Here is a 57,671-nt window from a genome sequence, read left to right on the forward strand (position 1 = left end):
TCAGCGCCCCAAGCAGTCGACCATCCTCGGTCTCGCCAGAGCGTTCCGCGTGGATCCCGATGTTGTCTTGCTCAAGGTAGGCGAGGCGATGGGGATCCCGGTAGAGAGGGCCGTCGTCACGTATGACGCCTCGCGCGTGTCTGATGAGGAGCTGCTCCGGCTCCTCGCGCACAGACTCAAGCGAGAGGAGGTGGTGGGCAATGCTGAGCACCCCGCCCCCATGAACGAGACCGGCGCCCCGCCGGCCACCGGCATCAACCCCGAGGACTTGATGCCCGAGGATCAAGCCCACGGCCCTGATGAGTACGACGACCCCGCCGGCACCACGCCGGCCAACAGCAGCAACGTCAGACCCCTCCGCGCCGGCGACGACGCCGACACGACCGGGGTGCCGCCCATGCCGGAAGACCTCGCGGCCATGGAAGGCGAACCAGGCAACCCGCCGGACACCACCACAGGGGAACACGGGCAAGACCCAGGCCCGTAGTTGCAGACTGAAGTTGCGTTGTAAAGGGATCCAAGAGATTGGTGGCAAGGCGTGCAGCGCAGACCAGGCCTGGAAGTCCGTGATGTGTTCGAGGACCCGATCGAGCATGCAACGAAGGATGCGCGCTGGGGCATCGCGTCTGTCGTCGTGAAGACTGAAGCGGGCGATACCCCCAACCTCGTAGCGAACGAACTCGTGTGCGCACGACTAGCAGCCGCTGTAGGACTGCCGGTCCCGGCTGGCGAAGTAGGGCGGGTTGAAGGGGGCGGAAGGGCGTGGGTGAGCACTCAGATCGGCCCCGACCTGCCACCCGAGGATCCGATCATCGTGGCAGCCGAGGCTCCGCGCATGGCCGCAGGCTGCGCTGTTTTCGACGTCTGGATCGGCAACCCGGACCGGCACGAAGAGAACCTGTTGTACAGCGCGCAGTACGGCCTGTGGCTCATTGACCACGAGCAGGCGCTCGCGGGCACGGAGTCAGATCTGGAAGCGGCATGTGAGCGACTTCAGAGCGCGCCGCTACGGACCCACATGTTCCGCGACGTGACGCTAGACCCAGTAGAAGTCAACCTATGGACGACCCGGATCACTCACAACTTCAGCATGTCAGTGGTCGACGGCATCCTGGAAGATGCGCGGCTGCGTGGCCTGTTCACGAGGCCGACGATGCGGGCCTACCGGCACCTGCTCGCGACACGGAAGGCCCGGCTGGCCGAACTCGTGCACAAGTCCAACCTCATAGAGAATGACTCAGAGAACGGAGAGGAGGAGATCCCATGGCCTGTAGATGGCGGCTCGTGAAGTTCGTGCCCGATGTTCGGCGCAAGGAGCCCGTGAACGTCGGTATCGTCGTCGACTCGCATGGCGAGTGGGCTGCTCGCTTCTTCGGGCAGGACCCCGAGACTGGACGAATCGATGGTCGGACCCTCCGGCAGAAGGGTCTCGATCGTGATGTGTTCGAGGCCTGGGTTGCTTACTACCAGCGCAAGATGACAGACGACCTGTGGGTAGATGTCGAGAAGATGCAAGCACGGAAGACTCACCTCATCTATACCGACCCAGGCGGGACACTCTTCGAGGATCGCCCGGTGAGGCAAGTGGCCGATGAGCTCTTCGAGGATCTTGTGGCAGGGCAAGTGCCCGAGCCAACGGTTTCGGCCAGTGACCGCCTCAAGTTGGCAGTTGAGAAGGTCCTCGCTCAACTGGAAGTAGTGCCGGAGATCGATCCGACATTCGAGGTCAGCTGGGATAGGGCCCACCGGGCGCCCATAAGTTTCCACTATGGGTACCAGAATGGCCAATACCACCTAATGCACCGGTTGAATCTCACCACGCAGAACTCTGCAGCCCCAACGGACTACTGGGCTCGTGCACAGGCAGCGCGGAGCGCCGGAGAAGCGGACAACTTCGTAGCGTTCTACTCGATGCAGGCGCTCGGGGGCATAGCAGACGTGGATCGGGTGTTGGCGCCAGTCGAAGCAAACGGGCCCGCCATTGACATTGATGACTTCGCCAAGGCCACTACGGATCTCGAAGCCGTGTTCCACCCGTCCTGAGCCGAGTGTCGTTGGTCGGTCGTACGGTCGGCCACCATGTGGCACCCCTGGCGCGCGCTCCGCAACCTCGCACACGACGTAGACGTCCACTGGGTCGACCAACCCGCCGGCCGCATCGCCGCCACCGACGGACGCCGCGTCTGGATGGACACGCGCCTGCTGCAGGTGCAACGTCGCTGCGCCGCCACCCACGAACTGATCCACATCGAGCAAGCCCACACGTCCGGCTGTGACGCGAGGGTGGAGGCGTGGGTGCGTGCGGAGACTGCCCGCCGGCTCATCACCCTCTCAGCGCTCGTGGACGCCCTCCGCTGGACTGAGGACTGGCACGAGGCCGCTGACGTGCTTTGGGTGACCGTGGAGGTCCTGCAGGACCGCATCGACCATCTCACCCCCGACGAGACCGCCCGCCTCGTCGCCGTGTACGAGGAGACCGAGGGCGGGGCATGAGCGCCGGCCGGCGCCGGGCATGACGAAAGCCCCCGCCACCAGCACCTCGCGGGCGTGGCGGCGGGGGAGTGGTCACAGTGCGCGCAGCTGGAGTGCCTCGGCGACGGACTCCATCGCGGCGCGCGTGCGCCTGGTGTCGGAGTGCAGGTAGGCCTTGGTCGACAGGATCGAGGAGTGGCCCATGATCGCAGTGATGGTCTCCTCGTCGGCGCCGCCGGCGCGCAGGAGTGTGGCGGTGGAGTGGCGTGCCTCGTAGAGGGCGTAGCGGCGGCCGGTCGTGTCGTCGAGGTGGGCGACGCGGGCCTCGTCCTGGATCCGGAACCACTGCTCGCGGTCGGCGGCGTCGGTCTGTGGCCGCCCGTCCGCGCGAGGCCAGACGAGGCCGTGCGGGGAGGCTGGCGCGACGTCGCGCCAGGTGGTGAGCGCCGCGGCCATCCACGGCACCAGCGGGATGAGGCGCCGGCCGGCCGAGGTCTTCGGGCGCACGAGGTGCAGCGCGCCGTCGAGGCGCTTGGCGATGTAGCCCGAGGGGATGCGGAACCCGGAGTCGCGATCACGGGGCACGCGGTAGGCGAGCGGCTTGAGCTGCCAGGACACATCGATCGTGGCGTCGTCGAAGTCGACCATGCTCCACGTGAGCCCCAGGCACTCGGCCGGCCGCATGCCCTGCAGGAGTGCGGCCACCCAGCGGGAGGCGTCCGGGCGCCGAGTGGCGGCCTCGAGGATGGCGAGCGCGTCGGGCAGGAGGATGGCGTCGCGGTCGGACTCGCCGGCGTCGGGGCCCTCGACGAGCGTCACGACCCGGGGCACGTTGTGACCCTCGAGCGTGGCGTCCTTGAGCATGCGCTGCAGGGTGGCGTGTGCTCGTCGCTGCGTGGAGGGGTAGAGGTCGTTGGCCGCCATCGCCCGGGTGACGGCGCGGACGTCGCCGGGGGTGAGCTGCTCGAGCCGGCGGTGCCCGATGGTGGGGATGATCCAGGTGCGCACCTGGGAGGCGGTGGCCTGCATGGTGGTGGGGCGGTTCTTGTCGGCCTGCAGGTCGAGCCACTGATCGGCCCAGGCCTTCACGGTGGCGCGGCTGGACGTGCTGACGCCCTCGGTGGCGAGGTCGCGGGTCTTCTTCTTGAGCTTGTCCTTGACGATGGCCTCGGTCTTGCCGGTGACGGTCACGCGGCGCCGGGTGCCCCGGGCTGTCCAGCCGGCCTCGATGGTCCCGATCCAGCGCTGCCGGGTCTCGTTGAAGTGGATGGAGCCTGTGCCGTACTGCCGGCGCTTGTCTCTGCTCACGTGCCCTCCCGAGTGACGGCCATCCTGATGGCCATTCACAGCGTACGCACTGGTTATGCAGAGCGTCCAGAATGGCTAGATTCCGCGGATAATTCCGCCCTCAGCCTACCGCACCTATACTCTCGTAATGAATAGGTCAAGGGTTCGATTCCCTTAGGCGGCTCCGAGTGACGGGCCCGGCACCACTGCGGTGCCGGGCCCGTTCGCGCATTCGCCCCTAGGATGAGGACATGATCAAGTTCCTCGCGCTCCTCCTGCTCGCCTGGCTCGTGCTCTCGATCCTCGGTTTCGTGATCGAGGGACTGCTGTGGCTCGCGGTCGTCGGCCTCGTCCTGTTCGCGGCGACCTCGGTGTTCCTGTGGATCAAGCGCAAGGCAAGTCAGGCCTGACGCCGGCCCCTCAGCGCTGCTCGGCCGGCCAGACCCAGTCGGCCACCTCCGGGATGTCTTCCCCGTGCTCGCGGGTGTACGCCCGGGCCCGCAACCGCGCGTCGGACATCTGCTGACGTAGCCCGGCTGCCCTCGGGCCCAGCGACGTCACGCGGTCGATGACGTCCATCACGAGGTGGTAGCGGTCAAGATCGTTGAGCATCACCATGTCGAACGGCGTGGTGGTCGTGCCCTCCTCCTTGTACCCGCGCACGTGGATGTTCGAGTGCCCCGTGCGCCGGTAGGTGAGGCGGTGGATCAGCCACGGGTATCCGTGGAACGCGAAGATGACCGGGGCGTCGGTGGTGAAGAGCTGGTCGAACTCCCGGTCGGTGAGCCCGTGCGGATGTTCGGCCGCATCCTGCAGGCGCATCAGATCCACCACGTTGATCACCCGCACCCGCAGCTCCGGCAGGTGGCGTCGCATCAGGTCCGCAGCGGCGAGTGTCTCCAGCGTGGGGACGTCCCCAGCGCACGCCAGGACCACGTCGGGGTCCTCGCCCCGGTTCTCGGTCCCGGCCCACTCCCAGATGCCCAGCCCGCGGGCGCAGTGCGCCTGCGCCTCGCGCAACGGCAGGAACTGCGGTCCCGGCTGCTTGCCGGCCACGACGACGTTCACGTACTGACGTGAGCGCAGGCAGTGGTCGTAGGTGCTGAGCAGGGTGTTCGCGTCCGGCGGCAGGTAGACCCGCACCAGCTCCGCCTTCTTGTTCATCACATGGTCGAGGAAGCCGGGATCCTGATGGGTGAAGCCGTTGTGGTCCTGGCGCCAGACATGACTGGAGAGCAGATAGTTCAGGCTGGCGACCGGGCGGCGCCACGAGATCGTGTTGGTGGTCTCCAGCCACTTCGCGTGCTGGTTGAACATCGAGTCCACGATATGCACGAACGCCTCGTAGCTGGTGAAGACCCCGTGCCGGCCGGTGAGCAGATACCCCTCGAGCCACCCCTGGCACTGGTGCTCAGAGAGCACCTCCATCACCCGGCCCGCACGAGCGAGATGGTCGTCGACCTCCGGGCGCAGGTACTCGGCGTTCCACTGCTTGTCGGTGGCCTCGTACACGGCCTGCAACTTGTTCGAGGCCACCTCGTCCGGGCCGAAGAGGCGGAAGGTGGTCGGGTTGAGGCGGATCACCTCCCGCAGGTACTCGCCGAGCTTGGTGGTCGCCGCCCCCTGCGTGGCACCCGGCTCGGGAACGTCGAGGGCGTGATCGGCGATGTCGGGCAGCACAAGGTCGCGCAGCAGCAGACCACCGTTCGCGTGCGGGGTGGCGCTCATCCGCAGCTCACCGGGCGGGGCCAGCTCCGCGATGTCCGTGACCAGCCGGCCCTCGCCGTCGAAGAGCTCTTCGGGGCGGTAGGAGCGCAGCCACTCCTGCAGCTGCTCCAGGTGCTCGGGCTCGTCCCGCGGCGCCGAGAGCGGCACCTGGTGCGAGCGCCAGGAGTTCTCGGCCGGCTGACCGTCGATGGTCTCCGGGCAGGTCCAGCCCTTCGGCGTGCGCAGCACGATCATCGGCCAGGCGGGCCGGTCGGTCGAACCCTGCGCGGCCTCGGCCCGGATCTGCGCGATGTGGTCGAGCACCTCGTCCAGCAGCGCGGCGAACCGGGCATGCGTGCTCGCCGGGTCCTCGTCGTCGAATCCGCCGGTGAACACGTAGGGCGTGTGACCGTACCCCCGCAGCAGCGCCGTCAGTTCCTCCTCCGGGATGCGCGCGAGCACCGTCGGGTTGGCAATCTTGTAGCCGTTCAGATGCAGGATCGGCAACACGGTGCCGTCCGTGCGCGGGCTGAGGAACTTGTTCGAGTGCCAGCTCGTGGCAAGCGCGCCGGTCTCGGCCTCACCGTCTCCGATCACCGCGGCCACCAGCAGGTCGGGGTTGTCGAAGGCCGCGCCGTAGGCGTGGGAGAGCGCGTAGCCGAGTTCACCGCCCTCGTGGATCGATCCGGGGGTCTCCGGTGCCGCGTGGCTCGGGATGCCACCGGGGAAGGAGAACTGGCGCATCAGCCGGCGCAGCCCGTCCTCACCGGGCGGGATGTGGGAGTAGATCTCGGAGTAGGTGCCCTCCAGGTAGGCATTCGCCACCATGCCTGGGCCCCCGTGGCCCGGCCCCGCGATGTACAGCGTCGGCTGCTCGCGCTCGATGATCATGCGGTTCAGGTGCGCGTACAGGAAGTTCAGCCCGGGGGTGGTTCCCCAGTGCCCGAGCAGCCTCGGCTTGATGTGCTCGGGCGCCAACTGCTCGCGCAGCAGCGGGTTGTCGAGCAGATAGATCTGGCCCAGCGAGAGGTAGTTCGCCGCCCGCCACCACCGGTCCACCCGCTCCAGCGTGGCCTCGTCCACTGGTCTCGTGCTCATCCGCCTGCGTCCTCCCGTCGAGGGACACCGGCCGACCGCCGGCGTCCGGGCGTGTCTGTCTGTAGGACTCCCTCCATCACAACGCATCCCGGCGCCGGTCGCCTCTCGAGATCGCACCTGCAACGATCGGGCCCGCGGCGACACAACCACTGAGACTCGCCCGCGGACAGGAAGAGGGACATGATCGACGACGGCGTAGCCGGGCCGCGAGCCGCCCAGCAGCGGGACGAGGCGTGGTTCGACGACCTCTTCCTGGCGCACGCGCAGGCGGTCTACCGCTACCTGGTGCGGCGCGGCGCCCGGCAGGACGCCGAGGATCTCGCCGCCGACGTGCTGGCCACGGCATGGCGACGGCGCGAGGACGTGCCCGCCGGTCACGAGCTCGCCTGGCTCTATCGCACCGCCGGCTTCGTGCTCGCCAACCACCGCCGCAAGGGCCGGGCCGTGCCCGTAGGCGATGGCGAGGGCCTGGACACCGAGCGCGCCGAACATGCGAGTGATCCCGCCGACCTGGCCGTCGACGACCAGCGTGTCCGCGAGGTGCTGGGCGCGCTGAGCGCGCGCGACCGGCACGTGCTGCTCCTGCACGCCTGGGAGGGCCTGGACGGTGAAGCCCTCGGCGCCGCCCTCGGGATCAGCCGCGGCGGCGCGGCGGCCGCGCTCTCCCGTGCACGCTCGCGACTGCGGGAGGCCTGGGATGCGTAAGGTTGCTGAACCCAGGGCTACCGCAGGTTCGTCCGCAACACTTCCGCCAGCCACCACACAGTCATCGGTGAGGGCCCGACCGAGGGCGCAGATGGAGGCGAACCGATGAGCACCGACCCGCGAGACCCCGCCCTGGAGCGACTCCGGGCGGCAGATCCGGCAGCGAGCGCCGAGACTGACCCGGCCGCCCTGCGCAGCGCCGTCGATGCCCGGCTCGGCCACGCCGATGAGCTCGCCGCCCGCCGGCGCACCCGCACGCCGTGGCTGGCCGCGGCCGCGGCGGCCGCCGTGCTGCTGACCGGTGGTGGTGGGTACGCTCTCGGGGCCTCTGGAGCCGGGGGCACCTCCGCGCAGGACACCGCGGCCGAGGAACAGGCCGTCGCGCAGTCCGAGAGGGCCGACGGCCAGCAAGAACTGATCGGCGAGCCCGAGGGGCCCGCCCGCAGCGGCAGCCTCGCCGGCGGTGCGGACACGATGATCTACCCCGGGAGTCAGCGCACCGTCTTCTCCTCCTCCGGGCTCGGCGGCGGGCAGGGCACCGCTGCCGCCTACGGGCTGCAGGCGCAGGTCGACGAGCAGCGAGCCGCCGACGTCGCCGCGGCCCTGGGACTGAGCGCCGCGCCGACGCAGCCCGAAGGACCCGAGGGCGCCTGGACCGTCGGCAGCGGGGAGTCCGGCGAGCCGGCACTGACCGTGTACGCCGACGGCAGTGTGGACTACGCCGACCCCGGGATCGACCCGTGGACCTGCGAGGACTGCGCCGGGGGCCCCGCTCCCGACGGCGAGGGTCAGGTCGCCGCCCTCCTGAGGGACCTCGGCCTGGACCCGGCCGATTACACGATCGAGGCCCAGCAGAGCGAGGACCAGCCCAGCTACGTGACCGCCTCCCTCACCGTGGACGGTCACGTCACCGGCATCAGCCTCGGCGCCACGCTGACGGCGGACGGCCTCGCCCAGCTGTGGGGCTCCCTCGCCCAGCCCACCTCCCTGGGTGACTACCCCGTGATCGATCCGGCGGCCGCCGTCGAACGCCTGATGGACCCTGCCTTCGGCGCCACCTCGCAGGATGTGGTGCCCTACGCCGTCCGGGCCGAACTGATGCCGGAGCTGCCGGTCCAGCAGGACCTGGCCTCGAGTGGCGCTGTCGAGCCCGAGGAGGACACGGCCGCCAGCTCGGATCCGGCCTCCCCGACTGCTCCCGCCGACCCGCTCGAGCCGGGGGAGCCGATCACCTGGCCGGTGCGCCAGGTGCAGATCGACGATGCCGAGCTGATCCTGCAGACCCTCCACACCGCCGGTGGCCAGGTGCTGTTGGTCCCGACCTACTCACTCTCGGGCACCGACGGTGAGGGGGAGAGCGGGACCTGGTCGGTGATCGCCGTCGCGCAGGACGCTCTCGACCTCGGCTGAGCTCCCACGCGCGCGTGGGAGACTGGTCGGGTGTCGAGCGTGAGCACTCCGAGCCAGTCGAAGCCCACCGAGCCGGCCCTCGCCGGTCTGGTCTCCGCGCTGCGTGCGGCGATCACCGGTGAGGTCGACGCGAGCACCCGCCGCCGGGCCGAGTACAGCACGGATGCCTCGAACTACCGGGTGGTGCCGCAGGTGGTGGTCTTCCCGCGCTCGACCGAGGACGTGCTCGCCGCGCTGAGTGTGGCTCGTGAGCGTGGCGTCCCGATCACCGCCCGTGGCGCCGGCACCTCCATCGCCGGCAACTCGGTGGGCACGGGCCTGGTCATCGACTTCTCCCGCCACCTCAACCAGGTGCTCGAGATCGACCCGGAGGCACGCACTGCGCGGGTGCAGCCCGGGGTGATCATGTCGGATCTGCAGAAGGCTGCCGCACCCCACGGGCTGCGCTTCGGCCCCGACCCCTCCACCCAGACCCGCGCCACGATGGCCGGGATGATCGGCAACAACGCCTGCGGCCCGCACGCGGTGGCGTGGGGTCGCACGGCGGACAACACGATCTCCCTCGACGTCGTCGACGGCGCCGGCCGCCGGTTCACGGCCGGGTGCGGCGACCTGTCCGCGGTCCCGGGCCTGCACGATCTGGTGCAGGAGAACCTGGCGACCATCCGGACCGAGTTCGGCCGGTTCTCCCGGCAGGTCTCGGGCTACTCCCTCGAGCACCTGCTGCCCGAGAACGGCGGCGACCTCGCGAAGTTCCTCGTCGGCAGCGAGGGCACGCTGGTCACCGTGCTGGAGGCGACGGTCCAGCTCGTCCCGATCCCCGGCTCACCGGTGCTGCTGGCGGCCGGCTATCCGGACATGCCCAGCGCCGCCGACGCGGTGCCGGCGATGCTCGCGCACGGTCCGCTGGCCGTGGAGGGCCTCGATGCCGAGCTGGTGGAGATGGTCCGCCGCCACAAGGGCGACCAGGCGATCCCGGAGCTGCCGCCGGGTGCCGGCTGGCTGCTGATCGAGGTCGGCGGCGACAGCACCGAGGAAGCTCTGGAGAAGGCACGCCGGATCGCCACCGATGCCGGCACCGAGGCCGTGCAGATCGTGCCCGCGGGCCCCGAGGCCACGGCGCTGTGGCAGATCCGCGCCGACGGCGCCGGCCTGGCCAGCCGCACCCTCGACGGCGCCCAGGGATGGCCGGGCTGGGAGGACGCTGCCGTGCCGCCGGAGCGGCTCGGTGCCTACCTGCGCGACTTCCAGGCGCTCATGGCCGACCACGGGGTCTCGGGGCTGCCCTACGGGCACTTCGGCGACGGGTGCATCCACATCCGCATCGACTTCCCGCTCGACCCCCAGGACGGCCCCGAGGGGATCGCCCTGTTCCGCCGGTTCATGGTCGCTGCCGCCGAGCTGGTCGCCTCCCACGGCGGGTCCCTCTCCGGCGAGCACGGCGACGGGCGGGCTCGTGGCGAGCTGCTGCCGCTGATGTACTCGGGCGAGGCGATCGCCGCGTTCGAGGCGGTCAAGGGCCTCTTCGACGCCGGTGACCTGCTCAACCCGGGCGTGGTGGTGCGCCCGAGTGCGATGGACGCCGATCTGCGCCGCCCGCACGTGCGCGCGCTGCCGATGCTCTCAGGGTCGGGTTTCTCCTTCTCCCACGACGGCGGCGACATGGCCATGGCGGTCCACCGCTGCACCGGGGTGGGCAAGTGCCGCGCCGACCTGCCCAGTGCGTTCATGTGCCCCTCCTACCTGGCCACCAAGGACGAGAAGGACTCCACCCGCGGCCGGGCCCGGGTGCTGCAGGAGCTGGCCAACGGCTCCCTCGTGCAGGGCTGGGACGCCCCCGAGGTGCACGAGTCGCTCGATCTGTGCCTGTCCTGCAAGGCGTGCTCCTCGGACTGCCCGACCGGGATCGACATGGCCCAGTACAAGTCCGAGGTCCTGCACCGTACCCACCGCGGGAAGATCCGGCCCGTGACCCATTACGCCCTCGGGTGGCTCCCGCGCTGGGCGCGCGCCCTGACCACGGTGCCCGTGCTCGCGAAGGTCACCAATGCCGTCCTCGGGGTCCGTCCGATCGGCAGGCTGGTACTGCGCCTGGGCGGCATGGACCCGCGCCGGGGCATGGTCGCCTTCGCCGAGGAGCCCCTGCGCCGCTGGTGGCGCAGGCGCACGACGGCGCAGCCCCCATCTCCCGGCGCCTCCCCTTCGGGCGATGTGCTGCTGTGGGCGGACTCCTTCTCCAGCTATCTCGACACCACCGGCGGTCGGGCGATGGTCGGCTTGCTCGAGCAGGCCGGCTACACGGTGCGCCTCCCCGAGGCGAGCGCCTGCTGCGGGCTCACCTGGATCTCCACCGGCCAGCTCGACGGCGCCCGCACCCGGCTGCGTCAGACGATGGACGTGCTCGCCCCCTACGCCAAGGCCGGCATCCCGATCGTGGGGATCGAGCCCTCCTGCATCGCGGCGCTGCGCTCGGACCTGCCGGACCTGTTCCCCGACGACCCACGCGCCCGCCTTCTGGCGGAGAACACCCGCACGCTCGCCGAGCTGCTCACCGGTGCGGACCGGCCCACCGGCTGGAGTCCGCCGGACCTGACCGGCACCACGGTGATCGCCCAGCCGCACTGCCACCAGCACGCCGTCATGGGCTACTCCACCGACCTGGACCTGCTGCGCCGGGCCGGCGCGGAGGTGACCACCCTGACCACCTGTTGCGGCCTGGCCGGCAACTTCGGGATGGAGGCCGGCCACTACGACGTCTCGGTGGCCGTGGCGGAGCAGTCGATGCTCCCGGCGCTACGGTCGGCACCCGAGGGTGCGGTCTTCCTCGCCGACGGTTTCTCGTGCCGCACGCAGGCCGAGCACCTCGCTGGGGTTCGCGGCGTACACTTGGCGCAGTTGCTCACGGACCCTGGGGGCAGCACGGTGCTGTGAGCAGCCTGACCCCCTGTCGCCTGCTATCGAGAGCGGTCGCGCCATCTCATGCCGTCCTTCGCCTTCGACTCCGGTCTCCTCGTTCCCACCGTGCTCGGACGCCGGTCCAGCACCCCGCTGACACCGCAGCTACGACGGGCGCTGCGCCAATACCTGCTCGACGTCGTCGATCTCGACCTGCTGCCCGTCTCCTGGTCCGAGGACGCCGAACCCGTCCTGACGGCGATCGATCCCGCCGGCCAGGCGGTCACCGCCGTCGTGGTCGACTCCATCGACGGGGTCGGGCTGGTGCGGGCACTGGCGCGGGCGGGTGAGACGGCGGCCTCGTCCTGGCTGGCGATCGCCTCCCGCCACCCCGGTGGCGTGGAGGACTTCCGGCGCGCCTGGACGGCGTTCCGAGAGGCCCGCCCTGCCGGCGCCCAGCCCGGTCCGCAACTGATCGTGGTGGCGGGCGCGGTCGACCCGGAGGTGCTCGCGGCCACCCGGGTCATGCACGGTGTGATGGTCTACTCCGTCGACGTCCGCGAGGGGGCGGGCGGCGAGGAGTTGGTCGACGTCACCGCCGTCCACCGGCCGACGATACGGGTGCTCGATCACGATGTGGTGCACGAGCCGGAGGCGCTCGCCCTGACCGAGGGCTTCGCGCCGAGCGCGCCGATCGAGGACACCGCCGTGATCCCGCCGGTGATGGACTCCGCGCCGACACCGCCCGAGCCCGAGGACGAGCACACGATCGATCCACAGCTGGTGAGCGTGGCCGGCCTGGTCGGGGCACCGATGCCGATCGAGGCCCGCGCGGGGGACCGGATCCGCACCGGGGCGCTGCAGGCCGACGGCACCGTGCTGGTCGAGGGCTCCGAGCACACCGACCTGGAGTCGGCGTCGGCGCGCCTCGGCCTGGATCCCGCGGACGCCTGGCAGCACTGGCAGATTGCCGGGTTCGCGATGGCCGACGCACTCGAGGAGGCCTCCCGCGCGGCGAGCGAGCCTGCCGGACGACCCGGCGGGGGCTCGCGGCGGGCACGCCGGCAGCGCTAGGTGAACTCGGCCGGAGGTGGCGCCGTGCTCTCCCGGACGACGAGCTCGGTGGCCAGGTCCACCCGCAGCGCGGAGGGTTGCTCACCCCGGGCGAGGGTGAGCAGCATCTGCGTGGCAGTGGCGGCCATCTGCCGCAAGGGCTGGTGCACCGTCGTCAGGGTGGGGGAGTACCAGGAGGCGATCGGCAGATCGTCGTATCCGACCACCGAGAGATCTTCCGGCACCCGCAGACCCAGCTCGCGCGCGGCCCGCAACACCCCGACCGCCTGCATGTCCGAGCCCGCGAAGATCGCGGTCGGCCGGTCGTCCCTGCTGAGCAGGTCCCGGGCGTGATCCTCGCCGCGCCAGATGTAGAAATCGCCCCAGCGCACCAGGTCGGGCTCGTAGTCGATCCCGGCGCGCTCGAGCGCGCTGCGGTAGCCGTCCACCCGGGCGCGTGAGCACAGCACGTCCGGCTGGCCGGAGATCACCGCGATGCGGCGGTGGCCCAGGTCGATGAGGTGCTTGGTGGCAGCCAGGCCGCCGTCCCAGTTCGTCGAGCCGACGGCGGGGACGCCGGGGTGCGGCTCGCCATCGGTGTCCACGACCACCGAGGGGATGCCGCGGGACTCCAACTGATCGTGCTGGGCGTCGGTCAGTCGTGCCAGCACCAGGATCACCCCGAGCGGCCGGCGCGCGAGGACGTTGTCCAGCCAGTCCTGAGCCGGCCGGTGGCGACCTCCGAGTTCGGAGAGCACCATGCCGGCGCCGACGGTCGCGGCGTTCTCCTCCACGGCACGGATGATCTCCATCGACCACTCGTTGGTGATCTCGTGGAAGACCAGGTCGATCATCCCCGGCCCCGAGCGGGCGGGGCCCCGTGAACGGCGCCGGTAGCCGTGCCGGCTGACCACTTCCTCCACGCGTGCCCGCGTCGCGTCGGCGACGTCCGCGCGTCCGTTGAGCACCTTGGACACGGTGGGCACCGAGACGCCTGCCTCGGCCGCGATCGACGCGATCGTGGGTCGGGCCACCGAATCTGCCATCGACATCGCGACTCCCTTCGCAACTTTCGAGATCGAACGCTAGCACGAAGTAGCAGATTGGGGTGTTGACGCGCGATCGGAGGTGTCGTACGGTCATCTCACTATCGCAATGAGGCCGATAGTTTCGATCATGACGAAGGAGTCCGATGGCGCTGCACGCCGACGCCGACACCCTCCGCGAGGAGGCGCCCTCCCGCCCCCAGCCGTGGCAGGACCTGACCCGGTCCACCGCAGATCGCGTCGAGGCCCTGCTGAACGCCCTCACGCTCGAGGAGAAGCTGGCCCAGCTCGTCGGCCTGTGGGTCGGAGCGAACCCGGAGACCGGCGACGTCGCCCCGCAGCAGTCGGAGATGGCCACCGAGCCGGTCTCCTGGGAGCGGGCCATCCAGCACGGCCTAGGCCAGCTCACCCGGCCCTTCGGCACCGTGCCGGTCGACCCCGAGGCCGGCGCCCGGGGCCTGGCCGCCTCCCAGCGGGAGATCATGGCGGCCCAGCGGTTCGGCATCCCCGCCCTCGTGCACGAGGAGTGCCTGGCCGGCTTCGCCGCCTGGAGGGCCACCGCCTATCCGGTGCCGCCGAGCTGGGGCGCCACCTTCGATCCCGACCTGATCGCGCGGATGTCGGCGCGCATCGGCGCCTCGATGCGTGCCGCCGGCGTCCACCAAGGCCTGGCCCCGGTGCTCGACGTCACCCGCGACTACCGGTGGGGCCGGGTGGAGGAGACCATCTCGGAGGACCCCTATCTCGTCAGCGCCATCGGCGCCGCCTATGTGCGCGGACTGGAGTCGGCCGGCATCGTCGCCACCCTCAAGCACTTCCCCGGCTACTCCGCCTCCCGCGCCGGCCGCAACCTCGCCCCGGTCTCGATGGGGCCGCGGGAGCTGGCCGACGTGATCCTGCCACCGTTCGAGGCGGCGCTGCGCGCCGGGGCCCGCTCGGTGATGCACTCCTACACCGAGATCGACGGCGTGCCCACCGCCGCCGATGAACGGCTCCTCACCGACCTGCTCCGTGGCGAGTGGGGGTTCGAGGGCACCGTGGTCGCCGACTACTTCGGGGTGCGGTTCCTGCAGAGCCTGCACGGAGTGGCCGCCACCGCGGCCGAGGCCGGCGCACTCGCGCTGACGGCCGGCGTGGACGTCGAGCTGCCCTCGGGAGACGCCTACCCCGCGCTGGTGGCGGCCGTGCGCGCCGGCGATCTGCCCGAGTCCCTCGTGGACCGGTCGTTGCGCCGCGTGCTCGCCCAGAAGATCGAGCTCGGGCTCCTGGATGCCGACTACGCCCCCGAACCGGCCGGGCCGGTGGTCCTCGACGACACCGAGAGCCGGCAGCTGGCGCTGCGGCTCGCCCGTGAGGCACTGGTGCTGGTGGCCAACGACGGCGTCCTGCCGCTGGCACCGCAGCGTCGCCTCGCCGTGGTGGGGCCCCTGGCCGACGACCCCTACGCGATGCTCGGCTGCTACTCCTTCCCTGCCCACGTCGGCGTCCGCCACCCCGACCGGGAGATGGGCATCGACATCCCCACCGTGCTCGCCGAGCTGGGCGCCCGCGCCGAGGTGCACCACGCGCGCGGCGTCGACGTCACCGACCCCGACACCAGCGGTATCGAGGCGGCCGTCGCCGCAGCGCGCGAGGCGGAGGTCTGCATCGCCGTGGTCGGGGACCGGTCGGGTCTGTTCGGCCGGGGCACCTCCGGGGAGGGGTGCGATGCGAGCGACCTGCGTCTGCCCGGCAAGCAGCAGGACCTGCTGGCGGCGCTGCTCGAGACCGGCACCCCCGTCGTCGTGGTGGTCCTCAGCGGCCGCCCCTACGCCCTGGGCGAGGTCGCGCAGCGGGCGAGCGCCGTCGTCTGGGGGTTCTTCCCCGGCCAGTGCGGCGCGCAGGCGCTCGCGGAGATCCTCACCGGTGAGATCGCGCCGTCGGGCCGGCTGCCGCTGAGCATCCCGGCCGAACCGGGCAGCGGCCCGGGCACCTACCTGGCACCCCCGCTGGGCCGCCCGAGCTCGGTCACCACGATCGACACCACGCCCGCGTTCTGGTTCGGGCACGGGCTGAGCTACACCAGGTTCGAGTGGTCCGGGGCCGACGTGCGGGACCGCACCTGGGACGTGGCCGGCACGGCCACCATCTCGGTGCAGATCCGCAACATCGGATCCCACCCGGGCACCGAGGTCGTCCAGCTCTACCTGCACGACCCCGTCGCCCAGGTGACCAGGCCGGTGATGCGGCTGATCGGGTTCGCCAGGATCGACCTCGAGCCCGGCCAGGGCGCCACGGTCACCTTCGAGGTGCCGGCCGATGTCAGCGCCTTCACCGGCCGCGACCTGCAGCGCATCGTCGAACCGGGCCGGGCGGAGCTGCAGCTGGCCCGCTCCGCCGGTGACGTCCACGCCCGCCTCGAGCTCGACCTCGTCGGCGAGGTCCGCACGGTCGGCCACGACCGTGAGCTGTTCTCGACCGTCCACACGGAGGTGAGCTGATGGCCGCGCTGACCACTCCGGAGCGCGCCCCCGCCCAGGCGCCGCCGGAGGGCCCTCGCAAGGGCCGCCGTCGGGACGGGCGCCCGAGCGTGTGGCGCTCGGTCAAGCGTGACTGGCGCCTCTACAGCTTCCTCGTGCTGCCGATCGTGTACCTGGCGATCTTCAAGTACACGCCGATGGCCGGCAACATCATCGCCTTCCGGCGGTTCCGCCCCGGCGGGTCGATCTTCGGCGACGAGTGGGTGGGCCTGCACTACATCGAGCAGTTCCTGAACGACCCCACGTTCTGGCGGGTCTTCACCAACACCCTGATCCTCGGCTCGCTCACGCTGATCATCGTCTTCCCGCTGCCGATCATCCTCGCCCTGATGCTGAACGAGGTGCGCACCCGCTTCTTCAAGCGCTTCGTGCAGACCGTCAGCTACCTGCCGCACTTCATGTCGATCGTGATCGTGGCCGGGATGGTGCTGCAGCTGACCTCGCTGAACGGCTCGATCAACCAGCTGATCGAGGCGCTCGGCGGCGAACCGGTCTCGTTCATGCAGGACGCCGACTGGTTCCGCACCGTCTACATCAGCTCCGAGATCTGGCAGACCGTGGGGTGGGGGACGATCCTCTACCTCGCCGCCCTGACCACCATCGACGACCAGCTCTACGAGGCCGCGCGCATCGACGGCGCCGGCCGGTGGCTGCAGACCTGGCACATCACGCTGCCCGGGATCCGCCCGACGATGATGGTGCTGCTGATCCTCAACATCGGCCAGTTCATGGCGGTCGGCTTCGAGAAGATCCTGCTGCTCTACAACCCGCTGCTCTATCCCACGGCCGATGTGATCGCCACCTACCTGTACCGGGTGGGCATCGGCTCCGGCAGCTACTCCTACTCCACCGCGATCGGCCTGTTCGAGGCGCTCATCGGCGTCACCCTCGTGCTGAGTGCGAACGCGATCTCACGCCGAGTCTCCGGGAGCTCCCTGTGGTGACCACGACCAAGACCCCCGACCTGAACCGGGTCCGCACCACGACGGTCTCGGACTCCCGCGGCTACCGCATCTTCCAGGTGGTCAACACGACCGCGCTGGTGCTCATCGCCGCCCTCACGCTCTATCCCTTCGTGAACCTGGTGGCCAAGGCCTTCAGCTCCGAGGGCTTCATCGTGGCGGGGCAGGTGAACCTCATCCCGCGCGGCTTCAACACCACCACCTTCACCGCCGTGATGAGCGACGAGATGTTCTGGCTCAACTACCGCAACACCGTGGTCTACACGGTGGTCGCGACGATCATCGCGATGGCGCTGACGACCACCTTCGCCTACGCCCTCTCACGCCACGAGCTGCGCGGACGTGCCTTCTTCATCGGGATCGCCGTGTTCACGATGTTCTTCAACGGCGGTCTCATCCCGAACTACCTGCTCATCAACGCCCTCGGGTTCAAGAACACCATCTGGGCGATCGTGATCCCCAACGCCATCAGCATCTTCAACCTGCTGATCATGAAGTCCTTCTTCGAGAACTTCCCCAAGGACCTCGAGGAGGCGGCCGCCATCGACGGCCTGACCACCTACGGCATCTTCGGGCGCATCGTGCTGCCACTGAGCAAGGCGGTCATCGCCACGATGGTGCTCTTCTACGCCGTCTCGTTCTGGAACAACTGGTTCCAGGCGTTCCTGTACATGGACAGATCCGATCTGTATCCGGTGACGGTGTACCTGCGAAACCTGCTCGCCGCGGCCACCAGCACCGAGTCCATGGGCGCCGACAGCGCCCAGATCGCCGCGAACGTCCAGGCGGTGACCATGGTGCTCACCGTGCTGCCGATCGTGTGCGTCTACCCCTTCATCCAGCGTTACTTCGTGTCCGGCGTGATGCTCGGCTCCGTCAAGGGCTGAGGCGCGCCACCCACCCACCTCGCATCGAACGAGGACGTTCCCAGGAGGAAAGAATGAGAAGGAATCGCCGCACCGCGCTCGTCGCGGGTGCACTGATCACCGGGCTCGCGCTCACCGCGTGCTCCACCGACAGCCTCGGAGGAGGTGCCGAAGATGCCCCGGATGAGCTCGGCACCGTCGGAGCCATGGACGACTTCGAGGCCGGGACCACGTTCCAGGCCACCGAGCCGGTCACCTTCAGCCTGCTCTACCGGGACCACCCCAACTACGCCTTCCAGGAGGACTGGGACATCCTGCAGAAGCTGGAGGAGAACCAGAACGTCTCCTTCGACATGGTGAACGTGCCGCTCTCGGACTGGAACGACCGGCGCAACCTGCTCCTCGCGGCCGGCGACGCCCCCGACATCGTGCCCTCCACCTATGTGGCCGACGCCGACCAGTTCGTCGCCTCCGGCACGCTGCTGCCGATCTCGGAGTACCTGGAGTACATGCCCAACTTCACCACCAAGATCGAGGAGTGGGGCCTGACCGAGGACCTGGACCGCACGCGTCAGGAGGACGGCAGCTTCTACGTGCTGCCCGGCCTGCTGGAGAACCCCAAGCCCACCTACACCATCGCCATCCGCTCCGACCTGTGGGAGGAGGCCGGTATCACCGAGGATCCCGAGACGTGGGAGGAGTTCGCCGACCAGCTCGAGACGGTCGCCGAGGCCAATCCCGAGCTCGACTACCCCTACTCCGACCGCTGGTCGATGAACGGGCCGATCGAGGCGACCCTGCAGGCGGCGGCCGGCAACTTCGGCACCGAGGCGGGCTGGGGCTACGGTGACGGGGTGACCTGGAACGGCACCGAGTACGAGTACACCGGAGCCCAGGACGGCTACCGCGATCTCGTCGGCTACTTCGCCGATCTCGTCGACCGCGGCCTGATGGACCCGGAGTCGATCAGCCAGGACGATGACACCGCCAAGGCGAAGCTCGTCAACGGCCAGTCCGCGGCGATCGGGTCCAACGACCAGGAGATCCTCGGCTACCGCATCTCCCTGGAGGAGGCCGGTGTCGAGGGCGCCGAGCTGCGTCAGATCGTCGTCCCGGCCGGACCGGCCGGCGACCGGATGGACGCCTCCACCGGTGGGCGTTTCGAGTCCGGGATCGTGTTCTCCTCCGGCGCCGCCCAGAACGACAACTTCGTGGCCATGCTGCAGTTCGTGGACTGGCTGTACTACTCCGACGAGGGCCTGGAGTTCGCCAAGTGGGGTGTGGAGGGCGAGACCTTCACCAACGACGGCGGTTCGCGCACCCTGGCCGAGAACATCGACATCAACGGCCTCAACCCCGGCGCCCCGGAGGTGCTGAACACCGACTACGGCTACCACAACGGCGTCTGGATGCTCGCGCACGGCTCCACCCAGGACCTGCTCGACTCCATGCTGCGGCCCGAGGTGGTCGAGTTCCGGGCGGAGATGAACGACAAGGAGGTCGCCGACCCGGGTCCGGCGATCCTGCTGGACGAGCTGGAGCGCGAACAGGCCTCGCTGCAGCAGTCCGCCCTGCAGGACGTGGTCATGCAGTACACCTCGGCCTTCATCCTCGGCCAGCGGCCGATGGAGGAGTGGGACGACTACGTGGCCGAGCTCGAGAGCGCCGGCATGGCCGACTACGTCGAGCTCACCAACACCGCCGCCGGGGTCGAGTGACGCTGATGGCTCAGGCCGGATCGGCACGGTCGGGTGCGCCGCTCCCCGGGGAACCGGGGCGCGGCGCGCTCGGCCGTACCACCCTGGCCATCCACTGGGCCCTGGTGCTCACGGTCTGCTGCGGCGTGGCCGCCGCGCCGGGCCTGGTGGCCCTCGGCCTGCTCGACGGCGCCGCCTCGCCCTGGGCGGTCGGCCTCGCCCTGCTCCCGGTCGGGCCGGCCGTCTCGGCCACGTTGTACGCGTGGCGCGAGCAGGTCCGCAGCGAGGAGCACACCGCACCCTGGCGGGCGTTCCGGCGTGGTTACGCCCGCGGGGTGGTCGACGTGCTGCGCGTGTGGGTGCCGGCGCTGGCGGTGCTCACCCTGATCGGCTCCTCGGCGCTCGCGGTCCTCGCCGGGGGAGCCCCGCGCGGGTACCTGGCCCCGCTGGCGGTGCTGGCGGTGCTGGTGCTGCTCGCGAGCATCCAGGCGCTGGTGATCGCCACGTTCTTCTCCTTCCGCACGCGGGACGCGCTGCGCCTGGCCGTCCACCACGTCTTCCGGATGCCCGCCACCACGGTGAGCGTGCTCGCGCTGGTGATCTGCGCCGTCGGGGTGCTCTGGCTCGCCGGTGACGGCGTGCTGGTGCTGCTCGGCGGGGTGTTCGCCTTCGCGCTGCGCCACGCCGACACGGCCCTGGTCGCCCACATCGAACGCCACTACACCGCCCCCTGATCCACAAGGAGCTCCATGCCCGCCCCCCGCACGTCCAAGATCCTCTACGGCGGCGACTACAGCCCCGAACAGTGGACCTCCGAGGTCTGGGAGGCCGACGACGCGGCCTTCGACCAGGCGCGCATCGACACCCTCACCCTGGGCGTGTTCACCTGGTCACTGCTGCAGCCCGGCGAGGACACCTACGACTTCACCGCTCTCGACACCGCAGTGGAGCGCGCCGTGGCACGAGGCCGGACCCTCGTGCTCGCCACCGCCACCGGGGCGATGCCGCCGTGGCTCGGCCACACCTACCCCGAGGTGAACCGCGTCGACTTCGAGGGCCGCCGGCACAGCTACGGCCAGCGGCACAACCACTGCCCGAGCTCGCCGGTGTTCCAGCGGCTGTCCACCGCCCTGGCCGAGCGGATCGCCGAGCGCTACGCGGGCACCCCGGGGCTGGTGGCCTGGCATGTGGGCAACGAGTACGGCGGGCCGGACGGGTCCTGCTACTGCGACCTCTGCGGCGAGGCCTACCGGGGCTGGCTCGCGGAGCGGTACGGGTCCCTCGAGGCGCTCAACGAGGCGTGGAACACCACCTTCTGGTCCCACCGCTACAGCGACTTCGCCCAGATCCAGGTGCCGAACGCCCTCAGCGAGCACTGGAAGGGCCCGAACCACACCGCCTTCCAGGGCAACACCCTCGACTACCGGCGGTTCATGTCCGAGGCGCTGCTGGCGAACTACCGGGCGGAGAAGGAGCGGATCCGCCGCCACGACACCGAGACCCCGGTCACCACGAACTTCATGGGGGCCTTCCGGCCACTGGACTATCACCGGTGGAGCGAGGAGCTGGACTTCGCCTCCTGGGACAACTACCCGCCCGGGCGTGATCAGCACGTGCGGATGGCCTTCACCCACGACCTGATGCGCGGCCTGAAGGACGGGACGCCGTTCTGGGTGATGGAGCAGACCCCCACGATCACCGCCAGCCGGGGCGTCAACCCGGTGAAGCGACCCGGCGTGCTGGGGCTGTGGTCCTGGCAGGGGATCGCCCACGGTGCGGATGCGATGCTCTACTTCCAGATGCGCGCCTCGCGCGGGGCGTGCGAGAAGTTCCACGGCGCGGTGCTCGATCACGCCGGACGCACCGACACCCGCCCGTTCCGGGAGATCGCCGCGCTCGGCGACGAGCTCGAACGTCTCGGCGATGCGGTGCTGGGGGCCCGCACCCCGGCGAGGGTCGCGCTGATCTTCGACTGGGACAACTGGTGGACGACGGAGATGACCGACGGCCTGAACCGCAACGTCTCCTATCTGGCCACGGCGTTGCGCTACTACGGCGCCGTCCACGCGGCCGGGGCGGATGTGGACGTGGTGCCGATGACGGCGGACCTGTCCGGCTACGACGTCGTCCTCGCACCGCTGCTGCATCTCCTCAAGGGCGACGTGGCCGAGCGGCTGCACGCCGTGGCCACCCGCGGCGGCACGGTGGTGACCTCGTTCTGGGCCGGCCGGGTGGACGAGTCCACGAACGCCTACCCCATGGACGCCCCCGGGCCGCTGGCACCGACCTTCGGGCTGCGGGTGGAGGAGATCGACTCGGCCGAACCGGGCGTGACGAACCCGGTGACGCTGAGCCTGCGCGCCGGCGAGGTCGTCTCGCCGGCCGACCAGGTCATGGAGCTGATCGTGACCGAGGGCGCCGACGTCGTCGGGATCTACGGCTCGGACTTCTACGCCGGCACGCCCGCGGTCACCAGGCACCGGGTGGGGGAGGGGGCGGGTTGGTACATCGGCGCGGGGCTGGAGGCCGCCGGCCTCGGCGCGATCATGCACGAGATCCTCGACGGCTACGGCCTCGTCGGGCCGTACGCGGGCCGGCTGGAGCACGCGGTCCGCGAACGCGAGGCCGGCGGCGGCCGCCGTCGGGTGCACTTCCTCCTGCACCACGGTGAGACCACTGCGGAGGTGACGGCGCACGTGGGCGGGATCGATCTGCTCACCGGTGAGAACGTCCAGGCCGGGCAGGTGCTGCGATTCGAGCCGGCCGGCGTCCTCGTGCTGCAGGAGGCCTGAGGATCACACCAATGGCAGGAGACCACGCAGGTCGGGTAGACCGTCGCTGAGGAACTCCGGGCGCAGCGCGCGCCCGCTGGTGACCTCGTCCCAGTCCGCCCGGCCCGCGGCCACCCGGATCCACACCGCGGGTTCGTCCACGAGCACGGTGATGCCGGTGCGGTCCTTCACCACGTCGGCGAAGGCCTGCGCGACAAGCTCGCGGGCGCCGGCATCGACGGGGGCGGGCGAGGTGAGCGCCGGAGCCAGGTCGTAGGCGTGCACGACCAGCTCGATGAGCCGGGTGGTGATCAGGTCCGAGAGCCGGATCGCCGACCGCCTGCCCTGCACCACCACGTCCCCCTGCTCGATGAGGCGGTCGAGATGGGCGAGGGCGCGCCCGCCGATCTCGTCCAGGCCGGCCAGCGGGTCGGCCGCGAGCTGCAGCGCCGTCTCCCGGGTGAGGCGGTCGATCCGGTCGGCATCGCCGGCGTAGGAGGAGAGATAGTCGGCCAGCCGGACCGGCTCGGCGTCCGGTGCGGGCTCGCACGCGGTGATCGCGTCCATCGCGCGTGCCAGGTGAGCCACCAGCTCGCCCACGCTCCAGCCCGGCAGCGAGCTGGGGGCGTCGAGCATGTCGGTGCTGACCTCATCGAGGCGCTCGCGCACCAGCTCCCACTGATCGCGCAACTCGTCCCGCGATCGCGTCAGCGTCGTCATGGCCCCATCCTGGCACGGGCGTGCCCGGGGGCGGTGGGCTACGGTCGGCGTATGACGGGACCACACACGCGATGGGGATTTCTCGGGCCGGGGCGGATCGCTGCGAAGGTGGCAGCGGACTTCGGGCACGTGCACAACGGACGGCTGGTCGCCGTCGGCTCCCGCTCGAGCGCACGCGCCGAGGAGTTCGCCCGCACGCACGCCGAGCGGGCCGGGCACGAGGTGCGTGCGCACACCGGCTACGACGCCCTCCTGGCCGACCCCGAGGTCGATGCCGTCTACCTCGCCACCCCGCACACCCATCACGCCGGGCAGGCGGTCGCTGCCATCGAGGCAGGTAAGGCGGTGCTGGTGGAGAAGTCCTTCGCCGCCACGCTCGCGGGTGCCGAGCGTGTCCTCGATGCCGCCCGCCGGCACCACGTGTTCGCGATGGAAGCCATGTGGACCCGTTTCCAGCCCGCGGTACAGCGCGCGAAGGGACTCATCGATGACGGCACCATCGGTCAGGTGCGGGCCGTCCAGGCCGATCTCGGCGTGCGCCGCGAGTTCGAGCCGGAGGACCGGATGTTCTCCCTCGAGCTCGGCGGCGGCACGCTGCTGGACCTGGGTGTCTACGTGGTCTCCTTCGCCCAGCACGTGCTCGGCACGCCGGACCGGGTGCTCGCCTCCGGATCGTTGCTCGAGACCGGCGTCGACGGTGAGGTCGGCATGCTGCTGGCCTACGACGACGGCCGCAGCGCCACGCTGCAGACGTCGTTCCACCTGCCACTGCCGGGCGCGGCGCGCATCTACGGCACCGAGGGGTGGATCGACATCCTGCCGCGCTTCCACCACCCGGACAGGCTGATCGTGCACCGCCCGGGTGAGTCACCCGCGCCGGAGCAGCTCTCACCGGCGGGTGCCGGCTACGCCGAGCAGTTCGTCGAGGTCGGCCGGTGCCTGGCCGAGGGCCGCATCGAGAGTGGGGTGGTCCCGTGGGCGGACACCCTGGCGGTCCAGTCCGTGCTCGAGCAGGCGGCGCAGCAGGTGGGCGTCACGTTCACGGAGCGGTGAGGGCGCCCTCTCAGAGCAGGTCGGTGAGGATCGGGGCGAGCTGGTCGTCCTCGATCAGAAATCCGTCATGCCCGAACGGTGAGTCCAGCTCGCGGTAGATTCCACGCGGGGTCGCGCTCGCGATGCGGGCCGACTGCGAAGGCAGGAACAGCCGGTCCGAGCGCACGGCGAGTGCGAGCGTGGGCACGTCGATGGTGGCCAGCGCGGCCTCCACGCCGCCACGGTCGCGGCCGATGTCGTGGGTGAGCATGGACTCGGTGAGCACCACGTAGCTGTTGGCGTCGAATCGCCGCGCGAGCTTGTCGGCGTGGTGGTCGAGATAGGACTGGACCGCGAACCGCCCGCCGCCACCGAGCGGGTTCTCCCCGCCCTGGGGCAAGCGGCCGAAGCGTTCGTCCAGCTCCTCGCTGCTGCGATAGGTGGTGTGGGCGATCTGGCGGGCCAGCCCCAGTCCCACGTGCGGGCCGTCGCCGTCGGAGGCCTCGTAGTAGTCGCCCCCGCGCCAGCGGGGGTCGGCCCGGATCGCGCCGAGTTGGGCGTGCGCCCAGGCGATCTGGTCCGCGGAGGTCTGGGCACAGGTCGCGATCGCGGCGAGCGCACCGACCCGCTCCGGGGCCATCAGCGCCCACTCCAGCACCCGGTGGCCTCCCATCGAGGCACCGATGACCAGGGCCCACCGGCCGATCCCGAGCCGGTCGGCCAGCTCGATCTCCGCGGCCACCTGATCGCGGACCGTGACATAGGGGAACCGGCTTCCCCAGGGGGTGCCGTTCGGGGCGTCCGAGGACGGACCGGTGCTTCCCTGGCAGCCGCCGAGCACGTTCGGGGCGACCACGAAGTAGCGGTCGGTGTCGATCGCCTTGCCGGGGCCGACGGTCGCCGACCACCAGCCGGGTGAGCGGTGCCCGGGTCCGGCCTCACCGGTGACGTGGGCGTCACCGGTGAGCGCGTGCAGCACGAGGATCGCGTTGTCGCCCGTGGCGTTCAGCTCGCCCCAGGTCTCGTAAGCGAGCCGCACGTGCGGCAGGCGCCCACCGGCCTCCAGATGCAACGGACCCAGATCGGCGAACTGACGCCCCCCGGCCGGATCACCCTCGCGCCACGCCCCGGACGCCGGTACCGGGGTGTCCGGGGTCCGCCGTCGGGCGGGGGCGCGCCGTGCCGGGGCGCCGGGAGTGGGGCCTCCGGTGCCGCTCGACTCGCCCTTCTCGGGGGTGATCACAGGGTCCACGGTAATTGACCGGCGGCTCAGGCGCTCGCAGTTGCCGCTGCGCCGGAGCGGACCGCCGCTGCGGCCTCGAAGCCGTGCTCGAGGTCGGCCAGGATGTCGCCGAGGTGCTCCAGGCCCACGGCCAGGCGCACCAGCCCGGGGGTGACGGCGCTCGCGGCCTGCTCCTGCGGGGTGAGCTGGCTGTGCGTGGTCGAGGCCGGGTGGATCACGAGCGAGCGTACGTCGCCGATGTTGGCCACGAGCGAGTGCAGCTCGAGGGCGTCCACGAATGCCTTCCCGGCGGCGATCCCACCCTCGATCTCGAAGGCGAGCACGGCCCCGGGGCCCTTCGGCGCGTACTTCTGCGCGAGTGCGTGGTACGGGCTGGAGGGCAGGCCGGCGTAGTTGACCGAGAGCACGTCGCTGCGCGCCTCGAGGAACTCGGCGACCTTCTGGGCGCTCTCCACGTGGCGGTCCATGCGCAGGGAGAGGGTCTCGATGCCCTGGAGCAGCAGGAACGCGTTGAACGGGGAGATCGCGGGGCCGAGGTCGCGCAGCAACTGCACGCGGGCCTTGAGGATGAACGACATGTTGACCCCGAACGCGCCGCCCTCGCCGAGGTCGCGGGCGTAGACGAGGCCGTGGTAGCTCGGATCGGGGGTGTTGTAGTTCGGGTACCGGTCCGGGTCATCGGCGTAGTTGAACGACCCGGCGTCCACGATGACGCCACCGATCGAGGTGCCGTGCCCACCCAGGTACTTGGTCGCCGAGTGCACGACGATGTCGGCTCCGTGCTCGATCGGGCGCACCAGGTAGGGGGTCGCCACGGTGTTGTCGACGATGAGCGGGACGCCCACCTCGTGCGCGACGGCGGCCACGGCGGCGATGTCGAGGACGTCACCCTTGGGGTTGGGGATCGTCTCACCGAAGAAGACCTTGGTGTTCTCCTGCGCGGCGGCGCGCCAGGCGGCCGCGTCGTCCGGGTCGTCCACGAAGCTGACCGAGATGCCCAGCTTGGGCAGCGTGTAGTGCAGCAGGTTGTAGGTACCGCCGTAGAGGGAGGAGCTGGCCACCACGTGGTCCCCGGCCTCGGCCACGTTGAGGATGGCCAGCGTCTCGGCCGCCTGGCCCGAGGCCACGAGGAGGGCTCCGACGCCGCCCTCGAGGGAGGCGATGCGGTCCTCGACCACGCCGGTGGTGGGGTTGTTCAGGCGGGTGTAGATCGGGCCGAGCTCGGCCAGGGCGAAGCGGTTGGCGGCCTGGTCGGTGTTCTCGAACACGAACGAGGTGGACTGGTAGATCGGGACGGCGCGCGCGCCGTGGTCGGAGTCCGCCGTCTGGCCGGCGTGGATCTGACGGGTCTCGAAGTGCCAATCGGTCATCTCGGGTCTCCTTGGTGTGGCCGGCTTGGTGTGGCCGGCGAGTCGGCTCGACGGGCCGACCTGCGCAGCCGCCCAGGCGGCACGGCACAGCCGGCGGTTCACGCGTCACAGTACGGTCCGGTCGCGGCGATCTCACCTGGCTGACGCTGGCGTCTCACATCCCGGTCGGACGGATGTCGTGTGCGCGGGGCTGCTGTGACTACTGTGACTGCTGCGTCTGGTGTTCACAATTCCCGCGTCATCCATTACCTTGGGGAGCGGCCCACTTCGCAAGGTCAACCCGACACGCCGTCTCTGCGGCAGTTCTCGGCGTGTCATGCGTTGTTCCTGCGGGGCCGGACGACCCACATATCGAGGAGAACCGGTGCGAGCACACACGGCACGGCGGCGGCTGGCCGCCACGATGGGCGCCGCTGCGCTGTCCCTCGGTCTGCTCGGCGCCCCTGCGTCCGCCGACGTACCGAGCGTGGAGGACATCGAGGACGCCCAGGGTGAGGTCGACGAGACGGCCGGCCGGGTCGCCTCCCTCGAGGTCCAGCTGGCTCAGAACGCCGCGGCCCGCGACGAGGCCCAGATCGACGCCTCGGTCGCGGCCGAGAACTACAACCAGGCGGCCGTCGAGCGTGACGAGGCGCTCGCCGATGCCGAGGCAGCCACGGAGGCCGCCGAGCAGGCCGACGAGGACGTCGCCGAGGCCAGCCGGGACGTCGCCCGGATCGCGAACGCCGCGTACCGCAACGGCGGACAGATGCAGCAGATCGGGATGTTCCTCTCGGCGGACGGGCTGCAGGACGCCGTCGAGAGCGCGACGACCTTCCGCATGCTCGGTGGCGACGCTGACGACGCCTACCAGCGTCTCGACGCTGCCGAGCGGGTGGCGGACGTCATGCGCACGCGGGCCGATGACGCCCTCGCCGAGGCCGACGCCGCAGCCGCCGATCTGCAGGAGGCCTCGCGCGAGGCCGACGCGTCGGCGCGAGCGGCCCAGAGCGCGGTGGCTGACGATCAGGCCGAGCGCGACGCGCTGCTGACCGAGCTCGCGGCACTGCGCAACACCACCGTCGAGCTGGAGGCCGAGCGTCAGGACGGACTCGAGGCCGAGCGGCGAGCCCGGGAGAACGCCGCCGCGGCGGCCGCCGTCGGTGTCACCGCGACTGCTCCGGCGCCGGAGCGCGACGATCAGGCCCCCGCCCGGTCCGGGGAGCGCCCGAGCGGTTCGAGCGAGGAGGAGTCGGCCACATCCGACCCCGAGCCCTCGCAGCCCGAACCCAGCCGGCCCGAACCCAGCCGGCCCGCGCCCAGCCCCAGCCCCGAGCCGGAGCCCACCCGCCCCGCGCCCAGCCCCGAGCCGCAGCCGGAGCCCACCCGACCGGCGCCCAGCCCGGAGCCGGAGCCCACCCGGCCCGCCCCGAGCCCCGAACCGGAGCCCGAGCCGGAGCCGGAGCCGGCACCGGCACCGGCACCCCCGCCGTCCTCGGGCGTCGGGTCGTCGGCGGTCAGCTGGGCCAGGACCCAGGTCGGGGACCGGTACGTGCTCGGCGCGAACGGCCCGAACTCCTGGGACTGCTCGTCGCTGACCCAGGCGGCCTACCGATCGGTCGGCGTCTCCCTGCCGCGCACCTCGCGGGACCAGTACCGGGCCACCGCGAACGTGCCGCTCAGCCAGATCCGGCCGGGCGACCTCATCTTCTACTCCAGCAACGGCACCGCGAGCGGGGTCTACCACGTGGCCATGTACGCCGGGAACGGCATGCGCGTGCACGCGGGCAATCCCTCCACCGGCGTGGAGTACACCTCGATGTGGTACGGCAACGTGATGCCGATGGCCGGTCGGCCCTGACCGATGCAGCGGGTCCGCTCAGGAGCTGAGCGAGGCGAGCTGTGCGGGAGTGAGCACGACCGCCTGAACTGACCGTGCGCCGTCGAGCAGGGCGCGGAGCAGGCGGTGGTAGCCGTCCAGGATGACCACGCCCTCGCGCCGCTGCACGGCATGGATGGGGTAGGCCACGTCGGCGGCGTGGACGCGCGCCAGATGGTCCGGGTACCGGTCAGGGGCGTCCAGCACCTCGCGCGGCGACACCTGGAAGCGCACGCCGTTGCGTTGCCAGAGAGGCAGGTCCAGCAGTCGGTCGACGGTATCCACCGGGAGGTCGACCACCGGCCCGGTGACCTTCCACAGATCCTCCAGCTGCCACGACTCGTCGCCGAATGCGGCACGGATCTCGGCGGGGGTCTGCCCCAGCAGCTGCTCGCGGCTGACGTCCGGTGCTACTCGGTCAGCAGGCCGCGCGCTCAGTGCCCGATGTGCGGCTGCGGGTGGGTGTACCCGGTCTCCTCGGCGCGGCGGAACGAGGCCCGGATCTCCTCCTCGGCGGCCTCGCGGCCCACCCAGTGCGCGCCCTCGACGGACTTACCGGGCTCGAGGTCCTTGTAGACCTCGAAGAAGTGCTGGATCTCCAGCCGGTGGAACTCGGAGACGTCGTCGATGTCGCTGCGCCAGCTCGCACGCTGGTCCCCGACCGGCACGCACAGCACCTTGTCGTCGCCCCCGGCCTCGTCGCGCATCCGGAACATCCCCAGCGCACGGCATCGGATCAGACAGCCCGGGAAGGTCGGCTCCTCGAGCAGCACCAGCGCGTCCAGCGGATCGTCGTCCTCGCCGAGTGTGCCGTCGATGTAGCCGTAGTCGTCCGGGTAGCGGGTCGAGGTGAACAGCATCCGGTCGAGCCGGATACGTCCGGTCTCGTGGTCCACCTCGTACTTGTTGCGCTGCCCCTTGGGGATCTCGATGGTGACGTCGAATTCCACGGCCTGTCTCTTCCGCTCGCTGAGTGTGCTACCCCTAGTGTGGCCTACGGCGACGTCGTCCGTGGACACGACGCGGGCCGCGAGCCGCGCTCGCCACCAGGGAGTTCGTCGTCGCCGGAGGGGACCGACAGTGCCACAGCAGGGTTCGCAGGGAACTGCCCGCGCGGCGTCCGCGACCGGTCGCGGGCCGTCCGCCCCTCGAGCCCCCCGCTCGTCCCCGGCCGCCCGCGCCGCCGCTCGCCGCCGCATGTACCGGCGCCGCCGCATCACGGTCATGGCCGCCTTCCTGATCCTGCTGCTGGGCGGCTACACCGCGCTCGATGCTCACGACGTCGTCCCGGGGGTCCTGACCCGGACGCCGCCCTGGCCCGAGGCCGAACCCTTCCCGGACGTGACGGGCGCGATGCTGACGGCGGCGCCCGACGACGTCCCGGCTGTGTCAGCGCAGGCGCCGGTGCCGAGCACCGAGCAGCTCGCCGATCTCGCCTCGTCGCTCGTCGCCGGCGGCGCTGCCGGGTCGGCGCCGGGAATCCTGGTCACCGACGTGCTCACCGGAGAGGACCTCTACGGTGCGCGTAGTGGTGACGCTTACGTTCCGGCCTCCAGTGTCAAGGTGCTGACAGGCCTGGCGGTGCTGGCCAGTTACGGCGGTCAGCACCGGTTCGTGACCTCAGTGGTTGACGGCGGGGGTTCCGAGGGCAGCGATGTCGTCACCCTGGTCGGTGGGGGAGACCTCGCCCTGGCCGCCGGGGAGGGAGACCCGGGCTCCGTGGTCGGGCACGCCGGACTGGGCGATCTGGCGGCGGAGGTGGCTGCCGAGCTCGCTGCCCAGGGCCGGACCGAGGTCCAGGTGGCTCTGGACGACACCCTCTTCACAGGACCGGAGCTGGCGCCGCGGTGGGGCCCGATCGACATCTCCGGCGGCTGGGCGATGCCGATGACCTCGATCGCCGTCGACATCGGCCGGCGGGACGGCACCGTGGTGCGCTCCTCCGACGCCGGGATGGACGCGGCGGAGGCGTTCGCCGACGCCCTCGCCGCCGAAGGCATCAACGTCAGCGGTCAGGTGGAGCGGTCTGCCGCCCCGGAGGGCGCGAGCGAGCTCGGCGCGGTGGAGTCGGCTCCGCTGCGCGACCTCGTCGACGTCACGCTCCGGGACTCCGAGAACGTGCTCTCGGAAGCGCTGGGCCGGATGACCGCGGTGGCGACCGGGCACGAGGCGAGTTTCGCCGGTGCCGGCGCGTCGGTGCTCGACGTGCTCGAGGAGCTGGGCCTGGACACCGAGAACAACTCGCTCGCGGACACCTCGGGGGTGAGCTCGCAGAGCAAGCTCACTCCGCGGCTGCTCACCGATGCGGTCCGGCTGGCCGCTGACGGCTCGCACCCGGAACTGGTCCCCATGGTCACAGCGGTGCCGGTGGCCGGCCTCGAGGGCACGTTGGCGGACCGCCTCACCAACACCGCGGCGACCGGCTGGGTGCGCGCCAAGACCGGGACGCTGCCGCAGGCGGTGGCGCTCTCCGGGATGGTCACCACCGCGGACGGGCGACTGCTCGCCTTCACGGTGCTCGCGAACGACTTCGAGCTGGGGTCGGCGTATCTGGCCCGTGTCGCTGTGGACGAGTGGGTCTCCGCTCTCGCCGCATGCGGGTGCAGCTGAACACGCAGCGTCGATATGGCCTCTGACCTGGGGTGATGGGTCAGTGTCGGTGGTCGGTGGGAGGGTTCTTTCATGACATCGACAGCCACAGTTTCCTCGTTCTCGGCTCCGGCCGAGAAGGAACTGTTGGCTGCGGTGCGGGCCAACGGGGTGGCGGCTCGGGCGGTGGAGGTCGAGCGCGCGGAGCTGGTGCTGGCGTGGGTGGGCGAGGCGGCGATCGATCCGGAGGAGACGACCGGGACTGCGGTGTTCGACCCGGATGTTCATGTCGGGTTGCCGGGGACCGAGCAGCCGATGCGCCTGGCTGGGGAGGGTGCCCCGTGGGTGGCCGATCTCGGTTTCACCCGCCTGGCCACGGCACTGGGACAGTCCAACGAGGCCGCCATGAACTACGTCGGCGGGGTGGTCGAGCTGGCCTACCGCCTGCCGGTGCTGTGGTCCCGGGTCAGGGCCGGGCAGGTCAGTGTCCATCGGGCCAGGACGGTGGCGCGGTTGAGCAAGAAGCTCCCCGCCGCTGGGGCCGCCTGGGTCGATGCCCAGGTCGCCTGGGCGATCGGGTCGTGCTCGGTGGCTCAGATCGAACGCACCGTGGCTGCGGCGGTGGCGACCTTCGACCCCGACCAGGCCGAGCGGGACCGTGAGGCGGCGTTGGAGGGGCGGCGGGTGAACATCCACCTCGGCCGCGCCGGTGACGGTCAGGAGCCCGGGTCGATGAGCGTGATCGGCATCGACGGCGGCCTCGACCTCGCCGACGCACTGGACCTGGAAGCAGCCCTCTCCGCCCGCGCAGCCGCGTTGAAGGCCCTCATGCCCGGTGCCAGTGAGGACGTGCGCCGCTCGGTCGCACTCGGCGACCTCGCCCGCGGCCAGACCATGGTCCGGGCCACCGGGGACGATGACAGCGCCAGTGACTCCGGCGATCCCAACGAAGCGACGGGGCGGACGGTGTTGCTGTATTTGCACCTGCCGGCCGCCGACCTCGATGAGCAGTCTTCTGGTGTGGGGCGGTGTGAGAACACCCGCTCCCCGATCACCGCCGAGCAGGTCCGCACCTGGTGCGCCACCGCCGGGCGGGTGCTGGTGCGGCCGGTGGTCGACCTCAACGCCGAGTACGCGGCGAGCACGTATGAGGCGAGTCCCAGGCTGCGTGAGCAGGTGATCCTGCGCGATGGCACGTGCCGGTTCCCGTTCTGCCACCGCAGCGCTCGGGCCGGCGACCTGGACCACATCGAACGGTACGAGCACGGCGGGCCCGCCACCTCGACCAACCTGGCAGCACTGTGCCGGCGCCACCATCGCGCGAAGACGCACGCGGGCTGGACCTACCAGGTGATCACCCCCGGCACTTACCACTGGGCCAGTCCCGACGGCGGCGCCTATCTGGTCACCCCCGCCGGCACCTTCGACCTGCCCGGCTCACCGGGGACCGCAGCGACTTCGACCGCACGGGTGCGCCAACGAGCCTTGGACTCGATGCGCACCGCCGCCAAGGCGATGCCGTCCCGTCCTCCCCGCGGGCAGCCGCCAGCAGCGCGCGGTCCCGGCAGCACCGGTAGCACCGACCCGCCACCCTTCTGATCACCCCGCCCCGGACCCCGCCGACCACCACCGCCGACGGGGACACCGGCACGCCGGCGTCCTGGGCCTGGACCTAGACCCGGCGATCTCCGGGCATCTCCGGGCATCTCCGGGTATCTTCGGCCGCCGGCAGCGGCGGGGCCCCACGCCCTCCCGCGGAGCGCCCCAGGACCCACACCGTAGGGTGGACGCATGACGCAGACCGCAGCCGGCAGGGACGCCGTCGATTGGCAGCTCGCTGCCTCCCGGGCGGCTGCGCTGGCGCCGGTGGGTCCTCAGATGGACAGGCAGACGCTGACGGAGTTCGTCGACGAGCTGCGGGCGAGCGCGCTCGAGGCGCCTGCGCACGTGGGTGCCGTGACGGGGCTGCTCGAACCGGCGTTGCGGGCCGGTGCGGGCCCGGTCTACGTGGTCGACAGACCGCGCTGGGCGGCCGCGAACATCACGATGCTGCAGGGCACGGTGGGCGACGTGCTGCCCCGCCCCTCGGCGCCGTGGGGCCACCGGTTCGCGGGCGAGGAACTCGGTGCGCTCCTCGCGCTGCTCGCGTCGAAGGTGCTGGGTCAGTACGACCCCTTCGCCACCGCCCCCGACACCGGGCGGGCCGGGCGCCTGGTGCTGGTGGCACCGAACATCCTGCGCATCCACCGTGACATCGGCGCCGATCGGCGCGACTTCGGGATGTGGGTCTGCCTGCACGAGCAGACCCACGCACTGCAGTTCGCTGCCGCTCCCTGGCTCGCCGCCCACATGCGCACCACGATGCGCTCACTGATGACCACCGTCGCCGACGTCGAGGGCGGGGGTCGCCGCCTGCAGGATCTGCTGCGTGCCCTTCCCGGGGTGGTCTCCGGCGAGCGTCGGGACGCTCCCGCCGGTGCCCTGCTCGATGCCGTCCTCACCGAGGACGAACGCGCCGCCATCGAGCAGTCGGTCGCGGTGATGTCCTTGCTGGAGGGGCATGCGGACGTGGTGATGGACGCCGTCGGCCCGCGGGTGGTGCCCACCGTGAAGAAGATCCGGAAGTCCTTCGAGAAGCGGCGCGAGGGCACCGGCCCCGTGGACCTGGTGCTGCGCCGGCTGCTCGGGCTCGATGCCAAGCTCGCCCAGTACCGCAATGGTGCCGCCTTCGTGCGCGCCGTGGTCGACCGTGTCGGCCACGAGGGGTTCAACGCCGTCTGGGCCGGCGCGGAGCACCTGCCAGCAGCGGACGAGATCGCCCACCCGGAGCGCTGGGTGCGGCGCGTCCACGGCTGATGCCCGGACCCGCGGCCCCGGTGGCCCGGCTGCGGCACACGACCCGCACCTTCCTCGAGGAACGGCTCGAGGCCGGTGAGGTCTCACGGGGGGAGCTGCTCCTGGTCGCCTGTTCCGGAGGCCCGGACTCGCTCGCCCTCGCGGCCGCCGCCGCCTTCGTCGCGCCTCGGCTGGGCCTTCGCGCCGGCGCCGTCGTCGTCGATCACGGGCTCCAACCGGGTAGCGAGGCCGTGGCCCAGGCGGCCGGTGACACCTGCGCCGGCCTCGGCCTCGCTCCCGTCGAGGTGGTCCGCGCCACCGTCACCGGAAAGGGCGAGGGGCCCGAGGCCGGCGCGCGCGCGGCCCGTTACGACGCGCTGACCGAGGCCTCCCGCCGGCACGGGGCACGTGCGGTGCTGCTGGGGCACACCGCCGACGACCAGGCCGAGACGGTGCTGCTGGCGCTCGCCCGCGGGTCCGGGACCCGCTCACTGGCCGCGATGGCCGCCGTCCGCGCGGGCTTTTGGCGCCCCTTCCTGACGGCGTCCCGGGCGGACACGCGCGACGCGTGCCACGCCCTGGGGCTGGTGGTGTGGGACGACCCGACGAACGCCGTCGACGGCCCCTGGCGCACGGCCGACGGCCGTGCACTGCCCCGGGCCGCGGTCCGGCACCGGGTGCTGCCGGCGCTCGAGGAGGCGCTGGGCCCGGGCGCGCGGGCCGGTTTGGTGCGCACAGCCCGGCTGGCGCGGGACGACGCCGACCTCCTCGACCAGCTCGCCGAGGCGGAGTACACCCGCATCGTGCAGGACGGGAGCGAGCAGATCGCGCTCGACGTCGGGGCCGTCGTGGCATTGCCGCCGGCGCTGCGTCTGCGGGTGCTGCGCCTGGCCGCGTTGCGTGCGGGAGCCGCTGCGGGTGGGCTGGGTCACGTCCACGTGGAGGCGATGGACGCCCTCGTCTCGGACTGGTCCGGCCAGGGCCCCACCCACCTTCCCGGCGGGGTCAGCGCCACCCGTACCTGTGGCAGGCTTGTCCTCAGCGCAGGAGCGTCCGGCCCACCCGGACCCTACTGACCCTGCCCCGGCATACCTCAGGGAGAGTGGAGTGGACGCGACCGACATGGGTGCAGACCTCGAGAAGGTCCTGCTCACCGAGGAACAGATCGGCGCCACCCTCGACCGCATGGCTGCGCAGATCGACGCCGACTACGAGGGCAAGGAGATCCTCCTCGTCGGCGTCCTCAAGGGCGCCGTGATGGTGATGGCCGACCTCTCGCGCCGTCTCCACACCGACCTGACGATGGACTGGATGGCCGTCTCCTCCTACGGGTCGGGCACCAAGTCCTCCGGTGTGGTCCGCATCCTCAAGGACCTGGACACCGACATCGACGGCAAGCATGTCCTGATCGCCGAGGACATCATCGACTCCGGGCTCACGCTCTCCTGGTTGCTGTCCAACCTGCGCAGCCGCAATCCCGCCTCGGTGAAGGTGGCTACGCTCCTGCGCAAGCCCGACGCCGCGAAGGTCGAGGTCGACGTCGCCTACGTGGGAGTCGACGTGCCGAGCGAGTTCGTCGTCGGATATGGGCTGGACTACGACGGGCGGTACCGGAACCTGCCGTTCGTCGGCACCCTCGCCGAGCACGTCTACCAACGCTGAACGCCCAGGGCGGGTGCGGTGTTCCCGCCTACTGCCATAGGCGAACACGTGCACGAGCACACGGCCTGGTCGTATAGCGTCACCGGGTAGAACTGCTAGCAGGAGGGACCGGGGCACGGCTCCGAAGGTGCGATGAACGTGAAGAAGCTGCTGCGTGGGCCGCTGATCTGGATCCTCATCCCGATCATCGTGATCGTCGTGAGTTTTCAGCTCCTCGGTGGTGGTGGCGTCCAGCAGATCGACACCTCCGCCGGCCTGGAACTGCTCGAGGGCGACACGATCGAGCAGGTGGAGATCACCGACGGCCAACAGCGCGTCAACCTGACGCTGAGCGAGGCCTACGTCGGCGACGACGACACCGACTACGGCACCGACGTGGAGTTCTACTACGTCGAACCGCAGGCCGAGACCGTCGCCCAGGCAGTGGCCGCCGCCGACCCCGAGGGCGGGTACAACTCGGTTGTCCCGCAGACGCCGTGGTGGTCGAGCCTGCTGCTGACGCTCCTGACCGTGCTGCTGCTGGTGGGTGTCTTCTGGTTCATCCTCTCGCGCATGCAGGGCGGGAACTCCCGCATGATGAACTTCGGCAAGTCCAAGGCCAAGCAGGTCACCAAGGAGACCCCGAAGGTCTCCTTCACCGACGTGGCCGGCGTGGAGGAGGCTGTCGAGGAGCTCGGCGAGATCAAGGACTTCCTCGCCGACCCGGCTCGCTTCCAGGCCGTAGGCGCCAAGATCCCCAAGGGTGTGCTGCTCTACGGGCCGCCGGGAACCGGCAAGACCCTGCTCGCGCGTTCGGTCGCCGGTGAGGCCGGGGTGCCGTTCTACTCGATCTCCGGGTCGGACTTCGTCGAGATGTTCGTCGGTGTCGGTGCCTCGCGCGTCCGGGACCTGTTCGAGCAGGCCAAGGCGAACGCCCCGGCGATCATCTTCGTCGACGAGATCGACGCCGTCGGCCGCCAGCGCGGCGCGGGCCTCGGTGGCGGGCACGACGAGCGCGAGCAGACCCTCAACCAGCTGCTGGTGGAGATGGACGGCTTCGACGTCAACGCCAACGTCATCCTCATCGCCGCCAGCAACCGGCCAGACATCCTCGACCCGGCGCTGCTGCGCCCGGGCCGATTCGACCGGCAGATCGCGGTCGAGTCCCCGGACCTGAAGGGCCGCGAGGCGATCCTGGCCGTGCATGCCCAGGGCAAGCCGATGGCGCCGAACGTGGACCTGCACGCCATCGCCAAGCGCACCCCAGGATTCACCGGCGCCGATCTCGCGAACGCGCTGAACGAAGCCGCCCTGCTCACCGCCCGCACCAACGGGACCATGATCGGTGACCGTGAGCTGGACGAGGCGATCGATCGCGTCATCGCCGGACCGCAGAAGAAGACGCGGGTGATGAACGAGAAGGAACGCAAGGTCACCGCCTATCACGAGGGCGGCCACGCCCTGGTCGCCGCAGCGTTGCGCTACACCGATCCGGTCACCAAGGTCACGATCCTTCCCCGGGGCCGCGCCCTCGGTTATACGATGGTGATGCCCAGCGAGGACAAGTACTCCACCACGCGCAACGAGCTGCTCGACCAGCTCGCCTACGCGATGGGCGGCCGGGTGGCGGAAGAGATCGTCTTCCACGACCCCACCACCGGTGCCTCGAACGACATCGAGAAGGCGACCGCGACCGCACGCAAGATGGTCAAGGAGTACGGCATGAGCGAGCGGGTCGGCTCGATCCGCCTCGGCACCGCCGACTCCGAGGTGTTCCTCGGCCGCGACATGGGTCATCAGCGCGAGTACTCCGAGGACGTCGCCGGCCTGGTCGACCAGGAGGTGCGGCGCCTGATCGAGAGTGCGCACGACGAGGCGTGGACGGTGTTGACCGAGTACCGGCACGTACTGGATGCGCTGGCGCTGGCTCTGCTGGAGCGTGAGACGCTGAACCAGGCCGAGCTGGCCGAGGTGTTCACCCCGGTGGTCAAGCGCGATCCCCGCCCGGTATGGCTCTCCAGCCAGGAGCGCACCGTCAGCCAGATCCCGCCGGTGCAGACGCCCGTCGAGGTCACGCGCGGCGAGGACCCGATGCCTCCGCAGGACGAGGTCGCCGCGGCCGGTGAGGACGGACTGCCAGGCGAGGACGGGCTGCCGGGCGAGGGCGGGCAGGACGGCCCGCAGTGACCGAGACCCGCGCCTACGACTCCGCCGGGGTCGAGCGCGCCGTCCGGGACCTGCTGGTCGCCGTCGGGGAGGACCCGGACCGCGAGGGGCTGCGGGAGACCCCGGCCAGGCTCGCCAAGGCGTATCGCGAGATCTTCGCCGGGCTGCGCCAGCGCCCGGAAGACGTCGTGGCGACCTTCTTCGACATCGACCACGAGGAGATGATCCTCGTGCGCGACATCGAGGTCTACTCCACCTGCGAACATCACCTGCTGCCATTCCACGGCGTGGCCCACGTGGGCTACATCCCCTCCGCGGCCGGCACGGTCACCGGGTTGAGCAAGCTGGCCCGGCTCGTGGACCTGTACGCGAAACGGCCCCAGGTTCAGGAACGCCTCACCACCCAGGTGGCCGACGCTCTCGTTGACCTCGTGGGCGCGCGCGGCGTGATCGTCGTCGTGGAGTGCGAGCACCTGTGCATGTCGATGCGCGGGGTGCGCAAGCCCGGCTCACGCACCGTCACCTCGGCGGTGCGTGGCCTGATGCGGGAGACAGCCACCAGGGCCGAGGCGATCAGCCTCATCTCCCGCGGCTGAGCCGACCGGCACCGGTCGCGGGTAGGGTGGCCGGGATGAGCCCGACGAGCCCCCGCGACGGCGCGACGCGCACGCTGGTGATGGGCGTGGTCAACGTGACGCCGGACTCCTTCAGCGACGGCGGTCAGTGGTTCGCCCCGGACGTCGCCGTCGCCCACGGACGCCACCTCATGGCCCAGGGTGCCGACCTCGTCGACGTCGGCGGTGAGTCGACCCGGCCCGGCGCGGCACGGGTGAGCCTCGAGGAGGAGCTCGAGCGCGTGTTGCCCGTGGTCCGTGACCTCACCGCGGCCGGTGCGAGCGTCAGCGTCGACACGATGCGCTCGCAGGTGGCGGCCCGTGCGCTGGAAGCGGGTGCGCGGACGGTCAACGACGTCTCCGGTGGGCTCGCCGATCCCGAGATGGCCGCCGTGGTGGCGGAATCCGGCTGCAGATACGTGCTCTCGCACTGGCGCGGGCACTCGGATGTGATGACCGACCTCGCCCGGTACGAGGACGTGGTGGCGCAGGTGCGGGCCGAGCTCGCGGCGCGGGTCGAGGCGGTCCGGGCCGCCGGGGTGGGCGAGCACCAGCTCGTCCTCGATCCCGGCCTCGGCTTCGCCAAGGACGGGGCCCACAACTGGGAGCTGCTGAACCGGGTGGACGAGCTGATGGAGCTCGGCTACCCGATCCTGATCGGGGCCTCGCGCAAGCGTTTCCTCGGGGAGATGCTGCAGTCCGCGGGGGCCGAGTCGCTGCCCGCGTTCCGCGACCGGGCCACGGCTGCCGTCACGGCGCTCGTGGCGGAGCGTGGCGTGTGGGGCGTGCGGGTGCACGATGTGATCGGATCGGTGGACGCCGTCCGGGTGGCTCAGGCCTGGCGTCAGGCCGGGGCTAGGCTGGACTCACGCGCGGACAGCGCACAGAAAGGGTCGCGATGACAGGCACCGACGCAGCGCTCGAGCAGCTCGACGAGATCCGCCTGCTGGGGATCGGTGGCGTCGGCCGGCACGGGGTCTTCCCCGAGGAGCGCCGGGAGGGGCAGACCTTCCTCGTCGACGTCGTGATGGGGGTCGACACCCGGGCCGCGGCCGCCTCCGACGACCTCGCGCGGACGGTCGACTACGGCGCCGTCGCGCAGCAGGTTGTCGACCACATCGAGGGCGAGCCGGTCGACCTGATCGAGACCCTGGCGAACCGGATCGCGACCGCGCTGCTGGCCCATCCTGGTGTGCGCACCGTCGAGGTGACCGTGCACAAGCCCGAGGCGCCCCTGGGTGTGCCCTTCACCGACGTGCAGGTGATGGTGCGCCGCCGCGCCGACGCCGAGCAGGAATCCGGCGATGCCGCCCCGGCAGGTGCGCCGGAGGTGGCCCCAGAGCCCGAGTCCGCGCCGGTGCCGGCGGCGGCGGCACCGGAGCGCTCCTCTCACACTCCCCGCGCGGCCGACCTGGACGCAGCCCCCGACGCCCCGGTGCCGGTGGTCCTCGCGCTCGGCGGGAACGTCGGAGACGTGCGCGCCACGCTGCGCAGCGTCATCGCCGAGCTGTCCGACGCCGAAGGCCTCACGGTCGAGGAGGTCTCACCCCTCGCCCGCACCTCCGCGGTGCTGCAGGCGGACGCGGTGGCCCAGCCGGACTATCTCAACGCCGTCGTGCTCGCGACCACGACGCTCTCCCCGCGCGAGATGTTGGCGCTCGTCCAGCACCTGGAGACCAGCCACGGGAGGCAGCGTTCGCACCGATGGGGCGAACGCACCCTCGACGTCGACATCATCGTCTACGGCAGTCTCACCTCCACCGACCCCGAGCTCACGCTGCCGCATCCGCGGGCGAACGAGCGGGCGTTCGTGCTGGTGCCGTGGGCACAGGCCGATCCCGACGCCTTCCTGCCGGGTCTGGGCGGCGGGCCCGTGAGCTCGCTCGCCGAGACAGCACCCGACCGCGCCGGGGTGCGGTGGCTGGCCCTGGACTGGCTCGAGGAGCCGGCACCGAGACAGGCCCCGGTGGCCCCGGCGCCGGTGGCGCCCCCGGTCGAGGCGCCCGTCGAGGCGCCGGCCGCACCTGAGCCGGAGCCTGAACCGGAGCCCGAACCCGAACCCGAACCCGAGCCCGAGCCCGAACCCGAGCCCGAACCAGAGTCAGCCCCCGCCGACGACGCACTGCCGTGGGTGCGCAGCGAACCCGCGGGCGAGGCCCCGCTCGCGCCTCGCTGGCAGCCGCTGCGCCGGGACGAGTGATCGCGAGGCTGCGCTGGCCGACCCTCGGCGCCGTCGTGGTGGTCGCGGGGACGATCAGCGTGGTGGGCCTGCGGTGGTGGACCACGCGCGGCAACCTGGCGCCCGACGTGCCGCTCCTACTGACCGGCGTCCTGTTCGCACTCGCCGCGCTCGTGCTCGTGCTCGGGCTGCGGGTCCGGCGAGCCGTGGTCCGTGCTCGCCTGGACGATCCCGTCGGCGCCGCGCGCATCCTCGCGCTCGGCCAGGCGGCGGCGATCACGGCGGCGATCCACGTCGGGTATCTGCTCGCCCAGCTCGCGCTGGCCGTACCACGCCTGAGTGCGCCCGAGCCGCGTGAGCTGGCCCTCCGCTCGGCGCTGGCCCTGGTCGGTGCCCTCGCACTGGGCGCGGCCGGCATGATCACCCAGTGGTGCTGTCGCACCCCGGACGACGAGGACGAGGACCCCACTCCCGGGTTCGGAAACGCGAGCACGTGAGTCACAATGGCCGCATGAGTGCAGCATCCCCGTTCGAGGTCGAGGGCGCCGACTGGCAGCCCGTCTCTCCCAAGCTCGTCCCGGTGCGGCAGATCGGTGTCTCGATCGGCCTCGGGATCCCGATCGCGGGGACCGTGGTGCTGGCTATCTTCACCGCGCCGGCGGTCTGGGCGGCGCCGGCCGCGCTCGGCATCCTGCTGGTGTGGCTGCTGTGGCTGATCCCGCGGCAGGTGCACGCGATCGGGTACGCCGAACTCGAGGACGAGCTGCTCATCCGCAAGGGCGTCCTCTTCCGGTCCCTGGTCGTCGTGCCCTACGGGCGGATGCAGTACGTCGACGTCGACGCCGGACCCATCGCCCGGTCGATGGGGATCGCGCAGGTGCAGCTGCACACCGCCTCGGCCCAGTCGGATGCCTCCATCCCCGGCCTGCCGGAGGCTGAGGCCTCTCGCCTGCGCGACCAGCTCTCGGCCCGTGGCGAGGCGAGGCTGGCCGGCCTGTGACTTCGACCGAGCACATCGAGTGGCGCCGGCTGCACCGCATCACGCCGGTGCTGAACGCCTGGAAAGTGGCTGCCGGTCTGTTCGCGGTCTTCGTGTGGCAGTCCGCCGACCAGCTGGGAGAGATCGACCTGGCCGTGACGACCCTCCTGCTGATCGTGGCCGGGGTGATCGTGCTGGGCGCGCTGCTCGGTCTCGGGTTCTCGGCGCTGGCGTGGTCGCGCACGAAGTACGGCATCTCCGAGGACAGCATCTTCCTGCACTCCGGGGTCCTGTTCCGCCAGCAGCGCCACGTCCGGCTGGACCGGCTGCAGACGATCGACGTCACCCAGCCGTTGCTCGCCCGGTTCACCGGGTTCGCCGCCCTGAAGATCGAGAGCGCCGGCGGTGCCGGGTCCAACCTGTCACTGGCCTACCTGCGTGAGGACGAAGCGCAGCGGCTGCGCAACGAGCTCCTGGCCCGCGCGGCCGGTGTGACCCTGGAGACCGACGACGCCGGCGAGCAGCACGCTCCGGCCGCGCCCGAGATGCACCTGTACACCCTCTCGCCCGGCCGCCTCGTCGGGTCTCTGGCGCTGTCCGGTGGCATCGTCGGGATGCTGCTGGCGGCGGTGGCGGTGATCGTGCTCGCCGTGGTCTCCGGCAACCTCTCCTCCTTCTTCGCGATGGGCGCGCCGCTGCTGGGCGCCGCCGCCTACTTCTGGGGACGCTTCGCCGGGGAGTTCTCCTTCCGGGTGGCCACCTCGCCGGACGGCATCCGGGTGCGGCAGGGCCTGCTCGAGTCCAAGGCCCGCACCGTTCCCCCCGGCCGCGTGCAGGCCGTGCGTCTCGCGCAGCCGCCGCTGTGGCGCACCAAGGGGTGGTGGCGGATCACCGTCAACATCGCCGGATACGGGGCGGAGGAGACCACCGGCAGCGTCCTCTACCCGGTCGCCACCGAGGCCGAGGCGGCGCACCTGCTCTCGCTCGTCCACCCCGATCTCGGCGACGAGCGCCCGCTGGAGGTGCTGCGTGCCGGCCTGCTCGGCACCGGCACCGACGAAGGCTTTGAGCACACGCCCGCCCGGGCGCGCTGGCTCGACCCGTTGACCTGGCGCCGCACCGGTGTGCGGATGACCGGGACGGCCGTGCTGATGCGCACCGGACGATGGTGGCGCTCGCTCGTGCTGGTGCCGCACGAGCGGATCCAGTCCTTCGGCATCACCCAGGGGCCGTGGGAACGTCGCCTCGATCTCGCCACGTTCGCCGTCCACTCCACTCCCGGCTCCATCGTCCCGCAGGTGCATCACCAGGATGCCGCGGCGACGCACGAGCTGCTCGAGCAGATGACGCGGCGCGCTCGCCATGCCCGCCACAGCGCCGGACCCGAGCGCTGGATGACGGCCGCGGCCGCACCGGAGCGGGCTCCCGAGGTCTTCGGAGGCATTCTCCCCTCCCGCCCGGCGGCTCCGTGACCTCCCGCCCGGGCCGGCTGGGCGTCGGCGTCGTCGGCGCCGGACGTGTGGGAGCGGTGCTGGCGAGTGCGCTGCGCAGCACCGGTCACGCGGTCGTGGGGGCCAGCGGTGCGTCCGAGGACACGCTCGAGCGGATCGACGTGCTGCTGCCGCAGGTGCCGGTGCTGGACGTGCGCGACGTCGTCGAGCGCAGCGAGCTGGTGCTGCTCACGGTGCCCGACGACGTCCTCGCCGAGCTGGTCAGCGGACTGGCCCGGCTCGGCGTGTTCCAACCCGGCCAGCTGATCGTCCACACCGCTGGTCGCCACGGGGTGGACGTCCTCGCCCCGGCCCGCGCCGCGGGAGCCATCCCGCTCGCGATCCACCCGGCCATGACCTTCACCGGCACCAGCGTGGACCTGGCGCGGATGGACGGTCTCCCGTTCGCCGTCACGGCCGACGCCGCGGTCCTACCGATCGCACAGGCGCTCGTGGTCGAGCTCGGAGGCGAGCCGATCGTCCTGCCGGAGCAGGCGCGCGCGGCCTACCACGCGGCCCTCGCGCACGGCGGGAACCACCTGGTCACCCTCACCGCCCAGGCCATCCGGGTGCTCGGGGCGGCCGGGGTCAGCGACGGCGGGACGCTGCTCGCCCCGCTGCTCACGGCAGCCCTGGACGGGGCCCTGCGCGGCGGTGAGGCCACGCTGACCGGGCCGGTCGTGCGCGGCGATGCCGGGACCGTGCGCGAGCACCTGCACGCGTTGCGGGAACTGGTGAGTGAGGACCCGGCGCTCGTCGATGTCCCCGAGAGCTACGTCACCCTGGCGACGGCGACGGTGCAGCGGGCGCTGGCGGTGCGACGGATCTCGGAGCGTTCTGCCACCCGACTCCTGGACGCGTTGCATCCGGCCGCCGCGGAGCCTCTGGGCGGACCCGAGGTCGTGCGCACCATCGCCGAGCTACGGCGGTGGCGCGCGTCCTGGGACGAGCCGGTCGCCGTCGTGATGACCATGGGCGCCCTGCACGAGGGCCACCTCGAGCTGGTGCGCCACGCCCGTAACCTCGCCGCCAAGGTGATCGTGACCATCTTCGTCAACCCGCTGCAGTTCGGCGCCGGTGAGGACCTCGAGGCCTACCCGCGCACGCTCGATGCGGACGTGGCCGCGCTGGAGCGGGAGGGGGTCGACCTGGTCTTCGCGCCGCCCGAGTCCCAGATGTACCCCGACGGCGCCCCGCAGGTCACCCTCACCGCCGGCAGGATGGGGGAGGTGCTCGAGGGCGCCGACCGGCCCGGGCACTTCGACGGCATGCTGACGGTGGTGAGCAAGCTCCTGCACCTCACGGGGGCCGATGTGAGCGTGTTCGGGCAGAAGGACGCCCAGCAGCTGGCGCTGGTGCGGCGCATGGTGGCCGACCAGAACCTCCCGGTGCGGATCGAGGCCGTGCCCATCGTGCGCGAGCCCGACGGGCTGGCGATGTCGAGCCGGAACGCCTACCTCGACCAGCAGCAGCGCCTCGCCGCCCTGGTGCTCTCGCGAGCAGTGCGCGCGGGGGCGCAGGCCGCCGCCGAGGGGAGTACCGTGGAGGGCGTGCTCGCCGCCGCCCGGGACGTCCTCGAGGAGCGGGACCCGGACCTGGTCCGGCCGTCCTATCTCGACCTGGTGGACGAGGCGACGATGAGTCCCTGGACCGACCACCACTCCGGCCCGACCGCGCTGTTGGTCGTGGCCGCACGGGTCGGCGCCACGCGTCTGATCGATAACGCGGTGGTCACCTGGCCGCCGCAGGAAGAGGCATGATGACCGGGATGCTGAGGCCGATGATGGTGGGCAAGATCCACCGCGCCACGGTGACGCAGGCCGATCTGAACTATGTGGGGTCGATCACCGTCGACGCCGATCTGCTGGAGGCGGCCGACCTGCCCGAGGGCCACCAGGTCGACGTCGTGGACATCACCAACGGCTCCCGGCTGACGACGTACGTGATCGCCGGGGAGCCCGGTGGCGGTCAGATCTGCATCAACGGCGCTGCCGCGCATCTGGTGCACCCGGGCGACCTGGTCATCATCATCGCCTACGGCCTCATGCCGGACGACGAGGCACGGACCTACGCGCCCCCGGTCGTGCACGTGGACGCGCAGAACCGGATGCGCGAGCTGGGCCACGACCCGGGCGCCGTGGGGCCCGGGAGCGGGCTGGCGACCGCTGCAGTGCCGTGGCACTCGAGCACCTCGTTACGATGATCGGGTGAACACCGAGACCACGCCTGCGCAGCCCCCGGCCCCGGACGTCGACGTCCCCGAGCAGGTGCGGATCCGGCTGGCCAAGCGTGCGCGCATGCTCGACGAGGGTGGCCAGGCCTACCCCGTCTCGGTGCCGGTGACCCACACGATCGGGGCAGTCCGCGCGGCCCACGAGGGCACGCTCGAGGCGGGCGAGGAGACCCAGGAGGTCGTCGGCGTCGCCGGCCGGGTGGTCCACCAGCGCAACACCGGCAAGCTCTGTTTCGCGACCCTGCAGGACGGCGAGGGCCGCACCCTGCAGGTGATGCTCTCCCAGCGCGAGGTGGGGCCCGAGTCGTTGGCGGCGTTCAAGGCCGACATCGATCTGGGCGACCACCTCTTCGCCCGGGGGCGGGTGATCGTCTCCCGCACCGGTGAGCTCTCGGTCTTCGCCGATTCCTGGCAGCTCGCTGCCAAGGCGATCCGGCCCCTGCCTGCGCTGCACAAGGAGAGCTCGGAGGAGAACCGCGTCCGGCGTCGCCACGTCGACCTGATCTCCCGGCCCGCGGCGCGGGAGATGGTGCGCACCCGTGCCGCAGTGATGCGGTCGCTGCGCCGGTCCTTCCATGAGCGGGACTTTCTCGAGATCGAGACCCCGATGCTGCAGACCATGCACGGCGGAGCCAGCGCGCGCCCGTTCGTCACGCATATGAATGCCTACGACATCGATCTCTATCTGCGGATCGCTCCGGAGCTGTTCCTCAAGCGGGCGGTGGTCGGCGGGGTGGAGCGGGTGTTCGAGATCAACCGCAACTTCCGCAACGAGGGAGCCGATTCTTCGCATTCACCGGAGTTCGCGATGCTCGAGGCGTACGAGGCCTACGGTGATTACGACACCATGGCGCGCCTGACCAAGGATCTGGTGATCACGGCCGCGCAGGACGCGCTGGGAACCACGGTGGTGACTTTGCCGGACGGGTCTGAGTACGATCTCGGCGGCGAATGGGCGGACATTCAGCTCTATCCCTCGCTCTCTCAGGCCTGCGGGGAGGAGATCAGCCCGCAGACCCCGATGGCCGAACTGCGCCGGCTCGCTGAAAGCGCCGGGATCGGCCTGGATGAGAAGACGCTGACCGCCGGAAAACTGGTGGAGGAGCTGTGGGAGCACTTTGTCGGCCATTCCCTCTATCTGCCCACCTTCGTGCGCGACTTCCCCGTCGACACCTCCCCGCTCACGCGTGCCCACCGCTCGCAGGAGGGCGTGGTGGAGAAGTGGGACCTGTACGTGCGCGGTTTCGAGCTCGCGACCGCATACTCCGAGCTCGTCGACCCGGTGGTGCAGCGCGAACGGTTCGAGGAGCAGGCGCGACTGGCAGCCCGCGGGGACGCCGAGGCCATGCAGGTCGATGAGGAGTTCCTCCAGGCGATGGAGCACGGGATGCCGCCCTCGGGCGGTATGGGAATGGGAATCGACCGGCTCCTCATGGCGCTCACGGGACAAGGAATCCGCGAGACCATCACCTTCCCGTTGGTCAAACCGCGCGCATGAGCACCGGCGATCTCGTGGCTGCCCTGGCGCCTTCCATCGGCGTCACGGTGCTTTTCGTCATCGTCATTCGAGCGATGGTTCAGGCAGATCGCCGCGAACGCCGTGCTCAGGCGCGTGCTGAAAGGGAACGTGGCACAGATCAGACCCGCGATTCTCGTTCCTGACCTTTTGACACCGAAGGTGCGCTCGTGCGATTCTTCGAGCACGAGCAATTCCCGTGCGTTCGAAAGGAATCCCCATGGCGCAGAAGGTTCGCGTTCTTCTCATCGATGACATCGATGGTACGGACGCCGAGGAAACCGTGACGTTCGCCCTTGACGGGGTGACATACGAGATCGATCTGAATGCCAAGAATGCCGCCAAGCTGCGTGATGATCTCGCCCAGTGGGTCGGCCAGGCGCGGCGTGCCGGTGGCCGTAAGACCTCGGGCAGGAAGGCCTCGGGTTCGCGAGCCGGCGGCTCCGACGCCCAGAAGATCCGGGAGTGGGCCAAGTCGAACGGCTACCAGGTCAGCGACCGTGGGCGAGTGTCGGCCGAGATCCGCGAGGCGTACGCCAAGGCGCACTGAGTCACTGCCGCTGCTGTCATGGCACTCCACCGATGCGTAGGGTGGGGTGCCATGAGCATGTGGAGGCCGAGATGGGCATGAACTTCCTCCTGGGTACCGAGGGCGATGGTCCGGGACAGGGCATCTGGCGGGTGAGCGTCTCCGGCTCCGCGGGGTGGAGCGGAGCGGAACCCGAGCTCGTGGCCCAGGCACCGGCCCCGACGTTCCTGGCGCTGCACCCCACGGCCGAGCGTGTCTACGCGGTCGGCGAGGGGGCGAAGGGCTCGGTCACCTCCTTCGACATGCGGTCGGACTGTTCGCTGCGGCCGACCGCACGGGTGTCCAGCGGGGGAGCGGGCCCCTGCCACCTGCTCGTGCACCCGTGGGGGCAGTGGCTGTACGTCGCCAACTACGGCGACGGGACAGCGTGCGCGATCCGACTGGATGAGGCGGGCGACGTCACCGACGACAACGTCGTGCTCGCCCACCACGGGTCGGGTCCTGTCGCCGACCGTCAGGAGGGCCCCCACGCACACTTCTGCGCCCTGAGCGAGGGAGGCGGGTGGCTGCTCGTCAGTGACCTGGGCACCGATCAGTTGCGCGCCTATCCGCTCGAGGACGGCCGGCCGGCGGACACACCGGTCCTGACCGACCTCCCGGCCGGATGCGGGCCGCGCCACCTGGTGGTCGGGGACGGGCTCCTCTACCTGGCCGGCGAGCTCAGCGGCGAGGTCCTGACCTTGGCCTGGGACGAGGAGCTCGGGCAGGCCCGGGTTCTCCACCGCGGTGACGCCTCCGGCCGGGACGGCGGCCACCAGCTCTCCCACCTCGCGCGCAGCGGCCCGTTCCTTTACGTCGGCGTGCGCGGCACGGACACCCTGGCGACCTTGCGCATCGCCGAGGACGGCGAGTCGACCGAGCGCGTCGCCGAGGTGAGCACCGCGGGATGGCCGCGCCACCATGCCGTGACCGGCCACGCCGTGGTCGTGGCCGGCCAGGAGGCGGACCGTCTCGCCGTGCATCCACTGCAGGACGGCATCCCCGGCGAGGCGACCACCGAGATCGAGCTGCCCAGACCGATGTGTGTGCTGCCGCTGTGACGGCACCGGCTCCGGTACGGCAGACTGGAGCCATGACGTACACCCTGGTACTGCTCCGCCACGGCGAGAGCGAATGGAACGCCAAGAACCTGTTCACCGGCTGGGTCGACGTGCCCCTCTCCGAGAAGGGCACCGAGGAGGCCCGCCGCGGGGGCCGGCTGCTCGTCGACGCCGAGGTGCTCCCCGACGTGCTCCACACCTCGCTGCTGCGCCGCGCGATCACCACCGCGAACCTCGCCCTCGACGCCGCCGAGCGGCACTGGATCCCCGTCAAGCGGTCCTGGCGCCTGAACGAGCGTCACTACGGTGCGCTACAGGGCAAGGACAAGAAGCAGGTCCGGGACGAGTTCGGCGAGGAGCAGTTCATGACCTGGCGCCGCTCCTACGACGTGCCGCCGCCGTCGATCGAGCACGGCTCCGAGTACTCCCAGGACGCCGACCCCCGCTACGCCGGCGAGCCGATCCCGGACACCGAGTGCCTCAAGGACGTGCTGGCCCGCGCGCTGCCCTACTGGGAGTCCGAGGTGGTCCCGGACCTGCAGGAGGGCAAGGTGGTGCTCGTGGCGGCGCACGGCAACTCGCTGCGGGCCATCATCAAGCACCTCGACGGCATCGACGACGAGACCATCGCGGGCCTGAACGTGCCCACGGGGATCCCGCTGCTGTACGAGCTCGACGAGAACCTCCGCCCGCTCACCCCCGGGGGGCGCTACCTCGACCCCGAGGCGGCCAAGGACGCGATCGCGGCGGTGGCCAACCAGGGCCGCTGAGCCCAGCCCAGCACACAGCACGACGGCGGCGCCTGACCTTTGGTCAGGCGCCGCCGTCGTGCTGTGTGCCGGTGGAGCAGGCCGTGCTCAGTCGCTGCTGACGCCGTCCAGGTCTCCGGTCACCAGGTAGGAGATCCGGCGCGCGACGGAGACGGCGTGGTCGCCGAAGCGCTCGTAGAAGCGGGCCAGCAGCGTCACGTCCACCGTCTGGGTCACGGTGCCCGCCCAGTCGGCGGCCAGGGTGGTGGTGAAGGTGCGTTGGTGCAGCTCGTCGAGGGCCTTGTCATCGGTCTCGATGGCGGCGGCCAGCTCGAGGTCGTGGTTCTCCAGCAACGCGACGATGTTCGTGACCGCCTCGTTGGCGGCATCGGCCAACCCGGCGAACGTCTCCCGGGCCTGCTCCGGGATCGCCTGGTCCGGATAGCGCATCCGCGTCACCTGGGCGATGTGACGTGCCAGGTCGCCCATCCGCTCGATGGAGGCGCTGATCCGCAGTCCGGAGACGATGACCCGCAGATCGGTGGCGACCGGCTGCTGGCGTGCCAGCAGGGTGACGCACCGCTCGTCGAGCTCGGACTCGATCGCGTCGATCGCATCGTCGGCCGCGATGACCTGCTCAGCCAGCTGCAGGTCAGCGGTCGCGAGGGCCGTGGAGGCGTCGCGGACCCCGGCCTGGACGTGGCGAGCCATCTGCAGCAGCCCCTCACCGACCTGTTCCAGTTCTTGCTCGAAGATCGCTCGCACCCTCGTCCGTCCTCTCGTCGTGCGCCCGTCCGGGCACGTGCAGCCTCTATCTCACTACACGCAGGTCGCCTAGGCTCTCACGGCCCGGTGAATACATGGTGCCCGGACGGTGAACATCGCGCCGCCCGAACGAGGCTGGTGCCGTGACGCCGCTCGGCTGCGTCTAGTGTGGCCGCTGTGGAGCAGGCATGGCTGATGATCGGCGTCGGCGTGCTCGGCCTGTTCGTCGGGGCGAGCGCGGCGCTCGCCTTCCGCGTGTCCGAACGAAGCCAGCGTGGCTCGGCCGTCTCAGAACCGGAGAATCGCGTGCTCGATGACGACGTCGCAGCCCTGTTGGCAGCGCTGCGCTCGCTGTCGGTCCTCGTCGGGCCCTCCGGTGAGGTGATCCGGGCGGCGCCCGGTGCCTACACCGACGGTCTGGTCCGCAGCGGCCGGCTGGCCCATCCGCCGCTGGAGGAACTGGTGGAGCGGGTGCGTCGCAGCGGCTCCAGCCACGATGAGCAGATGATCGTCCCGCGCTCGCAGGTGCCGGGCTCGGACCGGCTCGCCTTCGACGTGCGCGCCGCCCCCCTGACTGGCGGGCGGGTGCTGGTCCTCGCCGAGGACCGCACCGCCGAGCGCAGGGTGGAGGAGGTCCGGCGCGACTTCGTCGCGAACGTCTCGCACGAGCTGAAGACCCCGGTCGGCGCCATCGCGCTGCTGGCGGAGACCGCCGCCGACGCGGCGGAGGACCCCGAGGCCGTGCGCCGGTTCGCGGCCGGGATGCAGCGCGAGACCGCCCGCCTGTCCGCCCTGGTGCAGGAGATCATCGAGCTCTCCCGGCTGCAGGCGCCCGAGCACGAGGTGGACTTCGTCCAGGTGCCGCTCGAGGCAGTGGTCGCCGAGGCCGTGGACCGGGTGGCCGTGGAGGCCCAGGCCCGCGATGTCACGATCGTGGTCGGTGGGCAGGAGGCCCTGCGGGTCCAGGGCGATCACGCGCTGCTCGTCACCGCGCTGCGCAATCTGCTCGACAACGCCCTGCGGTACTCCCCGACGGGCACCCGGGTGAGCGTCGGCATGCGCGAGGTGGACGGGATCGTCGAGGTCGCCGTCGTGGACCAGGGCGTGGGCCTGTCGGCGGAGGACGCCAGCCGGGTCTTCGAGCGCTTCTACCGGGTGGACCCGGCCCGCTCGCGCGAGACCGGCGGCACCGGCCTGGGGCTGTCCATCGTCAAGCACGTGGCCGCCAACCACGGCGGGGAGGTGCGTGTGTGGTCGACCCCCGGCCGGGGCTCGACCTTCACGCTGCGGATCCCGCTGGCCGATCCGGAGCCCGCCCCCGACCCATCCCCCCAGCACCCGGCCAATCCGATCGGACCGGCCGGCGACGGCGCAGAAAGAGAGAACACGTGACCCGCATCCTGCTCGTCGAGGACGAGGACTCCTATCGCGAGCCCCTCACCTACCAACTCACCCGCGAGGGGTTCGAGGTGGTGGCCGTCGCCACGGGCTCGGACGCCCTCGTGGAGTTCGACCGCGCGAGCGTCGACCTGGTGCTGCTGGACCTGATGCTGCCCGGTCTGTCCGGGGTGGAGGTGTGCCGGGAGCTGCGCCAGCGCAGCGCGGTGCCGGTGATCATGCTGACCGCCAAGGACAGCGAGATCGACAAGGTCGTCGGACTCGAGATCGGCGCCGACGACTACGTCACCAAGCCCTACTCCTTCCGGGAGCTGCTGGCCCGCATCCGCGCGGTCCTGCGGCGTGGGTCGGAGGGGAGCGGCGAGGTGGCCGAGCCGTCGGTGCTCGCCGTCGGCCGGATCCGGATGGACACCGACCGGCACGAGGTGACCGTCGGCGGTGATCCGATGGCGCTGCCGCTGCGCGAGTTCGAACTGCTCGAGCTCTTCCTGCGCAACCCGGACCGGGTGCTCACGCGCGGCCAGCTCATCGATCGCGTGTGGGGTGCCGACTACGTGGGCGACACCAAGACCCTCGACGTCCACGTCAAGCGGATCCGGGCGAAGATCGAGCAGGATCCGGTCCAGCCGCAGGTGCTCGTCACCGTGCGCGGCCTGGGGTACAAGCTGGTGGCCGAGCGCTGACTACTCGGCGGGCAGGTACTCGTCGTAGGGCGGGATGTCGCCGTTGAGCACCGGCACCGGGAGGGTGATCGACCCGGTCTGCGCGGTGGAGACCTGCATCTGGAGGGTCGCGCCGGGGGGCACGGGAACCGCGGCCAGCTCGACGTCCTCATGATCGGGGCTGAGCAGCAGCGTCTCGCCGGCGGCGACGGAGAGCTGGACGCCCTCGGCGATCTCGGCGCTGCTGAGCGTGACCTCGACGTCCTCGGGGCTGTGGTTGACCACGCCGCCCAGGATCGTGCCCGCCGCGCCCTCGGCGGTGCTCAGGATCATGAGGTTCTCGACGACGACGCGGACGTCACCGCCCACCACCTCGCCCCGGACACCATCGCTGGGGGCGTAGGGCTGCATCGTGGTGATCGGGCTGCACGCGCCGACTCCGACGGCTGTGGCCGCAGCCAGCGCCAGGGTGGCCACGAGACGACGGGTGCTGCGAGCCACAGGGCTCTCCTCTCCATGCTTCGGGCGTACGCCCTTACCTTAATGCCTGGCCCGTCCTTCACCTGCCGCACACATCCGGCACGGTGGCCGGATGCATGCGCGGGTGCCGCCACCGCCACTGACCTGCGCAAATGCCGGCTACCCCGCGGTGAGGTGGACCTTTCCTCGTGCTAAACTGGCAGTCCTGCGAAAGGGGAGTGCGAGCACATGACCTTCACAGTCGGCGAGACCGTCGTCTACCCGCACCATGGAGCGGCCCTCATCGAGGAGATCTCCAAGCGCATCATCCGGGGGGAGGAAAAGCTCTATCTCCGGTTGAAAGTAGCCCAGGGTGATCTCACGATCGAGGTCCCGGCAGAGAACGTCGACCTTGTCGGCGTCCGTGACGTCGTCGGCAAGGAAGGCCTGGAGAAGGTCTTCGAGGTCCTGCGCGCCCCGTACACCGAGGAGCCCACGAACTGGTCCCGGCGGTACAAGGCGAACGTCGAGAAGATTGCCTCCGGTGACGTGATCAAGGTGGCCGAGGTCGTCCGCGACCTCTCCCGTCGCGACGCCGACCGAGGTCTGTCCGCCGGTGAGAAGCGGATGCTGGCCCGCGCACGTCAGATTCTCGTCTCCGAGCTCGCACTGGCCGAGCACACCGAGGAGGAGAAGGCTGAGGCGCTGCTGGACGAGGTTCTCGCCTCCTGAACCGCTCCAGGCCCCGCGTCGGGGTCGTGCTGACGGCGGCCGGGTCCGGCCAGCGCTTCGGCGCTGACCTTCCGAAGGCGCTGGTGCTCCTGCGTGGCCGGCCGTTGGTGGCGCACGCCACGAGCAGGATCGCTGCGAGCGGCGTGGTCGACGAGATCGTGGTGACGGCGCCCGCCGGTCATCTGGACGAGGTCCACCGGGCGGTCACCCGCGCCTGTGACCTCCCGGTGCGCATCGTCGCCGGTGGCCTCTCCCGCCAGGCTTCGGTCGCGGCCGGGCTTGCGAGCCTGAGCCCGGCGGTCGAGATGGTGCTCGTCCACGACGCGGCGCGGCCCCTCGCCTCACCGGAGCTGATCCGGCGCCTGGTGCGCGCGGTGGGCTCGGGGATCGACGCGGCCATCCCTTCCGTGCCGGTGGTGGACACCATCAAGGAGATCGGCGGGGGAGACCCGCCGGTCGCCCTGCGTACCCTCGATCGCCCCCGGTTGCGCGCCGTGCAGACGCCGCAGGCCTTCCGGGCCTCGGTGCTACGACGCGCCCACCGGCAGGGCGCTGCGCTCGCCGATGACGAGGCGACAGCGGTCAGTGACGATGCGGGATTGGTCGAGGCGATGGGCGTGCCGGTGCACCTGGTCGAGGGCGAGGCGGCCGCGCTCAAGATCACCACCAGACATGACCTGGCGATCGCGGGGATCTACCTCGACGAGATGGCCGGAGCGGACGGCCTCCCATGATGCTGCCTCGCACCGGCATCGGCGTCGACGTGCACGCCTACGCCACCGGCGGCCGCACCGGACTCTCGCTCGCGGGCGTGTTCTTCCCGGACGAGCCCGCCCTGGAGGGCCACTCCGACGGTGACGTGGCCGCCCACGCCGCGGCCGATGCCCTCTTCAGCGCCGCCGGACTGGGCGACCTGGGCCAGCAGTTCGGCACCAGCGACCCGCAGTGGTCGGGCGCCGCCGGGGTCCGGTTGCTCGCGGAGGCGGCCGCGCGGGTGCGGGCGGCCGGGTTCGAGATCGGCAACATCGCAGTGCAGGTGATCGGGAATCGGCCGAAGCTGGGGCCCGTGCGTACGCAGGCCCAGCAGGCCCTGTCCGAAGCGGCGGGCGCACCGGTCACCCTGGCCGCCACCACTACCGACGGGCTCGGTTTCACCGGGAGAGGCGCGGGCCTGGCCGCCATCGCCACGGCGCTGGTGATGCCGGTGGGTGAGTCACGCTGAGCGCCGGGTCGCTGACCATGCCTCGATCAGGGCTGTAGCCGGCTTCGTCTCCACCGTCGAAAGGACCGTGCCCGTGCGCGGCGATCAACCGACCCGTATCGACCCCCGTGACCAGGCGCAGCTCAGCCGCCACCCCGTCTCGGGGCGCCGCGTGCTCGGGCTGTTCCGCCCGCACACCCGCGGACTGGCTGCGGTGCTGGCACTCATCGTCACCTCGTCCGGGATCGGGCTCGCGACCCCGTTCCTGACCAAGCACCTCATCGATGAGGCCATCCCCGACCAGAACGTGCGCCTACTCGCGGTGCTGGTGGGCGCGATGATCGCGGTCGCCGTCGTCTCCAGCGTGCTCGGAGTCGTGCAGACCTGGCTGTCCACCACGATCGGTCAGCGTGTCATGCATGGCCTGCGGACCGCCGTCTTCGCCCGGCTGCAGCGCCAGCCCCTCGCCTTCTTCACCCGGACCCAGGGCGGGGAGGTGCAGTCCCGGCTCACCCACGACATCTCTGCGATGCAGTCCGTGGTCACGACGGCGGCCACCTCCGTGGCCTCGAACGTCACCGTGGCCGTCGGCTCGGCGATCGCCATGGTGGCCCTGAGCTGGCAGCTCTCCCTGTTCTCGCTGGTGGTCCTGCCCCCGGCGATCTGGGCCACCCGCAAGGTGGCGAGCATGCGCCGGGAGATCACCGCACGGCGCCAGAGCGCACTCGCCGGCCTCCACGGCCAGGTCGAGGAGTCCCTCTCGGTCAGCGGCGCACTGCTCGGGAAGACCTTGGGCGCCGGACCGGCGCTCACCCAGAAGTTCACCGAGAGCTCGCGGGAGCTGCTGGACCTGGAGGTCCAGTCCCAGCTCGCCGGCCGCTGGCGGATGGCCACCACACGGATCGTGTTCGCCGTCATCCCGGCCCTGCTCTACCTGATGGCGGGGCTGCCCGTGACCTCCGAGGGGATCACGATCGGGACCCTGGTCGCCTTCGTGGCCCTGCAGGCGGGGCTCTTCCAGCCCCTGATGGGCCTGCTCAACGTGGGCGTGCAGGTGGTCACGTCGATGGCGCTGTTCAGCCGCATCTTCGAGTACCTGGACCTGCCGGTGCCGATCGACGATCCCAGCGATCCGGTGGAGGTCGATCCGGCGCGCATGGGCGGTGCCCTGGACCTGGACGCCGTCACGCTGCGCTATCCCGGAGCCGACCGGGACGCCGTCACCGACCTGGACCTGCACGTGCCGGCCGGTGCGCACGTGGCCCTGGTGGGCGAGTCCGGAGCCGGGAAGAGCACGGTCGCCTCACTGCTGGCGCGGTTGCACGATCCCGACTCCGGTGCGATCCGGATCGACGGTCTCGACCTGCGGGAGATGGCGTTGGCCGACGTCGCCCGCCTGGTCGGGATGGTCTCCCAGGAGACGTATCTGCTGCATGCCAGCGTCCGGGAGAACCTGCGTTATGCGCGGCCGGAGGCCACCGACGGCGAGATCGAGCAGGCGGCCCGCGCCGCCCAGGTGCACGCACTGATCGAGTCCCTGCCCCAGGGCTACGAGACCGTCGTCGGGGCCCGAGGTTACCGATTCTCCGGCGGGGAGAAGCAGCGGATCGCGATCGCGCGCACGCTCCTACGGGATCCGAAGGTGCTGGTGCTGGACGAGGCCACCAGCGCCCTGGACAACCAGACCGAGCGGGCCGTCCAGGATGCTCTCGACGTGGTCAGCCGGGGCCGCACCACGCTGACGATCGCGCACCGTCTCTCCACCGTGCGCGAGGCGGACCTGATCGTGGTGCTCGACCACGGCCGGATCCTCGAGCAGGGCACTCACGATGAACTGGTGCAGCGGTCCGGACGCTACGCCGCACTGCTCGCCCGTGCCGCGCGGGTGCCAGTCGCGCCGTGATGCTCGCGGGTGCGGCCTCCCGGTCGGCCGAGACCTCACGGATCTAACGAATACATAACACTGTATATGTATGAGATTGCAGGCCTCCCGGAGCATCGAGGCTCCTCCCGGCCGCGAATCGGAGCGCCTGCCGGCCCGGGGCGGACCGCCATCTTGCTACGGTGGCCGAGTTCGCGACTCCCTGCCCGGTGCGGCGCACGGCGCACACCGTCCAGGTCGGGGGTCGCTGAGGTGAGCACCCGCTCCCGCCCGCAGTGCATGCGGCTTCCCCCAGAAAAATCGTTGGGGGTTTCTCGTCGTGCCCGCGCACCTGCGCCGGCGGACCCGTACAGCGCGAACGAAGTGAGGCGAGAACAGCCGAATGGATGATGTGCAGCGACTTTCCGGGCCGATTGTGGTCCTCCTCCTGATCCTGATTTTCGGAGGCAGCTTGTTCCTGGCCATCCGGATCAGCCGCAAGAAGGAGAATGCCGACGGCTACATGACCGGAGGTGGCCGTATCGGCTTCGGGATCGCCTCGGCATCGATGACCGCGACCTGGATCTGGGCGTCGTCCATGTACGCCTCCGCCACCTCGGGTTACACCTACGGCGTCTCCGGCCCCATCCACTACGGCCTATGGGGAGCGCTGATGATTCTGCTGATCTACCCCTTCGGCCGCCGGATCCGGAAGGTGGCGCCGAATGCGCACACGATCGCCGAGGTGATGTACGCCAGGCACGGCCGCTCCAGCCAGCTGATGCTCGCTGGTTCCAACGTGCTCGGTAGCCTGATCAGCCTCACCTCGAACCTCATTGCCGGTGGCGCCCTCATTTCGCTGCTCACGCCATTCACGTTCACCCAGGGCATCATCGCCATCGCCACCGGCGTCCTGCTGTACACGCTGTGGTCGGGTTTCCGCGCGTCGGTGCTGACCGACTTCGCGCAGGTGTGCGCGATGCTCGGCGCCGTGGTCGTCATCGTTCCCGTCGTGTTCTTCGCTGCTGGTGGACCGGACATGTTCGTGACCGGAGCGTCGAACCTCACCCCCGAGCAGGAGAATTTCTTCTCGTCCGAGGCATTCCTCAACCAGGGCGCTCCCTATATCGCAGCGGTGCTCGCATACGCGATCGGTAACCAGACCATCGCCCAGCGATTGTTCGCGGTGCGCGAGGACCTCATCAAGAAGACCTTCGTGACGGCGACGATCGGCTATGGCGCCACGATCATCGGCGTCGGGA

General features: G+C 70.9%; 53 protein-coding genes (2 of these 53 cut by a window edge). 43 read left to right on the top strand and 10 right to left on the bottom strand.

The genetic code is table 11. From position 1 onward, the window contains the following. The 4 genes from LQF12_RS02355 to LQF12_RS02370 form a co-directional block, all read left to right on the top strand. Positions 1 to 487: the 3' portion of a helix-turn-helix domain-containing protein gene (locus LQF12_RS02355; RefSeq protein WP_231054405.1), read on the top strand. Its footprint begins 134 nt before the window's first position; 487 of the gene's 621 nt are visible here — the last part of the coding sequence; the start codon falls outside the window, past its left edge; its stop codon occupies positions 485 to 487. A 279-nt stretch (positions 488 to 766) separates the two neighbouring features. Then, on the top strand, positions 767 to 1,288 hold the full coding sequence (locus LQF12_RS02360; protein WP_231054406.1) for a hypothetical protein: 522 nt from the start codon (positions 767 to 769) through the stop codon (positions 1,286 to 1,288). Then, entirely contained in the window at positions 1,285 to 2,043 is a 759-nt protein-coding gene (locus LQF12_RS02365) for a hypothetical protein (RefSeq protein WP_231054407.1), read from the top strand. Before LQF12_RS02360 ends, LQF12_RS02365 begins: the two co-directional genes overlap by 4 nt. A gap of 36 nt (positions 2,044 to 2,079) precedes the next feature. Then, entirely contained in the window at positions 2,080 to 2,493 is a 414-nt protein-coding gene (locus LQF12_RS02370) for an ImmA/IrrE family metallo-endopeptidase (RefSeq protein WP_231054408.1), read from the top strand. 72 nt (positions 2,494 to 2,565) lie between these two features. Here the strand turns inward: LQF12_RS02370 and LQF12_RS02375 are convergent, their stop codons facing one another. Continuing rightward, a complete protein-coding gene (locus LQF12_RS02375) occupies positions 2,566 to 3,780 on the bottom strand; it encodes a tyrosine-type recombinase/integrase (RefSeq protein WP_231054409.1) in 1,215 nt (404 codons plus the stop codon). Positions 3,781 to 4,010: 230 nt separating this feature from the next. Between LQF12_RS02375 and LQF12_RS02380 the strand changes: the two genes are divergently transcribed. Continuing rightward, positions 4,011 to 4,169 (top strand): LPXTG cell wall anchor domain-containing protein, encoded by a 159-nt coding sequence (locus tag LQF12_RS02380; RefSeq protein WP_231054410.1) that lies wholly within the window; start codon positions 4,011 to 4,013, stop codon positions 4,167 to 4,169. A 10-nt stretch (positions 4,170 to 4,179) separates the two neighbouring features. On the opposite strand, the gene LQF12_RS02385 is transcribed toward LQF12_RS02380, so the two are convergent. Then, a complete protein-coding gene (locus LQF12_RS02385) occupies positions 4,180 to 6,564 on the bottom strand; it encodes a phosphoketolase family protein (RefSeq protein WP_231054411.1) in 2,385 nt (794 codons plus the stop codon). A gap of 180 nt (positions 6,565 to 6,744) precedes the next feature. On the opposite strand from LQF12_RS02385, the gene LQF12_RS02390 reads away from it, so the two are divergent. The 4 genes from LQF12_RS02390 to LQF12_RS02405 all read left to right on the top strand — a co-directional run bounded on the left by LQF12_RS02390 (position 6,745) and on the right by LQF12_RS02405 (position 12,648). Further along, a complete protein-coding gene (locus LQF12_RS02390; RefSeq protein ID WP_231054412.1) occupies positions 6,745 to 7,269 on the top strand; it encodes an RNA polymerase sigma factor in 525 nt (174 codons plus the stop codon). Positions 7,270 to 7,374: 105 nt separating this feature from the next. Further along, entirely contained in the window at positions 7,375 to 8,679 is a 1,305-nt protein-coding gene (locus LQF12_RS02395) for a hypothetical protein (RefSeq protein WP_231054413.1), read from the top strand. A 39-nt stretch (positions 8,680 to 8,718) separates the two neighbouring features. Continuing rightward, positions 8,719 to 11,610, top strand: a complete 2,892-nt coding sequence (locus tag LQF12_RS02400) for an FAD-binding and (Fe-S)-binding domain-containing protein (RefSeq protein WP_231054414.1) — start codon at positions 8,719 to 8,721, stop codon at positions 11,608 to 11,610. A gap of 48 nt (positions 11,611 to 11,658) precedes the next feature. Next, the gene (locus LQF12_RS02405) at positions 11,659 to 12,648 is read left to right on the top strand and encodes a hypothetical protein (RefSeq protein WP_231054415.1); all 990 of its coding nucleotides are present in this window, start codon (positions 11,659 to 11,661) and stop codon (positions 12,646 to 12,648) included. On the opposite strand, the gene LQF12_RS02410 is transcribed toward LQF12_RS02405, so the two are convergent. Beyond that, on the bottom strand, positions 12,645 to 13,673 hold the full coding sequence (locus tag LQF12_RS02410) for a LacI family DNA-binding transcriptional regulator (protein ID WP_231055487.1): 1,029 nt from the start codon (positions 13,671 to 13,673) through the stop codon (positions 12,645 to 12,647). The genes LQF12_RS02405 and LQF12_RS02410 overlap by 4 nt on opposite strands. A gap of 146 nt (positions 13,674 to 13,819) precedes the next feature. Between LQF12_RS02410 and LQF12_RS02415 the strand changes: the two genes are divergently transcribed. Genes LQF12_RS02415 through LQF12_RS02440 form a run of 6 tightly spaced genes read left to right on the top strand, consistent with a single transcriptional unit; the run spans position 13,820 to position 22,509 of the window. Further along, positions 13,820 to 16,153 carry a beta-xylosidase/alpha-l-arabinosidase gene (locus tag LQF12_RS02415; RefSeq protein WP_231054416.1) on the top strand — a complete coding sequence of 778 codons (2,334 nt, stop codon included), beginning with the start codon at positions 13,820 to 13,822 and terminating at the stop codon, positions 16,151 to 16,153. Continuing rightward, complete coding sequence (locus LQF12_RS02420; RefSeq protein ID WP_231054417.1) at positions 16,153 to 17,136, top strand: ABC transporter permease; 984 nt, start codon at positions 16,153 to 16,155, stop codon at positions 17,134 to 17,136. The genes LQF12_RS02415 and LQF12_RS02420 overlap by 1 nt, the downstream gene beginning before the upstream one ends. Next, a complete protein-coding gene (locus LQF12_RS02425) occupies positions 17,130 to 18,041 on the top strand; it encodes a carbohydrate ABC transporter permease (protein WP_231054418.1) in 912 nt (303 codons plus the stop codon). The genes LQF12_RS02420 and LQF12_RS02425 overlap by 7 nt, the downstream gene beginning before the upstream one ends. Before the next feature lie 53 nt (positions 18,042 to 18,094). After that, positions 18,095 to 19,738: an ABC transporter substrate-binding protein gene (locus LQF12_RS02430; protein ID WP_231054419.1), complete on the top strand. Its 1,644-nt coding sequence runs from the start codon at positions 18,095 to 18,097 to the stop codon at positions 19,736 to 19,738. 5 nt (positions 19,739 to 19,743) lie between these two features. Continuing rightward, on the top strand, positions 19,744 to 20,451 hold the full coding sequence (locus LQF12_RS02435) for a YesL family protein (protein WP_231054420.1): 708 nt from the start codon (positions 19,744 to 19,746) through the stop codon (positions 20,449 to 20,451). 15 nt (positions 20,452 to 20,466) lie between these two features. Next, positions 20,467 to 22,509 (top strand): beta-galactosidase, encoded by a 2,043-nt coding sequence (locus LQF12_RS02440; protein WP_231054421.1) that lies wholly within the window; start codon positions 20,467 to 20,469, stop codon positions 22,507 to 22,509. Positions 22,510 to 22,512: 3 nt separating this feature from the next. On the opposite strand, the gene LQF12_RS02445 is transcribed toward LQF12_RS02440, so the two are convergent. After that, positions 22,513 to 23,208, bottom strand: coding sequence for a maleylpyruvate isomerase N-terminal domain-containing protein (locus tag LQF12_RS02445; RefSeq protein WP_231054422.1), 696 nt, complete (start codon positions 23,206 to 23,208; stop codon positions 22,513 to 22,515). Between the two features lie 51 nt (positions 23,209 to 23,259). Here LQF12_RS02445 and LQF12_RS02450 point away from each other — a divergent pair, with 51 nt between their 5' ends. Beyond that, entirely contained in the window at positions 23,260 to 24,261 is a 1,002-nt protein-coding gene (locus LQF12_RS02450; protein WP_231054423.1) for a Gfo/Idh/MocA family protein, read from the top strand. A gap of 10 nt (positions 24,262 to 24,271) precedes the next feature. On the opposite strand, the gene metX is transcribed toward LQF12_RS02450, so the two are convergent. Together metX and LQF12_RS02460 are read right to left on the bottom strand one after the other, a co-directional pair. Next, positions 24,272 to 25,483, bottom strand: coding sequence for a homoserine O-acetyltransferase MetX (metX, locus tag LQF12_RS02455; protein WP_231054424.1), 1,212 nt, complete (start codon positions 25,481 to 25,483; stop codon positions 24,272 to 24,274). A 26-nt stretch (positions 25,484 to 25,509) separates the two neighbouring features. Continuing rightward, on the bottom strand, positions 25,510 to 26,853 hold the full coding sequence (locus LQF12_RS02460) for a bifunctional o-acetylhomoserine/o-acetylserine sulfhydrylase (RefSeq protein ID WP_231054425.1): 1,344 nt from the start codon (positions 26,851 to 26,853) through the stop codon (positions 25,510 to 25,512). Positions 26,854 to 27,217: 364 nt separating this feature from the next. On the opposite strand from LQF12_RS02460, the gene LQF12_RS02465 reads away from it, so the two are divergent. After that, entirely contained in the window at positions 27,218 to 28,693 is a 1,476-nt protein-coding gene (locus tag LQF12_RS02465; RefSeq protein WP_231054426.1) for a C40 family peptidase, read from the top strand. An 18-nt stretch (positions 28,694 to 28,711) separates the two neighbouring features. On the opposite strand, the gene LQF12_RS02470 is transcribed toward LQF12_RS02465, so the two are convergent. Together LQF12_RS02470 and LQF12_RS02475 are read right to left on the bottom strand one after the other, a co-directional pair. Further along, on the bottom strand, positions 28,712 to 28,996 hold the full coding sequence (locus LQF12_RS02470) for a hypothetical protein (protein ID WP_231054427.1): 285 nt from the start codon (positions 28,994 to 28,996) through the stop codon (positions 28,712 to 28,714). Positions 28,997 to 29,145: 149 nt separating this feature from the next. Next, the gene (locus LQF12_RS02475; RefSeq protein ID WP_231054428.1) at positions 29,146 to 29,661 is read right to left on the bottom strand and encodes an inorganic diphosphatase; all 516 of its coding nucleotides are present in this window, start codon (positions 29,659 to 29,661) and stop codon (positions 29,146 to 29,148) included. A 274-nt stretch (positions 29,662 to 29,935) separates the two neighbouring features. Here LQF12_RS02475 and dacB point away from each other — a divergent pair, with 274 nt between their 5' ends. The 19 genes from dacB to LQF12_RS02575 all read left to right on the top strand — a co-directional run bounded on the left by dacB (position 29,936) and on the right by LQF12_RS02575 (position 49,352). Next, positions 29,936 to 31,321 carry a D-alanyl-D-alanine carboxypeptidase/D-alanyl-D-alanine endopeptidase gene (gene dacB / locus LQF12_RS02480; RefSeq protein ID WP_231054429.1) on the top strand — a complete coding sequence of 462 codons (1,386 nt, stop codon included), beginning with the start codon at positions 29,936 to 29,938 and terminating at the stop codon, positions 31,319 to 31,321. 72 nt (positions 31,322 to 31,393) lie between these two features. Beyond that, the gene (locus tag LQF12_RS02485) at positions 31,394 to 32,899 is read left to right on the top strand and encodes an HNH endonuclease (protein WP_231054430.1); all 1,506 of its coding nucleotides are present in this window, start codon (positions 31,394 to 31,396) and stop codon (positions 32,897 to 32,899) included. Between the two features lie 192 nt (positions 32,900 to 33,091). Next, on the top strand, positions 33,092 to 34,156 hold the full coding sequence (locus LQF12_RS02490; RefSeq protein ID WP_231054431.1) for a zinc-dependent metalloprotease: 1,065 nt from the start codon (positions 33,092 to 33,094) through the stop codon (positions 34,154 to 34,156). Then, complete coding sequence (gene tilS, locus LQF12_RS02495) at positions 34,156 to 35,211, top strand: tRNA lysidine(34) synthetase TilS (RefSeq protein ID WP_231054432.1); 1,056 nt, start codon at positions 34,156 to 34,158, stop codon at positions 35,209 to 35,211. The genes LQF12_RS02490 and tilS overlap by 1 nt, the downstream gene beginning before the upstream one ends. 31 nt (positions 35,212 to 35,242) lie before the next feature. Beyond that, positions 35,243 to 35,797: a hypoxanthine phosphoribosyltransferase gene (gene hpt / locus LQF12_RS02500; RefSeq protein ID WP_231054433.1), complete on the top strand. Its 555-nt coding sequence runs from the start codon at positions 35,243 to 35,245 to the stop codon at positions 35,795 to 35,797. 132 nt (positions 35,798 to 35,929) lie between these two features. Next, entirely contained in the window at positions 35,930 to 37,963 is a 2,034-nt protein-coding gene (gene ftsH / locus LQF12_RS02505; RefSeq protein ID WP_231054434.1) for an ATP-dependent zinc metalloprotease FtsH, read from the top strand. Beyond that, a complete protein-coding gene (gene folE / locus LQF12_RS02510) occupies positions 37,960 to 38,538 on the top strand; it encodes a GTP cyclohydrolase I FolE (RefSeq protein ID WP_231054435.1) in 579 nt (192 codons plus the stop codon). Before ftsH ends, folE begins: the two co-directional genes overlap by 4 nt. Positions 38,539 to 38,573: 35 nt before the next feature. Then, entirely contained in the window at positions 38,574 to 39,458 is an 885-nt protein-coding gene (gene folP / locus LQF12_RS02515; RefSeq protein ID WP_231054436.1) for a dihydropteroate synthase, read from the top strand. Further along, positions 39,455 to 40,756: a 2-amino-4-hydroxy-6-hydroxymethyldihydropteridine diphosphokinase gene (gene folK, locus LQF12_RS02520; RefSeq protein WP_231054437.1), complete on the top strand. Its 1,302-nt coding sequence runs from the start codon at positions 39,455 to 39,457 to the stop codon at positions 40,754 to 40,756. The genes folP and folK overlap by 4 nt, the downstream gene beginning before the upstream one ends. Further along, the gene (locus LQF12_RS02525) at positions 40,753 to 41,232 is read left to right on the top strand and encodes a DUF3180 family protein (protein WP_231054438.1); all 480 of its coding nucleotides are present in this window, start codon (positions 40,753 to 40,755) and stop codon (positions 41,230 to 41,232) included. The genes folK and LQF12_RS02525 overlap by 4 nt, the downstream gene beginning before the upstream one ends. A gap of 14 nt (positions 41,233 to 41,246) precedes the next feature. Further along, positions 41,247 to 41,735, top strand: a complete 489-nt coding sequence (locus LQF12_RS02530; protein WP_231054439.1) for a PH domain-containing protein — start codon at positions 41,247 to 41,249, stop codon at positions 41,733 to 41,735. Continuing rightward, positions 41,732 to 43,186, top strand: coding sequence for a PH domain-containing protein (locus LQF12_RS02535; protein WP_231054440.1), 1,455 nt, complete (start codon positions 41,732 to 41,734; stop codon positions 43,184 to 43,186). The genes LQF12_RS02530 and LQF12_RS02535 overlap by 4 nt, the downstream gene beginning before the upstream one ends. Then, positions 43,183 to 44,964, top strand: coding sequence for a pantoate--beta-alanine ligase (gene panC, locus LQF12_RS16535; RefSeq protein WP_435531206.1), 1,782 nt, complete (start codon positions 43,183 to 43,185; stop codon positions 44,962 to 44,964). The genes LQF12_RS02535 and panC overlap by 4 nt, the downstream gene beginning before the upstream one ends. Then, positions 44,964 to 45,407, top strand: coding sequence for an aspartate 1-decarboxylase (panD, locus tag LQF12_RS02550; RefSeq protein ID WP_231055489.1), 444 nt, complete (start codon positions 44,964 to 44,966; stop codon positions 45,405 to 45,407). The genes panC and panD overlap by 1 nt, the downstream gene beginning before the upstream one ends. A gap of 94 nt (positions 45,408 to 45,501) precedes the next feature. Continuing rightward, positions 45,502 to 46,935: a lysine--tRNA ligase gene (lysS, locus tag LQF12_RS02555; protein ID WP_231055490.1), complete on the top strand. Its 1,434-nt coding sequence runs from the start codon at positions 45,502 to 45,504 to the stop codon at positions 46,933 to 46,935. Then, positions 46,932 to 47,099 (top strand): hypothetical protein, encoded by a 168-nt coding sequence (locus tag LQF12_RS02560; RefSeq protein ID WP_231054441.1) that lies wholly within the window; start codon positions 46,932 to 46,934, stop codon positions 47,097 to 47,099. The genes lysS and LQF12_RS02560 overlap by 4 nt, the downstream gene beginning before the upstream one ends. Before the next feature lie 74 nt (positions 47,100 to 47,173). After that, complete coding sequence (locus LQF12_RS02565; RefSeq protein WP_231054442.1) at positions 47,174 to 47,503, top strand: histone-like nucleoid-structuring protein Lsr2; 330 nt, start codon at positions 47,174 to 47,176, stop codon at positions 47,501 to 47,503. A gap of 71 nt (positions 47,504 to 47,574) precedes the next feature. Continuing rightward, the gene (locus LQF12_RS02570) at positions 47,575 to 48,582 is read left to right on the top strand and encodes a lactonase family protein (protein ID WP_231054443.1); all 1,008 of its coding nucleotides are present in this window, start codon (positions 47,575 to 47,577) and stop codon (positions 48,580 to 48,582) included. 32 nt (positions 48,583 to 48,614) lie between these two features. After that, entirely contained in the window at positions 48,615 to 49,352 is a 738-nt protein-coding gene (locus LQF12_RS02575; RefSeq protein WP_231054444.1) for a phosphoglyceromutase, read from the top strand. An 87-nt stretch (positions 49,353 to 49,439) separates the two neighbouring features. Here the strand turns inward: LQF12_RS02575 and phoU are convergent, their stop codons facing one another. Continuing rightward, a complete protein-coding gene (gene phoU, locus LQF12_RS02580; RefSeq protein WP_231054445.1) occupies positions 49,440 to 50,096 on the bottom strand; it encodes a phosphate signaling complex protein PhoU in 657 nt (218 codons plus the stop codon). 177 nt (positions 50,097 to 50,273) lie between these two features. Between phoU and LQF12_RS02585 the strand changes: the two genes are divergently transcribed. After that, complete coding sequence (locus tag LQF12_RS02585) at positions 50,274 to 51,488, top strand: sensor histidine kinase (protein WP_231054446.1); 1,215 nt, start codon at positions 50,274 to 50,276, stop codon at positions 51,486 to 51,488. Next, positions 51,485 to 52,177: a response regulator gene (locus tag LQF12_RS02590; protein WP_231054447.1), complete on the top strand. Its 693-nt coding sequence runs from the start codon at positions 51,485 to 51,487 to the stop codon at positions 52,175 to 52,177. The genes LQF12_RS02585 and LQF12_RS02590 overlap by 4 nt, the downstream gene beginning before the upstream one ends. Here LQF12_RS02590 and LQF12_RS02595 read toward each other — a convergent pair whose 3' ends face one another. Then, on the bottom strand, positions 52,178 to 52,657 hold the full coding sequence (locus tag LQF12_RS02595) for a hypothetical protein (RefSeq protein ID WP_231054448.1): 480 nt from the start codon (positions 52,655 to 52,657) through the stop codon (positions 52,178 to 52,180). 207 nt (positions 52,658 to 52,864) lie between these two features. Between LQF12_RS02595 and LQF12_RS02600 the strand changes: the two genes are divergently transcribed. The 5 genes from LQF12_RS02600 to LQF12_RS02620 form a co-directional block, all read left to right on the top strand. After that, positions 52,865 to 53,347 (top strand): CarD family transcriptional regulator, encoded by a 483-nt coding sequence (locus LQF12_RS02600; protein WP_159621188.1) that lies wholly within the window; start codon positions 52,865 to 52,867, stop codon positions 53,345 to 53,347. A 26-nt stretch (positions 53,348 to 53,373) separates the two neighbouring features. Further along, positions 53,374 to 54,081 carry a 2-C-methyl-D-erythritol 4-phosphate cytidylyltransferase gene (gene ispD, locus LQF12_RS02605; protein WP_231054449.1) on the top strand — a complete coding sequence of 236 codons (708 nt, stop codon included), beginning with the start codon at positions 53,374 to 53,376 and terminating at the stop codon, positions 54,079 to 54,081. Further along, positions 54,078 to 54,569: a 2-C-methyl-D-erythritol 2,4-cyclodiphosphate synthase gene (gene ispF / locus LQF12_RS02610; RefSeq protein ID WP_231054450.1), complete on the top strand. Its 492-nt coding sequence runs from the start codon at positions 54,078 to 54,080 to the stop codon at positions 54,567 to 54,569. The genes ispD and ispF overlap by 4 nt, the downstream gene beginning before the upstream one ends. A gap of 73 nt (positions 54,570 to 54,642) precedes the next feature. Beyond that, entirely contained in the window at positions 54,643 to 56,451 is a 1,809-nt protein-coding gene (locus tag LQF12_RS02615) for an ABC transporter ATP-binding protein (RefSeq protein WP_231054451.1), read from the top strand. A gap of 361 nt (positions 56,452 to 56,812) precedes the next feature. Further along, positions 56,813 to 57,671 carry the 5' portion of a sodium:solute symporter family protein gene (locus LQF12_RS02620; protein ID WP_231054452.1) on the top strand. The gene runs 827 nt beyond the window's last position, so the window shows 859 of its 1,686 coding nt (coding positions 1-859); its start codon is at positions 56,813 to 56,815; its stop codon lies beyond the right edge, outside the window.

It is taken from the genome of Ruania suaedae (assembly GCF_021049265.1).
GTDB lineage: Bacteria > Actinomycetota > Actinomycetes > Actinomycetales > Beutenbergiaceae > Ruania > Ruania suaedae.

Coding starts and splice junctions, on each gene's coding strand:
- LQF12_RS02440 (WP_231054421.1), top strand. CDS start 20,467: ATGCCCGCCCCCCGCACGTCCAAGATCCTCTACGGCGGCGACTACAGC.
- LQF12_RS02600 (WP_159621188.1), top strand. CDS start 52,865: ATGACCTTCACAGTCGGCGAGACCGTCGTCTACCCGCACCATGGAGCG.
- LQF12_RS02490 (WP_231054431.1), top strand. CDS start 33,092: ATGACGCAGACCGCAGCCGGCAGGGACGCCGTCGATTGGCAGCTCGCT.
- folP (WP_231054436.1), top strand. CDS start 38,574: ATGAGCCCGACGAGCCCCCGCGACGGCGCGACGCGCACGCTGGTGATG.
- LQF12_RS02560 (WP_231054441.1), top strand. CDS start 46,932: ATGAGCACCGGCGATCTCGTGGCTGCCCTGGCGCCTTCCATCGGCGTC.
- LQF12_RS02415 (WP_231054416.1), top strand. CDS start 13,820: ATGGCGCTGCACGCCGACGCCGACACCCTCCGCGAGGAGGCGCCCTCC.
- LQF12_RS02485 (WP_231054430.1), top strand. CDS start 31,394: ATGACATCGACAGCCACAGTTTCCTCGTTCTCGGCTCCGGCCGAGAAG.
- tilS (WP_231054432.1), top strand. CDS start 34,156: ATGCCCGGACCCGCGGCCCCGGTGGCCCGGCTGCGGCACACGACCCGC.
- LQF12_RS02450 (WP_231054423.1), top strand. CDS start 23,260: ATGACGGGACCACACACGCGATGGGGATTTCTCGGGCCGGGGCGGATC.
- panD (WP_231055489.1), top strand. CDS start 44,964: ATGACCGGGATGCTGAGGCCGATGATGGTGGGCAAGATCCACCGCGCC.
- LQF12_RS02570 (WP_231054443.1), top strand. CDS start 47,575: ATGGGCATGAACTTCCTCCTGGGTACCGAGGGCGATGGTCCGGGACAG.
- LQF12_RS02410 (WP_231055487.1), bottom strand. CDS start 13,673: ATGGCAGATTCGGTGGCCCGACCCACGATCGCGTCGATCGCGGCCGAG.
- LQF12_RS02370 (WP_231054408.1), top strand. CDS start 2,080: ATGTGGCACCCCTGGCGCGCGCTCCGCAACCTCGCACACGACGTAGAC.
- LQF12_RS02530 (WP_231054439.1), top strand. CDS start 41,247: ATGAGTGCAGCATCCCCGTTCGAGGTCGAGGGCGCCGACTGGCAGCCC.
- LQF12_RS02405 (WP_231054415.1), top strand. CDS start 11,659: ATGCCGTCCTTCGCCTTCGACTCCGGTCTCCTCGTTCCCACCGTGCTC.
- lysS (WP_231055490.1), top strand. CDS start 45,502: ATGCTCGACGAGGGTGGCCAGGCCTACCCCGTCTCGGTGCCGGTGACC.
- LQF12_RS02435 (WP_231054420.1), top strand. CDS start 19,744: ATGGCTCAGGCCGGATCGGCACGGTCGGGTGCGCCGCTCCCCGGGGAA.
- LQF12_RS02390 (WP_231054412.1), top strand. CDS start 6,745: ATGATCGACGACGGCGTAGCCGGGCCGCGAGCCGCCCAGCAGCGGGAC.
- LQF12_RS02380 (WP_231054410.1), top strand. CDS start 4,011: ATGATCAAGTTCCTCGCGCTCCTCCTGCTCGCCTGGCTCGTGCTCTCG.
- LQF12_RS02565 (WP_231054442.1), top strand. CDS start 47,174: ATGGCGCAGAAGGTTCGCGTTCTTCTCATCGATGACATCGATGGTACG.
- folK (WP_231054437.1), top strand. CDS start 39,455: ATGACAGGCACCGACGCAGCGCTCGAGCAGCTCGACGAGATCCGCCTG.
- LQF12_RS02445 (WP_231054422.1), bottom strand. CDS start 23,208: ATGACGACGCTGACGCGATCGCGGGACGAGTTGCGCGATCAGTGGGAG.
- LQF12_RS02385 (WP_231054411.1), bottom strand. CDS start 6,564: ATGAGCACGAGACCAGTGGACGAGGCCACGCTGGAGCGGGTGGACCGG.
- LQF12_RS02430 (WP_231054419.1), top strand. CDS start 18,095: ATGAGAAGGAATCGCCGCACCGCGCTCGTCGCGGGTGCACTGATCACC.
- LQF12_RS02575 (WP_231054444.1), top strand. CDS start 48,615: ATGACGTACACCCTGGTACTGCTCCGCCACGGCGAGAGCGAATGGAAC.
- dacB (WP_231054429.1), top strand. CDS start 29,936: ATGGCCGCCTTCCTGATCCTGCTGCTGGGCGGCTACACCGCGCTCGAT.
- LQF12_RS02460 (WP_231054425.1), bottom strand. CDS start 26,853: ATGACCGATTGGCACTTCGAGACCCGTCAGATCCACGCCGGCCAGACG.
- LQF12_RS02420 (WP_231054417.1), top strand. CDS start 16,153: ATGGCCGCGCTGACCACTCCGGAGCGCGCCCCCGCCCAGGCGCCGCCG.
- ispF (WP_231054450.1), top strand. CDS start 54,078: ATGATGCTGCCTCGCACCGGCATCGGCGTCGACGTGCACGCCTACGCC.
- LQF12_RS02395 (WP_231054413.1), top strand. CDS start 7,375: ATGAGCACCGACCCGCGAGACCCCGCCCTGGAGCGACTCCGGGCGGCA.
- ftsH (WP_231054434.1), top strand. CDS start 35,930: ATGAACGTGAAGAAGCTGCTGCGTGGGCCGCTGATCTGGATCCTCATC.